The organism is Myxococcota bacterium (genome assembly GCA_040387835.1).
In the GTDB taxonomy this organism is placed as follows: domain Bacteria; phylum Myxococcota; class UBA727; order UBA727; family JABDBI01; genus JAZKCZ01.
This window is the reverse complement of record JAZKCZ010000002.1, coordinates 613111-670781: the sequence shown is the minus strand read 5'-3', so window position 1 is coordinate 670781 and position 57671 is coordinate 613111. Positions and strand designations below refer to the sequence as shown.

Annotated in this window: 53 protein-coding genes (2 of these 53 only partly in view); 33 read left to right on the top strand and 20 right to left on the bottom strand. The window is 49.6% G+C overall.

Annotated features, from left to right (window positions below; genetic code table 11):
• Both V4534_05945 and V4534_05940 read right to left on the bottom strand, forming a co-directional pair.
• Window positions 1-892: the 5' portion of a TolC family protein gene (locus V4534_05945; protein ID MES2504405.1), read on the bottom strand. Its footprint begins 344 nt before the window's first position; 892 of the gene's 1236 nt are visible here — the first part of the coding sequence; it begins with the start codon at window positions 890-892; its stop codon lies off the left edge, out of view.
• 20 nt (window positions 893-912) lie between these two features.
• On the bottom strand, window positions 913-1518 hold the full coding sequence (locus V4534_05940; GenBank protein MES2504404.1) for a 4'-phosphopantetheinyl transferase superfamily protein: 606 nt from the start codon (window positions 1516-1518) through the stop codon (window positions 913-915).
• A 119-nt stretch (window positions 1519-1637) separates the two neighbouring features.
• Between V4534_05940 and V4534_05935 the strand changes: the two genes are divergently transcribed.
• Window positions 1638-3617 carry an O-antigen ligase family protein gene (locus V4534_05935; protein ID MES2504403.1) on the top strand — a complete coding sequence of 660 codons (1980 nt, stop codon included), beginning with the start codon at window positions 1638-1640 and terminating at the stop codon, window positions 3615-3617.
• A gap of 29 nt (window positions 3618-3646) precedes the next feature.
• Here the strand turns inward: V4534_05935 and V4534_05930 are convergent, their stop codons facing one another.
• From V4534_05930 to V4534_05920, 3 genes are all read right to left on the bottom strand, one after another.
• Window positions 3647-4078, bottom strand: a complete 432-nt coding sequence (locus V4534_05930) for a hypothetical protein (protein ID MES2504402.1) — start codon at window positions 4076-4078, stop codon at window positions 3647-3649.
• 61 nt (window positions 4079-4139) lie between these two features.
• Window positions 4140-6296, bottom strand: a complete 2157-nt coding sequence (locus V4534_05925) for a bifunctional (p)ppGpp synthetase/guanosine-3',5'-bis(diphosphate) 3'-pyrophosphohydrolase (GenBank protein ID MES2504401.1) — start codon at window positions 6294-6296, stop codon at window positions 4140-4142.
• 6 nt (window positions 6297-6302) lie between these two features.
• A complete protein-coding gene (locus V4534_05920) occupies window positions 6303-7481 on the bottom strand; it encodes a thiolase family protein (GenBank protein MES2504400.1) in 1179 nt (392 codons plus the stop codon).
• A gap of 52 nt (window positions 7482-7533) precedes the next feature.
• Here V4534_05920 and rpsP point away from each other — a divergent pair, with 52 nt between their 5' ends.
• The 5 genes from rpsP (at window position 7534) to tnpA (ending at window position 9931) form a co-directional block, all read left to right on the top strand.
• Window positions 7534-7791 (top strand): 30S ribosomal protein S16, encoded by a 258-nt coding sequence (gene rpsP / locus V4534_05915; GenBank protein ID MES2504399.1) that lies wholly within the window; start codon window positions 7534-7536, stop codon window positions 7789-7791.
• A 5-nt stretch (window positions 7792-7796) separates the two neighbouring features.
• Window positions 7797-8057, top strand: coding sequence for a KH domain-containing protein (locus V4534_05910; protein ID MES2504398.1), 261 nt, complete (start codon window positions 7797-7799; stop codon window positions 8055-8057).
• Window positions 8038-8544: a ribosome maturation factor RimM gene (gene rimM / locus V4534_05905; GenBank protein ID MES2504397.1), complete on the top strand. Its 507-nt coding sequence runs from the start codon at window positions 8038-8040 to the stop codon at window positions 8542-8544. The genes V4534_05910 and rimM overlap by 20 nt, the downstream gene beginning before the upstream one ends.
• Window positions 8541-9197 (top strand): tRNA (guanosine(37)-N1)-methyltransferase TrmD, encoded by a 657-nt coding sequence (gene trmD / locus V4534_05900; GenBank protein ID MES2504396.1) that lies wholly within the window; start codon window positions 8541-8543, stop codon window positions 9195-9197. The genes rimM and trmD overlap by 4 nt, the downstream gene beginning before the upstream one ends.
• A gap of 281 nt (window positions 9198-9478) precedes the next feature.
• Window positions 9479-9931: an IS200/IS605 family transposase gene (gene tnpA / locus V4534_05895; protein MES2504395.1), complete on the top strand. Its 453-nt coding sequence runs from the start codon at window positions 9479-9481 to the stop codon at window positions 9929-9931.
• A 247-nt stretch (window positions 9932-10178) separates the two neighbouring features.
• Here the strand turns inward: tnpA and V4534_05890 are convergent, their stop codons facing one another.
• On the bottom strand, window positions 10179-11342 hold the full coding sequence (locus V4534_05890) for a hypothetical protein (protein MES2504394.1): 1164 nt from the start codon (window positions 11340-11342) through the stop codon (window positions 10179-10181).
• Window positions 11343-11349: 7 nt separating this feature from the next.
• Window positions 11350-11565, bottom strand: coding sequence for a hypothetical protein (locus V4534_05885; protein MES2504393.1), 216 nt, complete (start codon window positions 11563-11565; stop codon window positions 11350-11352).
• 15 nt (window positions 11566-11580) lie between these two features.
• Here V4534_05885 and V4534_05880 point away from each other — a divergent pair, with 15 nt between their 5' ends.
• Window positions 11581-12360 carry a thymidylate synthase gene (locus tag V4534_05880; protein ID MES2504392.1) on the top strand — a complete coding sequence of 260 codons (780 nt, stop codon included), beginning with the start codon at window positions 11581-11583 and terminating at the stop codon, window positions 12358-12360.
• The gene (locus V4534_05875) at window positions 12357-12824 is read left to right on the top strand and encodes a dihydrofolate reductase (GenBank protein MES2504391.1); all 468 of its coding nucleotides are present in this window, start codon (window positions 12357-12359) and stop codon (window positions 12822-12824) included. Before V4534_05880 ends, V4534_05875 begins: the two co-directional genes overlap by 4 nt.
• Here V4534_05875 and V4534_05870 read toward each other — a convergent pair.
• Both V4534_05870 and acpP read right to left on the bottom strand, forming a co-directional pair.
• Entirely contained in the window at window positions 12772-13734 is a 963-nt protein-coding gene (locus V4534_05870) for a C45 family peptidase (GenBank protein ID MES2504390.1), read from the bottom strand. The two genes, V4534_05875 and V4534_05870, sit on opposite strands and share 53 nt — an antisense overlap.
• Window positions 13735-13736: 2 nt before the next feature.
• Window positions 13737-13967 carry an acyl carrier protein gene (gene acpP, locus V4534_05865; protein MES2504389.1) on the bottom strand — a complete coding sequence of 77 codons (231 nt, stop codon included), beginning with the start codon at window positions 13965-13967 and terminating at the stop codon, window positions 13737-13739.
• 101 nt (window positions 13968-14068) lie between these two features.
• Between acpP and V4534_05860 the strand changes: the two genes are divergently transcribed.
• The 4 genes from V4534_05860 (at window position 14069) to V4534_05845 (ending at window position 21449) form a co-directional block, all read left to right on the top strand.
• Window positions 14069-14779 (top strand): response regulator, encoded by a 711-nt coding sequence (locus tag V4534_05860; GenBank protein MES2504388.1) that lies wholly within the window; start codon window positions 14069-14071, stop codon window positions 14777-14779.
• A gap of 145 nt (window positions 14780-14924) precedes the next feature.
• On the top strand, window positions 14925-16925 hold the full coding sequence (locus V4534_05855) for a hypothetical protein (protein ID MES2504387.1): 2001 nt from the start codon (window positions 14925-14927) through the stop codon (window positions 16923-16925).
• Window positions 16926-17055: 130 nt separating this feature from the next.
• Window positions 17056-19140 (top strand): bluetail domain-containing putative surface protein, encoded by a 2085-nt coding sequence (locus V4534_05850; protein ID MES2504386.1) that lies wholly within the window; start codon window positions 17056-17058, stop codon window positions 19138-19140.
• 224 nt (window positions 19141-19364) lie between these two features.
• On the top strand, window positions 19365-21449 hold the full coding sequence (locus V4534_05845; GenBank protein ID MES2504385.1) for a hypothetical protein: 2085 nt from the start codon (window positions 19365-19367) through the stop codon (window positions 21447-21449).
• On the opposite strand, the gene V4534_05840 is transcribed toward V4534_05845, so the two are convergent.
• The 7 genes from V4534_05840 to V4534_05810 all read right to left on the bottom strand — a co-directional run bounded on the left by V4534_05840 (window position 21446) and on the right by V4534_05810 (window position 31368).
• Window positions 21446-22186: a TlyA family RNA methyltransferase gene (locus V4534_05840; GenBank protein MES2504384.1), complete on the bottom strand. Its 741-nt coding sequence runs from the start codon at window positions 22184-22186 to the stop codon at window positions 21446-21448. The two genes, V4534_05845 and V4534_05840, sit on opposite strands and share 4 nt — an antisense overlap.
• 173 nt (window positions 22187-22359) lie before the next feature.
• Window positions 22360-24546, bottom strand: a complete 2187-nt coding sequence (locus V4534_05835; protein ID MES2504383.1) for an AAA family ATPase — start codon at window positions 24544-24546, stop codon at window positions 22360-22362.
• Window positions 24539-28903 (bottom strand): aldehyde dehydrogenase family protein, encoded by a 4365-nt coding sequence (locus V4534_05830; protein ID MES2504382.1) that lies wholly within the window; start codon window positions 28901-28903, stop codon window positions 24539-24541. Before V4534_05830 ends, V4534_05835 begins: the two co-directional genes overlap by 8 nt.
• Window positions 28903-29259 (bottom strand): phage holin family protein, encoded by a 357-nt coding sequence (locus V4534_05825; protein MES2504381.1) that lies wholly within the window; start codon window positions 29257-29259, stop codon window positions 28903-28905. The genes V4534_05830 and V4534_05825 overlap by 1 nt, the downstream gene beginning before the upstream one ends.
• A 24-nt stretch (window positions 29260-29283) precedes the next feature.
• A complete protein-coding gene (gene gcvH, locus V4534_05820) occupies window positions 29284-29658 on the bottom strand; it encodes a glycine cleavage system protein GcvH (GenBank protein ID MES2504380.1) in 375 nt (124 codons plus the stop codon).
• Window positions 29655-30665, bottom strand: a complete 1011-nt coding sequence (gene gcvT, locus V4534_05815) for a glycine cleavage system aminomethyltransferase GcvT (GenBank protein ID MES2504379.1) — start codon at window positions 30663-30665, stop codon at window positions 29655-29657. The genes gcvH and gcvT overlap by 4 nt, the downstream gene beginning before the upstream one ends.
• A 16-nt stretch (window positions 30666-30681) precedes the next feature.
• Complete coding sequence (locus V4534_05810) at window positions 30682-31368, bottom strand: ROK family protein (GenBank protein MES2504378.1); 687 nt, start codon at window positions 31366-31368, stop codon at window positions 30682-30684.
• A 24-nt stretch (window positions 31369-31392) separates the two neighbouring features.
• Between V4534_05810 and tkt the strand changes: the two genes are divergently transcribed.
• The 6 genes from tkt to ychF all read left to right on the top strand — a co-directional run bounded on the left by tkt (window position 31393) and on the right by ychF (window position 40380).
• On the top strand, window positions 31393-33402 hold the full coding sequence (tkt, locus tag V4534_05805) for a transketolase (GenBank protein MES2504377.1): 2010 nt from the start codon (window positions 31393-31395) through the stop codon (window positions 33400-33402).
• Complete coding sequence (gene rpiB / locus V4534_05800) at window positions 33368-33820, top strand: ribose 5-phosphate isomerase B (GenBank protein MES2504376.1); 453 nt, start codon at window positions 33368-33370, stop codon at window positions 33818-33820. Before tkt ends, rpiB begins: the two co-directional genes overlap by 35 nt.
• A 39-nt stretch (window positions 33821-33859) precedes the next feature.
• Window positions 33860-34243, top strand: coding sequence for a hypothetical protein (locus V4534_05795; protein MES2504375.1), 384 nt, complete (start codon window positions 33860-33862; stop codon window positions 34241-34243).
• A gap of 1610 nt (window positions 34244-35853) precedes the next feature.
• A complete protein-coding gene (locus V4534_05790) occupies window positions 35854-38055 on the top strand; it encodes a hypothetical protein (GenBank protein MES2504374.1) in 2202 nt (733 codons plus the stop codon).
• Window positions 38046-39221 carry a hypothetical protein gene (locus V4534_05785; protein MES2504373.1) on the top strand — a complete coding sequence of 392 codons (1176 nt, stop codon included), beginning with the start codon at window positions 38046-38048 and terminating at the stop codon, window positions 39219-39221. Before V4534_05790 ends, V4534_05785 begins: the two co-directional genes overlap by 10 nt.
• 52 nt (window positions 39222-39273) lie before the next feature.
• Complete coding sequence (gene ychF / locus V4534_05780; GenBank protein MES2504372.1) at window positions 39274-40380, top strand: redox-regulated ATPase YchF; 1107 nt, start codon at window positions 39274-39276, stop codon at window positions 40378-40380.
• A 328-nt stretch (window positions 40381-40708) separates the two neighbouring features.
• On the opposite strand, the gene V4534_05775 is transcribed toward ychF, so the two are convergent.
• Window positions 40709-41764, bottom strand: a complete 1056-nt coding sequence (locus V4534_05775; protein ID MES2504371.1) for an FUSC family protein — start codon at window positions 41762-41764, stop codon at window positions 40709-40711.
• Window positions 41765-41832: 68 nt separating this feature from the next.
• Here V4534_05775 and tal point away from each other — a divergent pair, with 68 nt between their 5' ends.
• From tal to V4534_05715, 12 genes are all read left to right on the top strand, one after another.
• On the top strand, window positions 41833-44349 hold the full coding sequence (gene tal, locus V4534_05770) for a transaldolase (protein ID MES2504370.1): 2517 nt from the start codon (window positions 41833-41835) through the stop codon (window positions 44347-44349).
• The gene (gnd, locus tag V4534_05765; GenBank protein MES2504369.1) at window positions 44334-45290 is read left to right on the top strand and encodes a decarboxylating 6-phosphogluconate dehydrogenase; all 957 of its coding nucleotides are present in this window, start codon (window positions 44334-44336) and stop codon (window positions 45288-45290) included. Before tal ends, gnd begins: the two co-directional genes overlap by 16 nt.
• The gene (zwf, locus tag V4534_05760) at window positions 45277-46722 is read left to right on the top strand and encodes a glucose-6-phosphate dehydrogenase (GenBank protein MES2504368.1); all 1446 of its coding nucleotides are present in this window, start codon (window positions 45277-45279) and stop codon (window positions 46720-46722) included. Before gnd ends, zwf begins: the two co-directional genes overlap by 14 nt.
• Window positions 46701-47369: a 6-phosphogluconolactonase gene (gene pgl, locus V4534_05755; protein MES2504367.1), complete on the top strand. Its 669-nt coding sequence runs from the start codon at window positions 46701-46703 to the stop codon at window positions 47367-47369. The genes zwf and pgl overlap by 22 nt, the downstream gene beginning before the upstream one ends.
• Window positions 47370-47377: 8 nt before the next feature.
• A complete protein-coding gene (gene secG, locus V4534_05750; GenBank protein MES2504366.1) occupies window positions 47378-47638 on the top strand; it encodes a preprotein translocase subunit SecG in 261 nt (86 codons plus the stop codon).
• A gap of 3 nt (window positions 47639-47641) precedes the next feature.
• The gene (locus V4534_05745; protein ID MES2504365.1) at window positions 47642-48475 is read left to right on the top strand and encodes a hypothetical protein; all 834 of its coding nucleotides are present in this window, start codon (window positions 47642-47644) and stop codon (window positions 48473-48475) included.
• Complete coding sequence (locus tag V4534_05740; protein MES2504364.1) at window positions 48472-48705, top strand: FliM/FliN family flagellar motor switch protein; 234 nt, start codon at window positions 48472-48474, stop codon at window positions 48703-48705. The genes V4534_05745 and V4534_05740 overlap by 4 nt, the downstream gene beginning before the upstream one ends.
• A gap of 5 nt (window positions 48706-48710) precedes the next feature.
• Window positions 48711-48974, top strand: a complete 264-nt coding sequence (locus V4534_05735; GenBank protein ID MES2504363.1) for a flagellar biosynthetic protein FliO — start codon at window positions 48711-48713, stop codon at window positions 48972-48974.
• Window positions 48955-49728 carry a type III secretion system export apparatus subunit SctR gene (sctR, locus tag V4534_05730; GenBank protein ID MES2504362.1) on the top strand — a complete coding sequence of 258 codons (774 nt, stop codon included), beginning with the start codon at window positions 48955-48957 and terminating at the stop codon, window positions 49726-49728. Before V4534_05735 ends, sctR begins: the two co-directional genes overlap by 20 nt.
• Window positions 49725-50000, top strand: coding sequence for a flagellar biosynthetic protein FliQ (locus V4534_05725; GenBank protein MES2504361.1), 276 nt, complete (start codon window positions 49725-49727; stop codon window positions 49998-50000). The genes sctR and V4534_05725 overlap by 4 nt, the downstream gene beginning before the upstream one ends.
• Window positions 50001-50002: 2 nt before the next feature.
• Window positions 50003-50830 carry a flagellar biosynthetic protein FliR gene (locus V4534_05720; protein ID MES2504360.1) on the top strand — a complete coding sequence of 276 codons (828 nt, stop codon included), beginning with the start codon at window positions 50003-50005 and terminating at the stop codon, window positions 50828-50830.
• A 188-nt stretch (window positions 50831-51018) separates the two neighbouring features.
• A complete protein-coding gene (locus V4534_05715) occupies window positions 51019-51933 on the top strand; it encodes a hypothetical protein (GenBank protein ID MES2504359.1) in 915 nt (304 codons plus the stop codon).
• Between the two features lie 10 nt (window positions 51934-51943).
• Here the strand turns inward: V4534_05715 and kdpB are convergent, their stop codons facing one another.
• A complete protein-coding gene (gene kdpB / locus V4534_05710) occupies window positions 51944-53923 on the bottom strand; it encodes a potassium-transporting ATPase subunit KdpB (GenBank protein ID MES2504358.1) in 1980 nt (659 codons plus the stop codon).
• On the bottom strand, window positions 53920-55512 hold the full coding sequence (gene kdpA, locus V4534_05705; protein MES2504357.1) for a potassium-transporting ATPase subunit KdpA: 1593 nt from the start codon (window positions 55510-55512) through the stop codon (window positions 53920-53922). Before kdpA ends, kdpB begins: the two co-directional genes overlap by 4 nt.
• Window positions 55513-55555: 43 nt before the next feature.
• Between kdpA and V4534_05700 the strand changes: the two genes are divergently transcribed.
• Genes V4534_05700 through V4534_05690 form a run of 3 tightly spaced genes read left to right on the top strand, consistent with a single transcriptional unit; the run spans window position 55556 to window position 57391 of the window.
• On the top strand, window positions 55556-56176 hold the full coding sequence (locus V4534_05700; GenBank protein ID MES2504356.1) for a GNAT family N-acetyltransferase: 621 nt from the start codon (window positions 55556-55558) through the stop codon (window positions 56174-56176).
• Window positions 56177-56216: 40 nt separating this feature from the next.
• Entirely contained in the window at window positions 56217-56885 is a 669-nt protein-coding gene (locus tag V4534_05695; protein MES2504355.1) for a uracil-DNA glycosylase, read from the top strand.
• Between the two features lie 50 nt (window positions 56886-56935).
• Window positions 56936-57391, top strand: coding sequence for a hypothetical protein (locus V4534_05690; GenBank protein ID MES2504354.1), 456 nt, complete (start codon window positions 56936-56938; stop codon window positions 57389-57391).
• Here V4534_05690 and recG read toward each other — a convergent pair.
• On the bottom strand, window positions 57388-57671 hold the 3' end of the coding sequence (gene recG / locus V4534_05685) for an ATP-dependent DNA helicase RecG (protein MES2504353.1). Its footprint extends 1723 nt past the window's final position; the window shows 284 of its 2007 coding nt (coding positions 1724-2007); the start codon falls outside the window, past its right edge; its stop codon occupies window positions 57388-57390. The two genes, V4534_05690 and recG, sit on opposite strands and share 4 nt — an antisense overlap.

The following is a 57671-nucleotide window of genomic DNA, read 5'->3' as shown; positions in this document are numbered from 1 at the left end:
GGCCGTATCTGAATCCGCCGTCATAAAATGGAATGGTTAAATCGATTCGGCTTTGCCATTGATGATCCTTTTCTAAGGCTTTGCTTAGACTCGCTTTCGCATCCAAAGTCGGCATAAACATCCACAGAGCGCTGCGCTGCGCGAATAGAGCGCTTTGGACTGCTAATGACTGCGCTTTTAGGTCTTCTCGGCTGGTTTTGGCTATATCGTTTAAGATGACTCGGTCTTGCTGATCGAATTCACTAAGTTTAGGTAAATCGTCCAAAGTGATTTGCAGATTTTCGCCTAGCAAGTAGGCAAGTTGACCGGCGGATGTTTTGACGCCTGCTTTAGATTTGACGATTTGGGCTGTGGTTCTAGCGCAGACCAGCTCCGCGCGTTTTAAATCCAGTTTGGAGATTTCGCCTAAAGCTGCCTTTCTTTTGGCGGAAGCGAATCTAATTTCGGAGCTGGCATGCTGTTCTTGGGCCAATTTTAACAATCGTTGCTGAAGCAGAGCGTCGATATAAGCCAAGGCCACATCGAATACCAGCGCATCTCGGCGGCGCTCGTAAGTCGCTTTGATGGCATTAACGCTGATAGATGCACTTTTGATGTTGAACATGGCGGAAACGTCAATCAGCGGCACGCGAAGTCCGAGCTGAGAGCCCATGCTTTCGGTTGGGTCCCGGCTCACATAGGCAGAGCCTTCGATGGTGGGCAAAAGCTTGCTGCGAGCTTGTTTGGCTAAGCCTATTTGAGCTGAAATATCCTGCGCCGATTGTAAAAGATGTTCGTTTTTTGACAGCGCGATATCGATGGCAGCCAGCAGGTTGATTTTAGGCGCGCCGAGATCCGTTTCGAGTGCTAAAAATGCACTTTGCGCCCAAAGTGTGGGGCAAATCAGAAGCATTGAGATCAATATTCGATACATTATGTTGGATTTAGACCACCTAAGTCGTTTTGAACAGCCACATGCGCGATGTACCCGACCAATAAGGGGTGCGTGTATGGCATAATCCAGTACCCCCCGTTCGTCACCCCGGGATGACAGACAACTTCCTTCTGCAAGTTTTCTACTAGCTTGATACCTTTGGCTTTGATTAGCGCCTCTTTTGCGGTCCAAATTTTGAAAAACTCTGTCAACAGCTCCGCTTTTGAACAGGCATTTAAATAGTCATATTCACAAGTCGCAAAAAAGCGTTTGGCGATTTGCAGCGCGTTTTCAACAGGCCTGACGATTTCTAAATCGATGCCGATAAGCCTGGATTTGTTAGTCCCAATCAGGGCGAAGTCTGCGCTATGGCTTAAGCTGAAATTGATCTTCGGATGAATCGGTTTGCCTGTCTTTGAGTAGCCGAAGCGGATCTCCCGGGGGTCTTCGTTTAAGTGCTCAGCCAAAGTTTGTCTTAAAGCTACGTGCGAGCCGACAAAGCGTTGTCTTAAGATGGCGGTACTAAAAGAGAGCGCGCGTTTTGCTTCTTGTGGCGATAAGCATGCGTCATCTGCTGGTTTGGTTAGGTCAACTATAGTCACCATGGGCAGATTCGAGGGCATGTTTGGTCATACCTGAAGTTAAATGTTCTACAATCCCTGCTTATATGGCTTATCTGGGTCTTTACCTCAGTTTGGCGTGCGTTTTTCTGGCTGGACCTTTGATGGGTGCGGTGCATGCGCCCGTTATTTTGAGCTTGTTTGTGCTGGCTTGTATCAGCCTTGGTTGCCATGTGTTTCAAAGGCAGAGTGTCAGGATTCACGCAGGCGGTTTATTGCTGTTGGCATCTGTTTTGCTGACTTTTTTATTTTTGATGCCGGCGCCTTTGGCGGGCTTAGTGCCACAAAAGAGTGCGCTTCGATTTATGCAGCTGGCTACGGCATTGATCTTGTTTGTTGTTTTGTCTGATAACGCCCGGGATCCTAAGGCGCGGCAGATTATATGGAACGGCGTTTTATTGAGCGGGATTGCTTTGTTTTTTATTGCGGCAGCGCATCGCTTGTTCGGGGCAGAAAGAATTTGGGGAAGTTTTGGCAGCGCGCAATCGTATTTTTTTGCGCCGTTGGTCAACCCCAATAGTTTGGGCAGGTTGTTTGGCATTTTTGCTTTGTTGTGTTTGGCGCGGGTACGAAAATGGCCTTTTGCGGTGGTTGCTGTTTTATGCGGCGCTTCGGTGTTTATGACGCAAACGCGCTTTGGGGCGATTGCTTTTGTATGTTGTGCTTTATGGATGGCGATTTTGAAGCGCCGGGGCGCAGCTGTAGTTTTGGGGATGGGCGTTTTTGCGTTGTTGGTTGCGGGAGCTGCGGCGTTTTCTGATTTGGCTACGTTGGTTAGTCCAGGCGCTTATGAGTTTAAGCTGGATATTTTGAAGCACGGCTTGGGTATGATTGGGGAGCACTGGTTGATGGGTATTGGGCCAGGCGCTACCGCTTTTGAGTTTCATCATGATGTTCAGCCAGATTTTTTGGCGGACAGCTTGTTCTCATTTTATTACCAAATCACTTATTTGGAAAATACGACCTTGCAGCTGTTATTGGATCATGGGCTGGTGAAAGGGGCTTTGCTTGGTCTTATCGCTTTGTGGACTGTGGTTCAAATCTATCGGCGGCAGCCTGAGTATGCTGTGGTTTTGACGTTTATTTGGATTGCTGATTGGGCAGATTTTTCTTTGGAAACGGGTGCGGTGCTGTATCTGAGCGCGTTGGTTTTGGCGCTGAGTGAGCTGCCTTGGCGGGTGACGTTTTCACCGAAAGCGATGGCCATGTGTCTGGTCTGTATAAGCGGGGCCGGAATCTGGGCGCAGGTGGTGGCGCGCCAGCCTGATTGGACGGATCCTTCGAAGGCCTATGTACAGGGGATGCGAGCGTTAGAGCTGGGCGATCGGCGGTTAGCGCAAGCTTGGTTTGAATATAGTCTTAGGCAGCGGCCTACTTTTTATGCGGCGCATTTGCAGTTGGCGCGCCTATTGAATTCGAAGGAGCATTATCGATTGGCGATCGCATCTAATCCAGGCGCTTTACCTGGTATTTTGCTGGAGACCAAAGGGTTAAGAGATGTGCTTCCCGTGATTAACGCTCAGACTTTGATGGCTTTGTGCAAGCAGCTGATCGTTCAAGGTCAAAATATTGATGCGCTTGAGTGCATAAATGAGGCATTGGCTTTTGAGGATAAGACGCCTGATGATGTACGTTTCGGTGTGGAATACGCTTTGGCACATGACAGTCCAAAACAAGCGAGATTTTGGTTAGATGGGCTTTTACCTGAAACGCGCCAAGATGGAGAAGCTGCGGTGCTTGCGGCTCGCATCGTTGGTCTTGAAAAGGGCACCTTGGAGGCCCTTGAGGAGAGTGCCGGCTGGCTTAAGGGTCTAAAAACGCCGTGCCCTTTAGCGATTTGGCGGATCAATGCTTTTGCTGGGCTTAAGCTGGTGGATGAAGCTGAGGCAGCGTTGAGAAAATATCAAGGTTGCAGTGATGACCCAGAGAGGTTCGAGGCGAGCCTGTATGAACAAACTGGCTTTCCTGCGAGAGCTTTGAGAATCATTCGCAAGATCAGCGCTGCTCGGCCTGAGGATGCCGAGCTCAAGAATAAGAGAGTTCAGCTTGAAAAAGAGGTTGCGGGCGGCTGGTGGGGGTTTTGAAAGAGGAAGTTTCGCGGCATGTCGGTAGTTTACTCGGACGGTGTTGCAGGATTTAGTCCGATTGCGGCGATTGCTGGTGTCATGGGTGGTGCCACCGCCGATGGGGCGGTGGAGGTGTTATCTCTTAAGGCAGCCTCGGCAGCTGTTTCCATGAGAGGATCTGCTGGGCCGTCCCCGAAGCAGGCGGCGCTGTCTTGAAGAAGTTGGCCCGCCTTTTGGAAGATGAATTCGATTTTGGCTGCATATCGGGTTTGCTTGGCTAAGTCGGCTTTTGCTTGTGCGTCTCTGAGATCTGCAGCTGCTTGGCGCAGTTTTTTCTTAAGATCCTGCAAAGCGTCTACTTTCTTTTTCGAACAATCTCGCCTGGCATCGCTCACGGCGGGTTGCTTTTCGATTGAATCAATCATTTTATCTAGATCTTGTGGCGTTGCCGCGACTAAAAACAGTGCGAGTAGAAGCATGTTTGATTGTAGAGAGGCGCGATTTAATAGCGCATCGGACGTTTGACCGATGACATGTTTGCTAGCTCATGATGGAGCGGGAACGTTCTACTGAGTAGACGCCTTTGATGGCTTCTAAGGTCTTAAAGATGTTCTTTAGCTGACTTAAGTCCGAAATGCCGCATTTGAAGGTGTTGACCGCTTGGCCGTTGCCGTAGGTTCTGCAGTTGGCTTCTGAAATGTTGACGCTCATCTTTGAAAAAACAGTGGAAAGATCGGCTAACATGCCTTCTCGATCTTCGGTGGTGACTTTGATGAAAATCGGTCTGGTTAAGGTCGATTCTTGGTTCCAGCTCACATCGATGCGTCGCTCGGAGTCCAGTTCCAAAATCTTAGGACAGTTGCGCCGATGGATGGTGAGGCCGCGGCCTCTGGTGATGAAACCGATGACTGGGTCGCCTTTCACCGGCATGCAGCATCTGGCGTAGTGAACTAGGACGTGTTCGATGCCTTCCACTTGGATGCCGGTGCTTGTTTTGCCGGCAAACCTATCAATGATTTGGCTGATGCGACTTCTCGGCGCTTCAGGGGTCGCGTTTTCCAGTTGTTCCGGCGGTAGAACTTTCTGGATAATGGTTTTAGGCTCGATCTTTCCGTAACCGAGCGCGCTGAGGCCATCATGCTTGATGAAATCGACCAAAATCTCGTTTTTAAGCCATTTCTGCAGCGAAGTATTGTAGCGCCTGAATTCCTTTTCTAACAGCTCGCGGCCCAATTCTTCGCTCTTTTCGCGTTCTTGGTTTTTTAAGAAGTTGCGAATTCGGGTGCGCGCTCTGGAAGTTTTGACAAATTCTAGCCAGGAGCGATTGGGCTGCTGGTTTTTCTGCGTAATGATTTCGCATGTGTCGCCACTGTTCAAAATGTGCCTTAAGGGCGCAATTTGATTGTTCACTCGGGCGGAAATGCAGTGCATGCCGATGTTGGAATGGATGGCAAAGGCGAAGTCGACCACGGTGGCGCCGATGGGCAGCTCGATGACGTCACCTTTTGGGGTAAACACGTAAACTTCTTCGGAGAAGAGGTCGACTTTAACCGAGTCTAGAAATTCATTGGGATCTCGCAGCTCGCGCTGCCAGTTCATGAGCTGGCGAAGCCATAAAAAGCCGCGATCGGCCACTTCGTTGACAGCAATGGGTTGGCCGCCATGTTCTTTATATTTCCAGTGAGCGGCAATGCCAGATTCCGCCACTTGATGCATGTCAAAGGTTCTGATCTGAACTTCAATGCGCTCGCCTTTAGGGCCAATTAAGGTCGTATGCAAGCTGCGATAGCCATTGGGTTTGGGCATCGCGATATAATCTTTAAATTTGCCGGGGACTGGCCGCCAGATGGTGTGAATGGCACCTAGGGCTTCGTAACACTGGCTGATGGTGCCGACCAATACTCTAAAGGCGATTAGGTCATGGATATCTTCGAAGCCCAGATTTTTGTCGACCATCTTCCGGTAGATGGACCAAAGATGCTTTGGGCGCCCAGATACGTCGAATTCTTTGAGACCGCCCTCGGTGAGAGATCGGCGAATTTCGCTGGAGACTTCTTCGATAAAGCGGCTGCGTTCGTTTTTGCTTTTGCCGACTTTTTCTTTGAGGTCTTGGTAATCGCCGGGGCGTAGGTACTTAAAGCTTAAGTCTTCGAGCTCGATTTTTATCCAACCGATACCCAGGCGATTGGCTAAAGGGGCGTAGATTTCTAGGGTTTCTTCGGCGATCGCTTCCTGCTTTTCAGGGGACATAAACTGCAGCGTTCGCATATTGTGCAGACGGTCAGCTAGTTTTACCAGGAGGACGCGGATGTCCTTGGACATGGCCACGAGCATCTTTCGAAAGTTTTCGGCCATTTTTTCTTCGGTGCTTTTAAACTTCACCTGAGAAAGTTTGGTGACGCCGTCTACCAAGGAGGCAATGTCTTTGCCGAAAAGTTGCTCTACTTCTTCCTGAGTTGCCGGCGTATCTTCAACGGTATCGTGCAAAAGGCCGGTACATATGCTGGCTTCGTCCAGTTTGAGCTCGGCCAAAATTTTGGCCACTTCCATCGGATGGCACAAATAGGGCTCGCCACTTTTGCGGACTTGGCCCGTGTGTACTTTGGCGCAGTAGACGTAAGCCTTTTGAATGAGATCAAAATCCGCCTGAGGGTGATAACCTTTGATAATGTCGAAAATATCACTCAGTCGGATCATGGGTTGCTATGGTAGCATATCGCTTCGGACAATCATACTCAAACCCTGTCCTACGCCCACACAGAGTGTGGCTAAGCCTAATTTTTTTCCTGTTCGATGCAAATTATGAACCAATGTGGTTAAAATGCGCGCCCCGGAACACCCAAGTGGATGCCCGAGTGCGAGTGCTCCGCCGGATATATTTAACTTTGCGGGCAGGATTTTTAATTCTTGCATGACCGCCAGGGCCTGAACTGCAAAGGCTTCGTTAAGCTCTACCAGATCAATGTCATCAATCGAGAGTCCTAATTTGGTGAGCAGTTTTTGCGTGGCAGGCACCGGGCCAAGGCCCATGAAACGGGGGTCGATGCCGTAGGCGGCACTGCCTAAAATCGTGGCCATGGGCTTTAGGCCGTTTTGCTGGGCGTAGGCAGACGAAGCGACAATTAGGGCCGCCGCACCATCGTTGAGGCCTGAGCTATTACCGGCAGTGACGGATCCATCTTTTTTAAATGCTGGTTTTAGCTTGGCCAGTTGTTCCAGGGTTGTATCTGGGCGGGGGCATTCATCTTGGGTAAGCTCATCGAGCTTCAGGAGTTCGGCATCAAAATGGCCATTTTGACTCGCAAGCACGGCCTTTTGGTGGCTTTCTAAGGCAAATTGATCTTGAGCCTGACGCGAGATGCCATATTTTTGGGCAATATTTTCGGCCGTTTCACCCATGGTTTCTAAAGGGAAGCGTTCGGCTAGTTTGGGATTAGGGAATCGCCAGCCGAGTGAAGAATCAAATATTTGCGGCGTTCCACCAGGGAAGGATTTATCGGGTTTCGCCATCACATAAGGGGCGCGCGTCATGCTTTCCACGCCGCCTGCAAGGCAGACTTGCGCGTCCCCCGTGCGGATAGCGCGGCCAGCTTGGACAACGGCTTCTAGGCCAGAGGCGCAAAGTCTATTAACCGTAGTGGCTGGAATTTGTTCGGAGAATCCAGCAAGCAGCACGCTCATGCGCGCAACATTGCGATTGTCTTCGCCAGCTTGGTTGGCGCAGCCCGCAAAGCATTCATCAATGGCCGTGTCTGGGATAGCGGCCCTTTGGGTTGCTTCTTTAAAAGCCATTGCCAAAAGATCGTCCGGTCTGATAGTGCTGAGCGACCCTCTTACCTTGCCGATCGGGGTTCTGATGGCGCTTAAAATCACAGGCTCCATTGACAAAGCTCCTTTTTTGGGATTGTATGGCACATTCAGGAGCTTTTTAAACATGGTTGTTATTCGACTATCTCGTCGTGGTTCTACAAATCGCCCTTTTTACGGCGTGATGGTAGCAGATTCCCGCAAGCCCCGCGATGGGCGTTTTATTGAACAAGTGGGAACTTACGACCCTAGAGCCGAGACAGCACCTATCAATTTGAAACTTGATCGGATCCAACACTGGCAAAAAACTGGCGCTCAGTTGTCTGACACCGTTGCTGATTTGGTTAAACGTTTTAGCAAGCTTCAGCCTACTGCTGCTGTCTAAGCACTGTGAAAGACCTCGTTCACTATTTGGTAACTTCGTTGGTGGAAAAACCCGACGAAGTGAAGATCGAAGAAAAAACCACCGATAAGATCTTAAGCTATCAAATTCACGTCTCGCATGCTGATTTAGGAAAAGTCATCGGCAAAAGAGGCCGTACAGCGAAAGCGATGCGTCTGGTGGTATCCACTTTTGCGGCCAATCAGTCCAAAGAAGTTTCTCTAGAAATCCTAGAACCCGTTTCTGAAAATGAACCAACCCCATCCTGATTTGATCCCTTTAGGTTTTATTACCAAAGCCCATGGCATCAAAGGTGTTCTATGCGTGCACCTAATTCACCCAGATGGTGAATCCCTCAGGCCTGGCATTAAATTAACCATCGTCCGTTCGAAATCTGAGCCTCTGAAAACGCTGGAAATCGATCAGGTCCTGTCCGGCGATCGAGTGCAATTCAAAGGCATTCACGATCGCACCGAAGCGGAAAAATGGATCAAATCCGAAATCTTCATTCAGCGCTCTGATTTTATCGATATCCCAGATGACGAAGTTTATCTGTCTGATTTAATTGGCTTTTCTGCCGTTGATCTTGAAGGTAAACCCTTAGGCGAAGTCTCAGGCTTTACCGACAACCGCGCCCAAATTTTGGTCGAGCTGTCTTCCAATGTCCTGGTCCCCTTCATCAAGCCCTTTCTGGTAAAAATCGACGAAGAAGCTGAGCAGATCGTCCTAGATCTCCCTGAAGGGTATGATCTGTGATCGAAGCCAGTTTCGTTTCGCTGTTTCCTGAAAGCACGCGTTCTATCGTTAGCGCATCGATCTTGGGCCGTGCGGTTACAGCCGGCCAACTCAAAATCAACGAAATCCAAATCCGAGATTTCGCGACCAACAAACACAAAACTGTCGACGACACCCCTTACGGCGGCGGCCCCGGCCAAGTTATGAAGGTTGACGTGGTCGTAGCGGCCTTACGCGGCGCTCAAAAGCCAGACCTCAAAACATGTGTTATATTATCTGACGCAGCCGCAAAGCCTTTCACGCAAGCAGATGCCAAACGTCTGGCAGCTTACGAGCATCTCATCTTCGTCTGCGGCAGATATGAAGGCATTGATGCAAGAATCGAACACTATGTCGATGAATCGTTCTCCATCGGCGAATATATCCTAACCGGCGGCGAGTTGCCTGCGTTGGTGATGCTGGATGCGATAACTAGATATGTCCCTGGCGTTCTTGGAAACCCTGAGTCGCTAGATATGGAAAGCCATGCGGACGGGTTGGTTGAGCACCGCCAGTACACCAGACCGGTAGATTTTGAAGGCCATACGGTTCCCGAGGTTTTACTAAGTGGCAATCATCAGAAGATTGAAGCAGCGAGATTGTTGGAAAGGCAGCAAAGGACCGTTAAAAAGTAGTACCCTTCGTACCTTTTTGTACCTTGGACCGAACGATCTCCTGCGGACGTTGTCTTGGACCTACGCCGCCCGTTGGGCTGGCTATGGTCCAAGCTGCTGGCACTTGTCGATGTCGTTGGCATCTTCTAGATCTTGTTTGACATCTGTAAGATGTCTCAGTGCCAGTAGCCTGGGTTGAACGAGCGGAGCGAGTGAGGCCTAGGTAGATAGATGGCCCCCCCCTCCCATAGAGCTCTGTAAGAGCGATAGCCAAATGACCATCTACAATAATATGTATCGGAATGTCCCAATCTCTCGCATCTGTAAAATTGCACGTCGTATTTAGCACGAAATGCCGGAACCCCTGGTTGGTGCCGGAATTGAGATCAGATTGCTATCAATATTTAACGGCCGTCGCTAAAAATAACGGCTCGCATGTATATGAAGTTGGCGGTGTGAGTGACCATATCCATATTCTTTTAACATTGCCGCGCACGGTCGCACTATCCGAATTCATCTCTATGTTGAAAACCTCAACATCACGGTGGTTAAAGACTAAAGATATAGGCCTGAGACATTTTGCCTGGCAAACCGGTTACGGTGTTTTTTCTGTTAGCGAATCCCAAATCGAACACGTGCGCCAATATATTCGAAATCAGGAAATCCATCATCGGAAACAAACCTTTAAGAACGAACTTATCAAATTTTTAACAATGTCTAATGTGCCATATCAGGAGCAATATTTACTCGACTGAACGGTCGCTCCTACAGAGCTCTATGGGAGGCGGGTGTCCACCTATCGACCTGGGCCTCACTCGCTGCGCTCGTTCAACCCAGGCTACTGGCACTTAGACATCTTGCAGATGTCAAAACGAGATCGAGGAGATGCCAACGGCATCGATAAGTGCCAGCAGCTTGGACCATAGCCAGCCCAACGGGCGGCGTAGGTCCAAGGCAACGTCCGCAGGAAATCGCAACGCCAGATATCGTTCTGACAGAGCATCACCTAAATATCGCCATCCGCCTTCGATTAATCCTTTGCTGCGCCAGCGCCTTGAATTCCTGTTCGATATGACGCCAGTTAACTCTTTCCGTGGATTTTTGCCAAGTCTCACCATCGCCGATGCAATTACGGATATGGTGGCGGTATACTTCCTCCATGTTGGACGCCACGGGCATATTATAGCGGTCGCGATGCCTGGTCATAATATCGAACCATTCGGCCTGGGTTAGTTTCATCTGGCCTGCTACTTTGGCCAATTTAAGCCGCAAGATTTGCGTTAAGTATTTATCGTCAGACACTTTTAAGGTCGGGCACTGTTCTTCATTTGCCCGGGCGGCTTTTGCAAAGACATTCATCGCTTCTGCCACGTTTAGTCCGCTTAAAAATTCATATTCATCTTGCGTCATTAGTTGATTCGATTTTGGCATCATGGCCCAAGGGCTATAGTATTGGCACTGGCCCTTCTCCCCTACAAAGTCATCGCCGCTATCGATTAAGTAGAGCTTTTTATCATCGGTTGAATACAGAATATTTCCGAAATGTGCGTCAGTACTCCCGGAGATGAGGCGAAAGTTCAGTTTTTGCCATTCCTTCATGGGGATATCTTCACGCTCTGCCTGGGTTAAGTCAGATAAGGGCTTAGCATTAGACAAAAAGACTTGAGCGGATCCGAGCTCCTCGCCCTCAAAGGCTGGGTGGGACAGTTTGATCAAAATTGTTTTAGGTAGGCCGTAGCGGCCTTCGAAAGCATGCCTGTCTAGTCTATAAGCCAATACTTCGTTGCCAGCCCCTTGGCCTGGCAAAATGCTCTCTCTGAACTGAACATTTTCACCGGGTCCTAAACGATGGTTTTTCGGCATGCCCGCTTCCATGTTCATGGGCTTGAAGATGGCGCATCTATGCCCGTGTTTATCCCGAATAAAAAAAGAACCGTTGACGCCATGTTTCGTTGGCGCAGGTGCATGAATGGCGAGACCAGCTGTTATGCGGGAGGCAAGGTCGTGTACCTGAGGCGGGGCTGGTGGGTGAACGACCACGGCTCGGGCGGCAGCTGTGGGCTGCATATCTACCGGCTCGGTCGCTGCATCAACCATGGCAGGCTTAGGCAAAGGTGGTGGAAAGGCGTGAGCGGGTATCCATCTGACGTTACATAATCCTGGCATGCTGCTTTTAGCGCCATTCGTAGAGATTTGGATTCATTTCGTGTTCAAAATAGAACTGTTTGAAAGCTTTTAGGAATTCCGGGTCATCTAGATAGACACGCGTTTTGCCGTTAAAATTCTTTTGGAGGGCCGTGGGAATGATAATCCCCAGTTCAGACATCGTTTTTTGAAAAGTCGGATCACTAAATAGATCCTGCTGGGTTTGAATGTGAATCAGTTTCATGCCTATACAAAACCCATGCAAGTTTATTTGGATTTCCTAAAACACATATTAAATCATGGTGTGCAAAAAGCAGATCGCACCAATACAGGTACAATGAGTGTTTTTGGCTACCAAATGCGCTTTGACTTAAATAAGGGATTTCCTCTGGTAACGACCAAACAGTGCCATACACGCTCGATTATCCATGAGCTGCTGTGGTTTTTAAAAGGCGACACCAATATTGGCTACCTGAAAGAAAATGGCGTCAAAATTTGGGACGAATGGGCGGATGCAAACGGTGATCTGGGCCCCGTCTACGGCAAGCAATGGCGAGATTTTGGCGGTGTCGATCAAATCAGCTGGATAGTCGATGAAATTCGAAGAAACCCAGACTCGAGAAGACTGGTCGTCTCCGCTTGGAACCCTGCGGATGTTCCTCGGATGGCGTTAGCGCCGTGTCATGCGCTATTTCAGTTTTATGTGGCCGAGGGCAAGCTGTCTTGCGAGCTCTATCAGCGCAGCGCGGACGCCTTTTTGGGTGTGCCGTTTAATATTGCGTCGTATGCGCTCTTAACCCACATGGTGGCACAAGTGTGCGATTTGAAAGTGGGAGATTTTATCCACACCTTTGGCGATGCACATATTTACTCCAATCACATGGAGCAGGTAGCAATCCAGCTGGGCCGTGAGCCTTATCCGCTCCCTACACTGAAACTCAATCCGCAGATAAAAAGCCTATTCGATTTTAAATTCGAAGATATTCAAATCGAAGACTACCAGCATCACCCGAGACTTAGCGCACCGGTGGCTATATGAAATTAGTGCTCGTAGCAGCCATGACACAAACGGGTGTGATTGGTCGCGCTGGTCAAATGCCGTGGCACATTTCGGCTGAGTTTGCGCATTTTAAGCGCGTTACCATGGGCAAGCCTATGATCATGGGGCGCAAAACTTTCGAATCCCTTGGTGGCAAAACGCTGCCTGGCCGGGAAATGATTGTCGTTTCTAGGCATGGCTTAAGTTTGCAAGAAGCACTCGAACAAAAATCCGATGCACCTGAAGTTATCATTGCAGGCGGTTCTGAAATCTATGCGCAGTGCCTGCCATTGGCCTCCCATATGATTTTGTCGATCATTAAGAAGGACTATCCAGGGGATGTCTACTTCCCCGCTTATGAACCATCCGAGTGGGAGCTAACCCAGGAAGATGATTTCGAAGAGTTTCGCGTTAGATGTCTTCAGCGCGTGCAGGCCCCTGGCATGCATGCCACTCGCCCGTAGTGAGATTCATGGCCATTGCGCCGCAAGTGGCCACCGCATTGTCTCCAGGCTCCATGGAGACGGCTGCAAGTGCTTTCCAAAGCCCTTTAAGATCTTGAGGCACTTGCTGGCTCAAGCCTGTTTCGGTGGTGTTGTAACGATGGTAGGTGGTTGAGCCTGTTCTAACCGTCGAAACTTCAGCGATTTCCTGGTCTAAACAGTGGTTCGTATGAAAATGGGGCTTATCTGTGCCGTGTTGCACCAGTTTTTTGCGAGTTCCACTGGTTTCGATGCCAAAGAAATCGCTCTTATCGCCCACGGCATAGTGATGCCCAGAGCCCAGCGGTGCATTCATCACCAAATCGCTGCCTTCTTTGGCGGATCGCGCGCGCAGCACCCGTCTCACCAATGCTGGCCATACCAAGCCCACGCGAGCATCCAAGCTGCTCAGATTATTGATGCAAATGCCCACGCCTTGTGAGTTAAAGCCAGTTAAGCCGAGACACCCGGCCACGGATAATACCAAGGCATCTTTGAACTGAAGCAGCAGCGTATGCGGCAGCGCAGAAGCGTCTATGTCCCAGGTCTGGCCTAATAAATTACCAGTTGGAGATGGCACAAAAACCATCGTGCATCCGCCGATGTCTCTAAGGTCTGTATAATGGTTTAAAACGACGATTTCTTCAGGCGTAACCCCGGCGCCGTCTGCGATGCCTAGGAGCTCATGATAGAGGTCTAAATCATAGGCTTCTAAAATAGGAAGATGCTGCGTCGCTAGGTCTAGAACTTGTTCTTTGGAGCCAAATGCAGGCTCCCCTAAAACCAAATCCATGCGGATACTGGCCATGGCGCGGACGGAATCCCTGAACACTTCTCCATGTTCAAGCCCTATCTCTCTGGCAGAAGTATTTTGAAATGCGTACGCTTTCATGCCTATTGATGCGCTTTGACGTACTCGATGGTATCTCCGACCGTCAAGATTTTTTCAGCCTCTTCATCTGGGATCTCAATTTCAAACTCTTCTTCCATGGCCATGATGAGTTCAACAATATCCAGCGAATCGGCGCCTAAATCTTCGATAAAGCGAGCCTCAGAACGTACTTCTTCTTCCGATACGCCGAGTTGGTCTGCAATAATCGCTTTAATGCGGGGTTCGATATCCATGTGGTTTCTCCTCAAAAACCCGTCAATAGCATAAGAAAGATCAAAATGCCTGGCAATTTTGGCTTTTGATCATTTATATTGTTAATTAAGAGGGCAAAAAGATGGGAAAAAAGGTACTAATTTGTGATGGGCAGGAATTAATTCGCCAAGTGTTGTCTCAGTTTTTATCAAAAAAAGGCCTCGATGTGACTGTGGCATCAACTGGTAGCGAGTGTTTGCAACTTGCAGCTACTAACAAATTTGACGCTTTTATTTTAGATCTCACCACGCCTGATATTGACGGAATTTCACTGATCAACCAACTCAAAGCGAAGTCGCCCAATTCCCGCTTCATCTTAATGAGTGCTCAGCCTTCTGACGCGATTGAACAAGAGAACGCGAACACCGGCTTTCAGTTTTTCAAAAAGCCTTTTTCGCTGCATTCCATCTTTGAGGGTTTAAAAAGTCTTGGCGGTAAAAAAGCGACCCGTATTTTAGTCGTCGATGATCAAGATTTCCTAAGAGAATTGTTGGCTGATTACCTACATCAAAAAGGTTTCGATGTGAAAGAAGCCAGAAACGGTCAGGAAGCGGTCGAGATGGCCCGCAAAAACGAGTTTGATGGTATTCTAATGGACATCCGCATGCCCGATCTCGACGGCATCTTAGCCCTCAAAAAACTCCAAGCCGAGGGCATTCATACGCCAGTTATCTTGATGAGCGGCTTTAGCGATATCACCTCTCGAGAAGATGCCAAGGCTTTAGGTGCGGTAGATTTCCTTCCCAAGCCATTTAAACTGGAAGCGGCGTCGGGCTTATTGGCAGATATCTAATTTATTTTTCAGACCTAAACCCGCTATTTTGCTAGCTTCTTCGATATTTTTTTTCAATCTTAATAAAAAAAAGAAGCCGCCTGCTTGAATGTGGATTTGACCCTAAGTTACTTTCAATGAGAATAAGAGGGGATTTCCCCCTCATATGGAGGCTATAATGACGATTTTAAGGAAAAGGCCGCTGACCGTAGTGGCTTTGACAGCCCTCTTTGTGGGGGCAATCTCCTGTGGAGATTCAACAACGACAGGCGGCGGCGCATCGGTTGACCCGAACGCACCGACGACTCCGACGACACCAACGACGCCAACTGTAACGGGAAAGATCGAATCGTTGACCACAAGTATCGATTCGTTACAGGGGAGTGATGGCAACGATGTATTTACTGGTGACAATGGAAATGCTGCGTTTCAAACCATGCAGTCGGGCGATAGTATTTATGGCAATGCCGGATACGATGTGTTTAATGTTCACGGCGTAGTAGCTACTGCTGGCTTGGCAAACATGCCATCTGCGACTGCAACTGTCAAAAGCGTTGAACAGGTTCGGTTCGTAACTGCTTTGACGGGTTCAATCGATTTATCGAGTCTTTACAGCAAGGCAAACAACGGCGTTGAACTTTACTCATTTGATAATGTAGGAACCGCCGGTATAACCATTACCACAGGCGCAGACCAGGGTCTAAGCGTTGCAAGCTCGACTTCTGCAACAGCTGCAGGCGCTGTTGTGTGGGCTGCTTCTCCGGTTGCTACCGCGCTGAATCTTACCTTTAACGGCTATCAAACTAATGTCGCTGCACCGGCCAACTTTGACGTTACAGGTGCCGCTGCCACTACTTTGAATATCAATTCAAATACTGCAGCCAATAAAGTAGGAACATTTACAGGTCCGGCAAGCGTTTTGTCTCATAAGGTCTCCGGTGCTCAATCGTTGGCTTACACTTTATCGGCTACCGATGCAGGTGCTCTAAATAGCATTGACGCAAGCGCAAGCACTGGCGGTGTGAAGGCTACTTTAGCAGCTGCTCCTAAAGCTGCGTTTACTTTCACAGGTGGTTCAGGAAACGATACCCTTGCCTTGGTGAACGATGGTCTAGCTAATATTATTGCTGGTTCGCAACTTAATGGTGGTGCAGGCGCTCTTGATAAGTTGAGCCTCGCAGATACCACTGTTTCGGCAGCTGAATTTGCTAAAATCAATGCTGCACTTGGTTTTGAAGTCCTTAGCTTGAACGCAGCAGTTACGTTGACTGCCGGTTCGGTAACCTCTGGTATCAAACACTTCGCAGTTGATACTACAGCTTTGACTCAGTCTATAACAGGTCTACCAACAGGAAGCGTGGTTGACGTTGGCGTAGGCGCTACTGCTGCATTCTCAGCTACCTCTCTAACTTTGGCTGGCGCTTTAGGCGTTACTGATGTTGCTGTTAACTTGGGTGCTACTACAGATGCCTCCACTCACGCAATCCCAACGTTGGTTGTTACAGGTTTGACAAACGTTAATATTGCTTCAAACGGCGTTGCTGCAAACACCATCGGTGCGACCGCTTTGACAAGCAGTGCTAACACGACCTTTACTTTGTCAGGCAATGCTCCATCGACAACGTTGGGTTCTCCAGCAGCTGGTGCAATCATCAATGGTTCCGCTTTGACAGGGAACTTCACTACCTCAGGCTCGACTTCCGCTGATATCATCACCACAGGTGTCGGTAACGATACTGTGACAGGATTGGCAGGCGGCGATACCGTGACTGTTGGTACTGGCGCTGACACTATTGCTTATACAGCTGCATCTCAGTCGTTTTCAGGTGCAGTTACATCCGGTGTGACCGTTTTGACTGCTACAGATGTGTACACAGGCATGATTGCTGGTGATAAGATTGCTATTTACGCTGCCGGTACGATTACGGGAGCAACAGCGATCAGTACTGCACTTCTTTCCGCAGCAGGTACAACCGACTCTATCGCTCTTGTTCGAGGAACTTATAATACCTCTACAGGTGTCTTTACTGTTAGCTTGACTGGTCCAGATACCCTGGTTGAGTTTGATAGTAACGGAACGACTGCAGCAGGCGCTATCGAAAACTTCGTATTGCTTGGCTTCACAGGCAGCGCAGTATTGTCAGCTGACTTGATTACCTTGATCTAGTAATACTGAGTAGTCTTCCCTCTTCGGAGTCCGCCGAATGCCACAAGCGTTCTTGGACTTACCGAAGGGGGTTTTTTATAATTTGCTGGTCAAGTTGATTGCCAAATTTACCCTGTGTTACACTGATGATATGTTCAATTATCAATTATGTGTATTATTAAGTAAAGTTGCTTTCGGCGTTCTTTTTGTCGTTGTAATTTCTTGCGCGGGGACTTCCCCGCAGTCTGGTAATCCCTCTGCAAGTGGCGGGGGCGATTCGGTCCAAGATCCTGGTAACCCCACCAATCCCTCCGGCGGCGGTGGTGGCGGAGGCGGGGGGCTGGTATCGACTTTGGATTTCTCGCTAGCTACTAGCGATTATATTGTGGGTACAACTGGAGATGACGTGTTCTCTGGAAACGTTTCTACCACAATGCAGTCAACTGACCGGGTGAATGGTGCTGACGGGAATGATGTCATTGTGGTCTCGGGAGCGACGCTGTCTTCGGATTTAGCTTCGCTTCCGACAACCGTTTCGAATGTTGAGATTATCAATTTTTCCAGCTCACTTACCGCCGGCGCTTGGGACTTGTCGTCTATATACAGCACTTCGAATGGGATCAATGTATATGACTTTTCTGACATTGCGGCACTTAGCTCAAATACGATTACGACGGGTAATGTTGGCACTCTGAAAATCGCTACTGGAGCGGGTGGTTTAGCGACTGCGGGGGGTGTTACTTGGGCGATGGATAATACGGTCACTGCTCCTGCGCTGCAATTGGTTGGATACCAGGGCAACGCGTCTGTGCCTTCAAACTTGACGATTGCGGGGACGGGAGCGACTAGCTTAGCGGTTAGCTCATCGGTTACCCCTAGCAAAATAGCAACATTGGATGTTCCCGCAGGTGTACTGGTTTACACGTTGTCTGGGGACGCGGCGATGACTTTTGCGTTGGCGGCTTTAGATGTTCCGAATCCTAATAGTATGAACGCATCCACCATGACAACGGGAGGTGCTGTTGTTGATCTGTCTGGTGGCGCGACTAAAGCAGGGTTCACTTTCACCGGGTCTCCTCAGAATGACAATTTAATCTTAAGTGCGGGCAATTTAGCTGCTTTAACTGCTGGCAGCCAAATTAACTTGGGTACTGGTGCATTGGATAAACTCAGCACTTTCGATACAAGCATTGGAAGTTTTCCCAAATTAAATGCTGTGGTTGGTACTGAAGTTTTAGGTCTAAAAGCCGCCATTTCGATTGATACAAGCTTAGTCACCGTTTTATCGCGATATGCTATCGATACAGCTGGTATCGCAGTGACGCTGACTAACTTGACTAACGGAAACAGCGTCGATGTTGGCTTTGGGGCTGCTTCGACATTTACGACCGGCACTTTGACTTTAAGTGGTACGGCAACCACACCGACGCTTCGCCTGGGTTCTACGGATGATACGGTATCTTACACCACCACTTTGGCTGGGACCGGATTGACTGGTGTGAATATCGAATCCAACGGAGCAGGAACCAATACGATAACCAGCGCGCCAGGTTATACTTATACCGTTACTGGCTTGACGCCGATTACCTTCGGCGGGCTGGCGGCAGCGGGCTCAATCACATCGAGCGGTCCTGTGTTAAATGCAACGGGCTCGAGTGCAGCCGATTCATTAACTGGTTTCACAGGCGCGGATACTTTATTGGGTGCCGGGGGCGTGGATACGATTAATGGTGGTCTAGGCGTGGACACCATTCAAGGTGGCCTCGCAAGCGTCTTAAATCAGGCGGATGTTTTGACTGGAGGGGGCGGCGCGGACACCTTTAAGTTCGTTGCAACGAATACATCAGTCATCGCAACTGATGTTGGTACAATTTTAGGCGAATCATCTGGTACGACAGCAATCGTTCGGATTACTGATTTCGTCGCTGGAACAGATAAACTTGGGCTAGAAGTTACAGGTGCACCGGTTTCAGGTACCAGCATGGTTCTTGATACTCCGCAAACAATTGCCACTTGTGCTGATTTGACCGATATTTATGCGCAAGTAGTGGCGATTGTTCCCTCAGTTCCTGGGGGCGCTTTGAGTGGCGTGGTGATTACCTGCAGTGCAGGTGCAGCAGCGGGAACGTATGTTTATATCAACAATGCGACGGCCGGGGTAGCTACGGCCGACATGCTTATTAATATGACTGGTTTATCTGGTACTTTGACTGCTGCCGACTTCACTTTGAATTAGCGATTGAACCGCATGGTGTTGGCCTCAATCGGAAAATAGCGTATTATCTCTGCTAACTTGATTACCCTGATCTAATCGAAAGGTTAATGGTCTCGAGGCGCCTGCTTAGCTCATTGAGCTTCGCAGGTACGCCTCAGGATTTCTTAATTGGTGAGCAATTTGAAATGCTTGACTTGAGCCTATGTTACAATTTTATTGATAACAATGTTTAGTCGGGAGGTTAAATGGTAAATAATAACCAGATAATTTGGCATAAAATCGCTTTTGGCGTTCTTTTTACTGTATTGATTTCATGCGCTGCAGGCTCAAGTCTGACCCCATCTGGAAATGGGCCAGGGACTGGGGGCGCGGGTTCGGGCGGCACTGGCAATCCAACGCCAACGGCCGGTGGTGGTGGTGGTGGTTATGTTGCATCGACTGCTGATTTTACAGTTTCTGCCTACGACTATGTTTTGGGAACGGCTGGAGATGATGTGTTTTCAGGCATCGTTCCTACAACCATCCAGTCGACGGACCGCGTGGAGGGCGCAGATGGGACTGACGTTATCGTGGTTACTGGAGCGCTGGTACCTGCGGACTTGGCTTCGCTTCCAACAACTGTTTCTAATGTGGAGATTGTAAATTTTTCCAGCCCTCTTGGGAGTGGTACTTGGGACTTGTCAACGAAGTACAGTAGTTCAAATGGAATCACTTTATATGATTTTTCGGATATCACAGCGCTGAGCGGTGGTACAATTACCACTGGTAATGTGGGCACGCTAAAACTAGCTACCGGAGCGGGTGGCACGGCCACAGCGGGTGGGGTCACTTGGGCGATGGACAATACTGTTGCTAGTCCGACTCTCCAGTTAATTGGCTACCAGGGCAACGCGACTGCGCCGGCGAATCTGACGATCGCGGCAACGGGAGCAACCAGTTTAACGATTAACTCCGGAAACACGCCTAGTAAAATAGGAACATTAGATGCTCCTGCGGGGGTGTTGGCTTATACGTTGTCGGGGGATGCGCCGTTAACTTTTGCCTTAGCGGCTGGTGATGTTGCCGCACCCAATAGCATTAATGCCTCAACTTCCGCCGGTGTTAGAGTAGATTTATCAGCAGGAACACCTAAGGCTGCATTCACTTTTACCGGAGGTACCGCGGCTGATGTTCTGACCTTGGGCAATAGTGCGTTGACCGCTTTAACATCAGGGAGCCAATTGAACGCTGGCGCAAGCTCTGCTGACAAGTTGGTTCTAAATACGTCTTCTGGAGAAGAAGCGAAAATTAACGCGGTGCAAGGTTTTGAAATCTTGGGGCTTAACGCAAATATTACGCTGGATGCAAGCGCGATCACCGGCTCAAATATTAATCATTTTACAGTCGAATCCGCTGGCAGAACACAGACCATCACTGGCCTGCAGAATGGCAGTATTGTTGATGTCGGCGCCGGTGCGACTGCACCATTTACTGCAAATTCTTTGTCCTTAGCCGGAGCAAACGTGACGCTGAACCTAGGGGGTTCAGGGGATACAGTCGCGCACAATATTACAGGCCTTACGATTGGCGGGACCACGGGTGTGACAATTGTTTCAAATGGTAGTGCAATTAATTCGATTTCGAGTGTTACTAATACGCCCTCCAACTTTACGGTAAACGGCGCGGCAACTTTGGCGTTGACTACATTTTCGTCGGCGGTAGTTTTAAACGCGGCTGGTATGACTGGTGCTTTGACCACGGCTGGCTCTACAAGTGCCGATACGATCACAGGTGGGTCAGCAGCAGACACATTGCTTGGTCGAGCAGGTATCGATACCATTAATGGCGGTAATGGTGCCGACACCATCATTGGCGGAGCTACGGGTGAACTAAACCAGGCGGATGTTTTAACCGGGGGGGGCGACGCCGACACCTTTAAATTTATTGTCACGAACACAGGATCCGTCCCAACTGACGTGGGTAGAATCTTAGGCGAATCCTCGGGTACGACCGCAATCGTTCAGATTACCGATTTCGTTGCTGGTACAGATAAAATAGGGTTGGAAATTACAGGAGTGCCGGTTTCCGGAACGAGTGTGTCCCTCGATGTGCCGCAGGTCATTGGCACCTGTGCCGATCTGACAGCTGTTTACGGAGGGATTACCGTCATTCCCGTGTCGGTTCCTGGGGGTGCTCTTAGCGCGGTGGTTGTCACTTGTTCTACAGGCGGAGCGGCGGGTACCTATCTCTATATTAACAATGCAACTTCTGCTGTAGAGACAGTTGATATGCTTATTAACATGACTGGTTTGTCTGGTACTTTGACTTCTGCTGACTTTAGTTTGCTTTAGACAATAAATTTTAGACAGGCCAAGTACTCAACATTCCCATCTGTTCCTTGGATGGGGCTTTCTGCATGGCCGATGATTTTTAAACCCAAATTGGCTGCTAGAGCTAAAATTTCATCCCGAGATTGTTCGCGGGCGGCGATGTCTTTGACAATGCCGCCTTTTTCGATTTTGTCTGGGCCGACTTCGAATTGGGGTTTGATGAGGGCGTAGATTGTGCCTGGGCGGGTCAGATGGATCAGTGCCGCAGGAAGCACTTTCTTAAGCGAGATAAAGCTGACGTCTATGACAGCGATGGTTGGGGCGGGGGTGAAGGTGCCGGCTGGCGTTTTTAGGATGTGGGTCTTTTCGAAGACTTTAACTTTTGGGTTAATTCGCAATTCGTAGGCTAATTGGTTGGTGCCAACATCAACGGCGTAGACCAATGCTGCGCCGTTTTTGAGAAGGACGTCCGTAAAGCCTCCGGTAGAGGAGCCGATGTCGATGCAGATGGTGCCCTCTACATCGGTAGGCCAGGATTTTAGAGCGCCTTCTAATTTTAGGCCGCCTCTAGACACATAAGGCAGTGAGTTATCTTTTAGCCGAATCGCATCGGTTTCGCTGACCAAATGGCCAGCTTTGTCCACACGGTGGTCGCCCACGACCACGTCACCTGCGAGGATGCGCGCTTGCGCCCGTGAACGGGTGCTTTCTAAGCCTCGCTCTACCAAGGCTATGTCCAGGCGTTTTTTGGGGGTCATGGGTTGGGGGATTGTTGCATGGGTCTATTGGTGTGTCAATTTTATGTCCGCGATGCGGACACCCGGACTTTGGACGCCGAAGGCGGACGGTTTTGTCCGGGCGGCCGTGGTTGGCAACGTTTGGGGAGTGGATTGCCGCGTCGCTTTCGCTCCTCGCAATGACGATGTTGCGGCTATTTTACTTCTAGTTTGTTGTTTACTAGGTCGATTTTGATGATTTGTTCGGACTTGCCTTCTAGCCTTAGGATCTTTTCGGCTAGGGGGCGTTTGATTTCTTGCTGGATTAATCTGGCTAGGGGCCTGGCGCCTAGGGTTTTGTCGTAGCCTTTATTGGCCAGGTGCTCTTTGGCGGCTTTGGTGATTTCCAGTTTGATGGGGTGCTCGGATACTTGGGCTTCTAGCTCTTTTAAGAATTTCTCCACGATTCGGGCCATGGATTCAGGCTTTAACGGCTCGAAGGCGATTCTTGCATCTAGGCGATTTCTGAACTCAGGCGAGAATAGCTTTTTGAAGGCGCCTTCGTCTGCGCCCCAGTTGTCGCTGTCGCCGAAGCCGATTTTGGCTTGGGCTAGTTCTGCGGCGCCCACATTGCTGGTCATGATCAGAATTACGTGTCTAAAGTCGGTGGCTCGGCCGTTGTTGTCGGTTAGTTTGCCATAGTCCATGACTTGCAGCAGCATGTTGAACACGTCTGGGTGGGCTTTTTCGATTTCATCTAACAACAGCACTGCGTGAGGGGTTTTATGGATGGCGTCTGTCAGCAGGCCGCCTTGGTCGTAGCCTACGTAGCCTGGAGGCGCGCCGATGAGGCGGCTGACGGTGTGGCGTTCCATGTATTCGCTCATGTCGAAACGGACGAATGAGATGCCCATGGTTTTGGCGAGCTGTTTAGCGACTTCGGTTTTGCCAACACCGCTGGGGCCGCTGAATAAGAATGCTCCCAAAGGCTTTTCGGGTTCTCTTAGGCCGGCGCGGGCTAGTTTTACCGCGGAAGCGAGTTCAGCGATGGCTTTGTCTTGGCCGAAAACAACCTGGCCTAGTTTTTCGTCTAGGCTGAGCAGTAACGAACGGTCGTCTTGGCTGACTTGTTTCGGTGGGATTTGGGCCATGCGAGCGACGGTTTGTTCGATGTCGTGCTCGGTGACGGTGGCGTTCTTTTTGCCTTTAAGTTTGAGGCCAGCAGCGGCTTCGTCGATGAGATCGATCGCCTTATCAGGCAGCTTTTTCTCTTGCAGGTGTCTAACGGAGAGTGAGACGGCGGCTTGTAGAGCTTTAGGACTGATTTTGACATGGTGGAATTCTTCGTATTTGCCTTTTAGGCCTTGAAGAATTTTGAGGCAGTCTTTTTCGCTTGGCTCTTCGATGTCAACTTTCTGAAAGCGCCTGACCAAAGCTCGGTCTTTTTCAAAATGACCGCGGTATTCTTTGTAAGTGGTGGTGCCGATGCAGCGGATGGTTCCGCCGGATAGGATGGGCTTTAGCATGTTGGAGGCGTCTGGGCCGCCGCCGGAGCTTGAGCCTGCGCCTACCATGGTGTGGATTTCATCGATTAATAAAATGGAGTTCGGCTTTTTTTCTAGGGCGCGCATCACGGCTTTAAAGCGGTTTTCGAAATCGCCGCGGTAGCGTGTGCCGGCCAGTAGAAGGCCCATATCTAGGGCGAAGACAGAGCTGTTTTGTAGTACTTCGGGAACTTTGCCGTCAACGATACGTTGTGCTAGGCCTTCGGCGATGGCGGTCTTGCCCACGCCTGCTTCGCCAACGAGGAGGGCGTTGTTTTTGCGACGTCTGAGCAGGATGTGGATCACACGGGTAAGTTCTTCGTCTCGGCCAACAAGGACATCGAGTTCGCCATTTTTGGCTTTTTCGGTCAGGTCAACAGTGAAGGATTCTAATGGGTTTCCTTCGAAGGTTTCGCCGTCTTCATCTTCGCTGATGGATTCGCCGATGTTGGAGACCAGCTCTAGGCGGGTTAGTCCGGCTTTGGAGAAGTAGTAGAGCGCGGGAGATTCTTTTTCTTCGAAAATAGCCACCAATAGGTGCGATGGCCAGACTTCACCACGGGCTGCCGCGCGCGCTTGGACGGTGGCGCGTTCGATGACGCGTTGAAAGCCTAAAGAGGCTTCGATTTTGACTCGGTTGGCATCGAAAACGACTTTTTCCACTTCGGTGTCTAAGTAGTTGTTTAACTGCTGTTTGAGTTGATCAAGCTTGACACCGCAGGCGCCGAGCAGATGTCTGATGTCTTCGTCGTATAATAAAACCAATGCAAGATGCTCAATCGTGGCCATTTCATGGCCGCGTTCGTGAGCTTCTCGAAACGAGTTTTGAATAATATCTTCAACTTCCGGGCTAAGCATTTCGCAAATACCTTTCTAATATTTCCAGACCTCTCGTCAAATCTTGTTCATTCAAGGTGACAGGAGGACATAGAATCAGCTTGCTCCCAAAACCCTTTGCAAGCAATAGCCCTGCTTGCTCAAGTTCCAAACGGGCTTTTTGAGCGTGTTCGGGGCTTGGTAAATCCCAGCTATACCATAGACCTTTGCCGGTGAAGGCGCTGCCTAGTTTACTAATGGCGCTTTCGAATTTGTTTGCGAGCGAGTTTTGCAGCTTTTCATGGGCGACGATTAAGTGACGATAGGCACGCCGCATCGAGATTTCGTCGCCGTCCCAGGTGGAGATGAGTGTGAGCGGCTTTGCTACGTAAAAGGCATTATCGGTGAAGATATGTCCTAGCTGGCCGCCGGAGTACCACCAGACCATGTTGGGTTGTACGGGGAGCGAGTCGCTGAGGAATAAACTTTCGCCGCTTCGGCCTAAGCTGGAAGCTGTTTCGACGAACACGAGTGGGATGCCAGTCTTTTCACGAATATCGCTTAATCGTCTGAGCAAATCTGGGGATATGACTTTACCGGTCATTTCGCCCATGAGTTCGATGACGATGCCGAATATTTTATCGGCGCCGTGCTCCGTGATTAAGGCTTCGATGTCTTCTGCCGTTTCGGCGAGTGGCCAGTCGAACCAGCTGAATGGTTTTTGATAATCGCCCGGGTCGGTTAGGCTTCTGGCAGAGCAGGTGGTGTGGCCTAGATATTGACCTTTGAGACCGATGGCAATTTCGGCGCCGGGGCGGCTGACTTTGAGCGAGCGTAGACCCTTGTCTACCATCTCATCTCGGCCAGAGGTGAAGTAGAGATGCTTGCATGATCTAGGCATCAAATGGCGCAAAAGTTCGGTGTAGCGCACCATGTCAGGGGTGATGAAATTGGAAAGCGTTAGCTTGGTGCCGACGGCCGTGGTGAAGATGCCTTTTTGAATGTCGGCTAGGATTTCGGGGGAGTGTTTTCCTAGGGGGGCTTGGATTGAGTCGGCCCAGTTGACCTCACCCCCGGCCCCTCTCCAGGAACTGGAGAGGGGAGAGGGGAGGGCTGGTCTTAGGAGGGGGATGCGATAGTAGAGTGCTTGTGCATCGCTGCCGTATTGGTGGTCGTATACGGCCACTGTATAGGCGCCGAAGCTTTTGTTGATGCGCTGGATTTCAGACGTCGCGCCCACGCGGTTGCGGCCGCTCATGTAGGCGTAGCCTAGTTTTTTTGCGGCTTCGATTTGCGCTGCTTTTAAATGGTAACCAACGCCTTTACCGCGCAGCGATTCATGAATCACAATGTCGGTTGAGTAAAAAGTATTGCCGAGCCCACGCATGGGATCATGCACCGGGCCGTCTACTTTAGAATGCTCGAGCGGCCCGCCAATGGCAAAGCCGACGACTTCGCCGCGTTGTTTGGCGATTAGGCCGACGGATTTAGGCTGCTTCAGCCAGCTTTCTAAATATGCCATACTGTCGCGGCGCTCTGGCTCGTAGGCCGCGTGTTCTAAGGCTTCGATATTATTGGCGTAATAAGACCATTGATCGGGGGTAAATTGCTCAATGCTGATGCCGCCCATCAGCGGCAAGGCGGCCTGAGAAACAACATTGGTTTTAGCGGGTGCTGTGCCTTTTAAGGCGCCATGCAAGGCGTCGAATAGAAAGTCGATTTCCTTCAGCGTGGTGTCGATATTGGCTCTGAATCTCAGCGTTTGAACGCCGGCGATATAAACCATGAAGCCGCGACTAAAACGTTGGTTCACCACATGATTGGCTTGCGCAGGGGTCGGCATGTTGAAGGCAAAGGCGTAGCCAGTGTTACGTGGGTTTGAGACCAGCATTGGGAATGCTTCGTGAAGTTTTGCTAATCGGTCAGCGATCTGGCGTTCTAGATCTTGAAAAGGTGCTTCCAATACCGCTTTGGCTTGAATCAGACCCTTTTGGATTTGAATCTGGTGAGGGTGCTCTGGACGTGTGTCTGGCCAAGTGGATAATACGACGCCGAGTTGGGCCTTTTTAGCCAAGGTTACGCAGTCGGGGCCGTTTTCCAGGCCAAAGGCTGTGTGATAAAAGAACGGCCCGAATAGACCGAAGCCGGTTTGTACTTCGTCAACGACCATGGGCACGCCCATGTCGCGGGTGATTTGCCTAACGCCTCTGAAAAAATCGATGCTGGCAAAATTATCGCCGCCTTCACATTGGACCGGCTCGACAATCACGCAGCACATGTCGCCTTTGGCGAGCGCCTCTTTGAGGCCGTCGAGTGAGCCAAATGGTAGGAAAGTGACTTCGTAGCCGGGCAGTTCGAAACCTTTACGCTTTTCAGGGTTATAAGTCGCGTGCAGCGCCATCATGGTGCGACCGTGGAACGAGCCTTCAAAGGCGATGATTCGCTTACCGCCTGGGCCATTTAAACGACAAAGATCGAATGCTTTTTCGTTCGCTGCGGCACCGCTGGTGGTAAACGAGACGTAATTTAAGCTTTTGTCGGCTCTGGAAAGCAAAAGTTTTTCATAAGCTTCGCTATCGCCACTGATATCGGCGGCATTGGATAGCAAGCTCTCCGTCAATTGGCCTTCGTCCAGTGCCTTTTGAAAAGGACCTGCGCTAAAGCCTAAACCCAACGACGCAATTTGGCTGGCTGCATCAAAAATAACCAAGGGCTCTTCGTCAATGGATACTAAATAGGGCCCTTTTGACGCAAAAAGATCGACTATTGGTTCTTTCTTTTCCCGCGGGACCAAATCGCCTTGGTACAGCCGCTGCAGCATCACTTCTGAGGCTGGCAGGCGAATGTCTTTTGGTACGTGTGGCTGGTCAAAATAGCGATAGCGCTGCGCTGCGAATTCTTGTTCGTGGCTTTTGATCAGGTCTTCAAGCGTCTCGCTTAAACCAATCTGTTCTGATTTGAACTTAAGAGCCAAAGGTGCAAGCGGTTCCGCGTGCCCGAAGGGTAGGCTTTGCACCATCACCGGGTAGGTGGCGTTTCGAACGGCATCGATGCCCGCTGGGCGATGATTGCCGCTTTTGCCAACGCCGCCAAAGGGTGCTTTGCCCGACAAGCCGTTGGTGCTGCGGTTCCAATTTAACACGCCCGAGTAGGTCTCTTGGTAGAAGCGCTCAAAACTGGTTTCGCTTCGAGTAAAGATAGAGTTTGATAGGCCGTAATCGCTTTGATTAACAAGCTTGATCGCTTCATCGAGACCGTCAAATAATTGGATATCAAAATGCGGGCCGAAGAGTTCGATGTCTACAAATTGTTCGACTTGGTAAACGCTTGGCGTGACAAAGGCGCCACCTGGTAACACTTGTGCTTCTAGTAATACTTTGCAGCCCGCTGACTCACGTACTTTTTCAAGCAGCGATAGGTAACGCTCTAGAGCTGCGCGGCCAGCCATGGGGCCTAAGACGGTGTCTGTGTTCGTTGGATCTGCTGGCACGAACTCTTTAGCCATGCGAATTAAGGCCGGGATCAGCTTGGGCGCTACTTGACGATCGATGAGCACCCGGGAAGTGGCGGTGCAACGTTGGCCTGCGCTTTGAAAGGCGCCTTGGCTGATTTCGACCAAGCATTGGTATAAGTCGGCATCATCTAAGACCACGGCAGTATTTTTGCCACCCATTTCTAGCGCCAGGATCTTGTGTGGGTGATCGAGCAACATTTCTGTTAAGGCTCGGCCGGTTTGATAGCTGCCGGTGAAGAGGACGCCCCGAATGCGGGGGTGGGTAACCAGGGCTTTGCCGATATCGCCTCGGCCTTGGATTAAGTTGAAAACGCCAGCGGGTAGGCCAGCTTCTTCGAAGCATTCCGCGTACAGCTCGCCAACGCCTGGGCATAATTCGCTGGGCTTAGCGACAATGGTGTTGCCGGTCATCAAGGCGGGGATGATGTGCGAATTCATCAGGTGTGCTGGGAAATTATAGGGACCCAATACAGCCATGATGCCTTGAGCGTGATATCTGGTTTCACCAGCGCCGGGCGGGTGTTCGGTGGCAACCCTTTTAAGTCCTTCTTCGGCGGTCAGAGAGACGCGGCCGCTGACGTTTTTGGCTTCGAAGAGGCTCTCTGTGAAAATTTTGCCCATTTCGGCCGTGATGCGCTGGGCTAGATCTTCTTCGCGTTTTTTGAACACGGCTTCTACGGATTTAAGCGCAAGGACACGCTCATTTTGAGTAAGTCCCCGCCAAATGGGCAGTGCTTTTTCGGCAGCTTCCACCGCTTTAGCCACATGGCTGATGTCAGCGTTGGTTTCAAAGACAGTTTCGTAGGCGCGTGCCGGGTTTTGGCTCCGGATAATTTCTCCAGCGCCAGCAACAAAAACGCCACCAATAAAACTGCCTTTGCCCATTACTTACCTCGAACGCTTTTAAACAGAAAGCCGAAGACTAAATTGACAATACTCACAATGAGCGCACCTTGGAAGGTTGGCCAAAATCCGTCTACGGTAAAACCAAAGCCAAACTGCTGTCCCATGCTGCCGGCGAACCAAAACATGATCATGTTGGCAATGATGATCCACAGCCCCAAAGTCAAAAAAATGAAGGGGAAAGTGAAGAATTTGAGAATCGGCCCCAAGATGGTGTTGATAAGGCCCGCCATGAGCGCAATGCCGATCAAATGCCAATGGTCATGACTGCGAACATGAATGCCAGGAACGATTAATATGGCCGTCAAAAAGCCGGCTGCATTCAAAATTATTTTCATTAACATCAAAAACCTCCATAAATTTTATTTCACTTCTTCATCTAAATACTTTTGATAGTCCGCTTCACTGAGCAATTTGTTTATCTCTTCGGAATTTTTGAAGGATATTTTGATCATCCAGCCTTTTTTCTCAGGGTCTTCGTTGATCCATTCTGGATTTTGGATCAAATCTTCGTGCGTTTCTAAAACTTCGCCTGAAATGGGCGCGAACAAATCGCTGACGGCTTTGACGCTTTCAACCACACCGAACACTTTGGCTTGGGTGATTTGTTTGCCGGGCTGAGGGAGCTCTAAATACACCACATCGCCCAAGGCTTTTTGAGCGTGGTGGGTGATGCCTACAGTTGCAGTATTGCCGTCGATGGATACCCATTCGTGCTCTTTGGTGAAATATTTCATGAGTCCCTCCGATAAAATGGCAGTTTGCAGATGTAAGCGGGCTCCAGGCGCCCTCTGACTTTTACGTACACGGCCGATCCGGTATCGCAATGGGGCGTGTCTATGTAGGCCATGGCAATGGCGCGGTTGAGATAAGGCGTTTTGGTGCCTGAGGTAACCCAGCCTATCTGATCGCCTTGTTCCGTGCAAACTTCATAGTCGGCGCGGGCGATGGCATTGCCTGATATGTTTAGACCGACCAGGCGGCGCTTTGGTTCTTGCTTGGGCAAGTTTAGGCACCACCCAAGGCCGGCTTCCCAAGGGGTGATGTCGTCTGCTAGTTCATGGCCATAAAGGCACATGCCGGCTTCGAGACGCAGGGTGTCTCTGGCCGCGAGGCCGCAAGGGGTGGCTTTCTGACAAAGCGTGTCCCATAGTGAAGCAACTTGATAGTTCGGGCAAAAAATCTCAAAACCATCTTCGCCTGTATAGCCAGTGCGAGCGATGATGAATTCCCCTTCGATAAAGCCAAAGCGAGGGATGTCTAATATTTCAGAGCCTAAGTATTCCGCGGCAATCGCTCTGGCATTTGGGCCTTGGATGGCGATTTGCGACCAGGCTTCGCTCGCATCCCTCACGTTCGCATCGGTGTGCGCTTTAATCCATTTGAAATCTTTGAATCGGTTGGAAGCGTTCACGCAGATGAGAAACTTTTGCGGCGAGAATTTATAGGCGATAACGTCATCAACGATGCCTGAGTGGTCGTTCATGATAACCGAGTAGAATGCTTTACCTGGTGCATGTTTGCTGGCGTCATGATTTAAAAGCTTTGAAACCTCTGCCTCAGCGTGAAGGCCCTCGATCCAAACTTCGCCCATATGGCTAACATCGAAAATGCCGGCGTTTTCCCGAACCACCATATGCTCAAGCTTGTCGCCGCTGTATCGCACCGGCATTTGATAACCGGCAAAATCTGTCATCTGAGCGCCAAGCTCGACGTGGCGCTGATAAAGAGCAGTAGTTCTCATTGGCACTACTTACCCCCTAACGCCACAACTTCAAGCCACCCAACAATCCTGCAATATTTTTTGCTAAAATCACGTCTTTGCCCGGCGTAAAAGTAATATTCTTCACATGCCCGCCGCCGATATAAAGCCTGTCAAAGTTGAAAATTCGCCGCATCAAATCGATGGCTTCTTGCACATGCTCGTTCCATTTCTCATCACCGTGTTTTTCCAAAGCCTTCTTGCCCAAAAGCTGCTCGTAGGTTTTATCGTTTTTAAACGGGTGGTGACCGAGTTCCAAATTTGGCACCAATTTGCCGTCGATAAAAAGCGCCGCACCCATGCCGGTGCCTAGGGTGATGACCATTTCAGTACCTTGGCCGCTGATTAGACCAAAGCCCTGAATATCTGCATCGTTAGCGACCTTGACTGGCTTGTGGGTGAGCTTGTGAAGTTCTTGCTCAAGGGGAAAATCAACCCATTCGCCGTCTAAGTTCGGGGCTGTTTTAACGTGGCCATGCAGCACCACGCCTGGAAAACCTACGGAAAGGCGGTCAAAATTCCCTTGTTGCGCAAGCATGGAGTTGATACATTCGAGGATGGCCTGGGGCGTTGCTGGTCTTGGGGTGAGTTGTTTGATGCGGTCGCTGGCGGGTTTGTCACGGGCATCAATCTTCATCATCTTGATGCCCGTGCCTCCAATATCAATGGCTAAAGTGATAGGCATGCGTTATTGGTTAGGATGAAAACGATGATGAGTCAAACAAGCATTAATACGATTCGCACTTTATCGATGGACGCTGTGGAAGCTGCCAACTCTGGGCATCCGGGTACACCGATGGCTTTGGCGCCGCTGGCATACACGCTTTGGCAGAAAATCTTGCGTTATGACCCTAAAAATCCTGAGTGGTTTGACCGCGACCGTTTTGTTTTGTCCAACGGCCATGCTTCGATGCTGCTCTATTCAATGCTGTATTTGGCTCAGGTCAAAGACAGCGTGACTTTAGATGACATTAAGAATTTTAGACAGCTTGGCAGCAAGTGCGCGGGGCATCCAGAATTTGGACATGCGCCTGGCATCGAATGCACCACGGGTCCGTTAGGACAGGGTTTGGGCATGAGCGTGGGGATGGCCATTGCTGGTGCTTGGCAGGCCAAATATTTTAATCGCCCGGGCCACGAGCTGATTAACCATCGCGTGTTTGCTGTTTGCGGCGATGGTTGCATGATGGAGGGTATCAGCTCTGAAGCGGCGTCGCTCGCTGGCCATCTGCAACTGCCCAACCTGTGTTGGATTTACGATAACAATCACATCACCATTGAAGGCAAAACCGATTTGGCCTTTGGTGAAAACGTAGCTGCTCGCTTTGAGGCCTATGGCTGGGCGGTCGAGCACGTTACTGACGCTAACGACCTAGGGGCGATCGAAGGCGCTTTAATGGTTGCGCAGATGAAATCCAAACCTTGTTTGATTATTTTGGACAGCCAAATTGGTTATGGCTCTCCCAATAAGCAAAACACAGCTTCTGCACATGGAGAAGCGCTCGGCGCCAAAGAAGTGGCGCTTACCAAGAAGTTTTATGGCTGGGGTGAAGAAGCGAAGTTCTTAGTTCCCGAAGGCGTTTTGGAAGATTTCCAAAATGGCATTGGCAAACGCGGTGCGCAACTGTTCGCTGACTGGAACGAGCGATTCCAAAAATACCAGCGTGAGTTTCCTGAGCTTGCTGAGCAACTATTGCAGATGGAAGCTGGCACACTGCCTGATCAGTGGGACGCTGAGCTTCCTGTTTTCCAAACAGACGCTAAAGGCATGGCAGGTCGTATCGCTTCGTCAAAAGTGCTCAATGCCATTGCGAAGAAAGTGCCCTGGCTGATGGGTGGCTCCGCAGATTTGGCACCTTCGACCAAGACTTTGATTGATGGTGAGCCTTCGTTTGAAGCGCAAAGTTTGGGCGCGCGCAATATGCATTTTGGGATCAGAGAACATGGCATGGCGTCAATGATTAACGGCATGTCGCTGTCGAAAATGCGTGCCTATGGAGCGACTTTTTTCAATTTCTGCGATTATTTGAAGCCAAGTTTGAGGCTATCGGCGCTCATGCACACGGGTGCGATTTATATTTTCACTCATGACTCCATTGGGCTTGGTGAAGATGGTCCAACCCATCAGCCGATTGAGCAGTTGATGAGTTTAAGGGCAACGCCGAATTTTATGACCTTTAGACCCGCGGATGCCAACGAAGTTACGGAATGCTGGCGGGTATTGATGAATCAGTCGGGCCCGGCGGCATTGGTGCTGACCCGTCAAAACCTTCCGACTTTCGATCGATCGATGCTGGCGCCCGCAAAAGGTGTTTCGCAAGGAGCTTATGTTTTAACGAAATCTTCCAAGACACCGCAGGTCATTTTGATTGCGACCGGGAGCGAAGTTTCGCTTTGCGTTGAGGCGCATAAGCTGCTTGAGCAAGACGGAATCTCAGCGTCTGTGGTTAGTATGCCGTCTTGGGAGTTATTTGCTCGCCAGCCTGCAGCTTATCAAGAGTCGGTTTTGCCAGCTGGTGTTAGGGCGCGTGTTGCGGTTGAAGCTGGCAGCACTTTAGGCTGGGAGCGATACGTCGGTATGGACGGCGCGATCATAGGCATGCGTGAGTTTGGCCAGTCGGCACCAGCGGAAAAACTGTTCGAGCACTTTGGCTTTACGGCACAAAACATTAGGAAAGCAGCCCATGAGCAAGTTGAAAAAAATAGCCATCGCGTCTGATCACGCAGGTTTTGCTTTAAAAGAGATTTTGAATGCGCATTTGGCGCAGCATTTCGATTTAATCGATCTAGGCACTGACAGCACGGCGCCTGTGGATTATCCGGATTTTGCAGAGGCATTAGCATTGTCGGTTGTCTCCGGGCAAGCAACTCGAGGAATCCTGCTCTGCGGCAGTGGCGTTGGTGCGAGCATTGCTGCTAATAAGATCAAGGGCATCCGGGCCGCTGTCTGCCATGACACTTACTCAGCCCATCAAGGTGTTGAGCATGATGACATGAACGTTTTGGTTCTTGGTGCACGCATTGTAGGGGATGCCTTGGCCAAAGATCTGGTGGATCAATTTTTGAGCGCCACCTTCTCCAACGAAGCGCGGCATGTGAAGCGCTTGAAAAAGATAGAGGCTTTGGAAGCCAAATAAGGCGACACGTGGATATCAACCTCCTCAGGAGATATTCATATGCCATCACCCGTTAATAATAGCTTTCATGCTCTAAACGTCAACGCGGCCATCAATGTTGAAGCCGGCGGTTCCGCTGAAGTTGTCAATGATAACGCAGCTGTGAGAGCAGACATCGTTTCGACCCCCATCGTGCTGGATGCAGGCGTTGGCGCCACCATCGGTAACCCAGGCCCATCACGTCATGGCGGCGGCGGCAGCGTCGTTGTAGGCGGTGGGTACTCCAATGACACCTACGATGCAGGCCCAGACTGGAACGGATACACTCGCGAGAGGAATCGCTACTACGGTGAAGATAGGGGACCTCGTGATGGTTACAGATACCACTCACGTCCAAGCGGTGGATACTACCAAGTAAGCACATCGGGCTTTTGCTGCTGCTAACCCTGTCATCCCAGGCATCGACCCGGGATGACAATAAAATTCTTCGGCCTGAAGGGGCGATCGAGTTGAATTGCGGCACGCACCTCTATTACCCTAGTATTATGCGTTTTAAGGGATTCCGATTTTCGATCTTCTTGGTTTTATTGGCCCTTGCGTGCAGCAAAACTGCGTCTCCTCCGCCTGCTGCAGGTGGGCCAGGAGCGTCTAATGCCCCGTGTAATCCTGGGGATGCGTGCCCCTCTGGCGAGACATGCGATTTGAACTTTCCTGCAGGCTCTAAAGCTGGTCAGTGTTTTCATTCTTGTCCTTCAAGCGGAAGCTGTGCCAATAATTTCGTTTGCAATCCTATCTCAGGTGCTTGCGAGAATAATTGCAATCTTTCCGAAGGAGAAATTTGCCGTTCTGTTGCTGGCGCTGTGTGCTCAACACAAGGCTATTGCATCGTTCCCTTCCAATCAACTTGCCCTAATAATTTCAGTGAATCCAGCGGCTTATGCAAGTTTTCCAGCACTGACGGTTGTTCCGGCCAATTTCAAGGTCAGCAGTTGACAAGCGATTTGGTCAGCGGGACTTGTGATATTCCGTGTACCTCGGATGATAACTGCTCAACGCCTATTTCTTACCTGCAGGCAGGTCAAACTGTTACGATTAATTTTGCTTGTAGTCAGGTGAGTGGTACTTGTAAGCCATCATGCGGCAATGGTGTGGTATGCTCCAATCAATCAGCAACCTGCTATGTGCCCAAAAACAGTGTTAACTCGATCGGAACGTGCGAGAAAACTTGTTCAATCGGACAAGTGTCCTGCGATTTTGCAGGTTCGGTTACTGGCACCTGTTCGAGCGTTGAAGCCCAATCCAGTCTGGTAAATATTTGTGAGATCAGTTGTAGTACAACGTCATCCACTTGCCCCGCGGGCCTAACTTGCTTGGCGGGTAACAACCCTCCACAAGGGACATGCAGATTTGCAGGGTGTAGTCAGCAGAGCGATTGTCCTACCGAGGGAAACTATACTTGTTTCGAGGGTAGATGCGAGCTCGCCTGTGTTGACGCAAACTGCCCTTCCGGGGAGACGTGCGAGAAGAACCAATGCCAAAAGCCCCAGGCTTGCGGTGCTTCTGTCCTTTGCCCAACGGGGAGTAGTTGTGTCTCTGGTGCGTGTACACATTCCGCTTGTAGTAGCACAGTACCTTGCCCAGATAGCTTTTCATGTATAGGCGGGTTTTGCCAAAGTTCGCATTGTGGTGATGGTTATGTTGGTTCGGGTGAGACTTGCGATGAGGGTACCATAGGGAAAACCTGCCCTAACTGCCCTAATGGTTGGGGGTGTCCAACGGGTGCTACACTTTGTGTTCCGCTTAAAGCAAATGGCACGCCGGATACAAATTGCGCTCAAACAAACTCGTGTAAAGGAAATGGCCAGCCAGGCCATTGTAGTAATCATTGTACCGAAGTTTGTGCCGCCTTTGTCGATTACGGTAGCAGTGGCACGGGTGAAAATTTTAACAATACTGTTGGCTCAATCGCCTCTGCCTTAACCGTTCTTTCTGCTCCTCATCCTACGTCGACGCAGACATGCCCGACCAGCGCGCTGGCCAGCCCAAATTATTGGATGCCTGCGCCGGCAACAGGGAAGGATAATCGGGGCAGTATTTGTCCATGCGGCTACGGCATCTGGGTGGAAAATGGTGTTTCTACCACCGCTGAAACCCTACCGATTCCGCTAACTACGCCCATTGCGATTTATGGGGGATTCTCGGGAACTGAGCAAACTATCTACGACCGCACGGATAATTTAATTGCTTCTCCAGCACCGGGACAGACGAATCCGGCGCCGTTAGGGAGAGCTGGATTCAGTGGCACCATTCTAGGAAACTCTACCGGTTCAACCTTTCTTTTGGGAACCGCCGGCGCTGCCTCGCCGCCGACGGTTTCGATAATTATTGATGGATTTCAACTGCAAAATGGTGCGGACAGTGCTGTCGTGGTCAACTCGAATGCCAATGCCATTTTACGCAATTTGCGCATTGTTGGTAACCAGACGGCTGCAGATGGCGGCGCCATTCGAAATGCGGGCGTCATGACGCTTCAAGATTCGTATATCTCTCGCAATTCAGCGAGTACTCAAGGTGGTGCGATTAGTCATACGTCCTCTTCGGGCACGACCAGCACAATCGAGCGGGTCGTGTTTTATGGTAATGGATTTTCGAAGGTCCCTTATGTCTGGCCATTGTGTGGTATCGGAAACCAATCACGTTGCCCTCAAGGCATGATTTGTCCGACGGGAGGAGGGGCATGTTTTGGTATTCCTGCTTGTAACACAGGAGGAAGTTGCCCCATTGGGATGACTTGCCCTGCAGCAGGTGGGGCTTGTACGCCTGTGTGCAGCGCAGGCGGCTCTTGCCCTACGGGCATGCTCTGTCCTCAAGGTGGAGGGGATTGTACCGCACCGTGTGTCAATGGGTCATGCCCGGTTGGCATGACCTGCCCTACTAGCGGCGGCAATTGCACAATCAATCCAGTTTGTACGCCGGGGGGGAACAATTGTCCTTTTGGTACTTATTGCCCGAGCGAAGGAGGTGTCTGCGTTGCTACCCCCTCATGCCTTAAGGATGGCAGTTGTCCAGACGGCATGACCTGCCCTGCTAATGGGGGCACCTGCTATTATACTTGCAATAATAACGGAAGTTGCCCGGGCGGCATGACCTGTCCTGCGGGTGGCGGAACGTGCGCCTATACTTGCACAAGCGAGGGTAGCTGCCCTCTCGGTTTGACTTGTCCAGCTGCCGGTGGTGTTTGTACCTACACCTGCAACATCAACACGGATTGCCCAAGCGGGATGAATTGTGTGTCGACTAGCTCCGGCAAGACTTGCCAAGTTCCAAGCACCGCGCTTTGTGCTGCCGGTGGCACCTGCTCAGATGAGTTAACTTGTCCGATACAGGGCGGTAATTGTATTCGGCCGTATCCAATAGGTCAGTTGCAAAATGGCGGTGCGGTTGCATCCACCGGCAGTGCGCCCTTGCAGATATTTGCGTCCAAATTCAACGCCAACCAAGCCTTCATGAACGGTGGGGGTATTTATACCAATAGTCAGACTTTGACAGTGGTGAGCTCCGTGCTTGCTGCCAATCGGGCCAGTTATGGCGGGGGCGGAATCTATCTTGCCAAGCCATCTGGTTCGACAAACAATGTCTTAATGAATAATACTTATATCGGTAACGCCGGGCTCAATCGAGGCGGAGGGGGCGTGTTTGATGAAGGTACGAACTCGAGTCTGAGCAATAGTCTTTTTAGAGATAATATAGGCCTGTTCGCTTTGGTAAATTCCGGCGTTAATGAATGGCTTGGGGACAGGGGAACCAATTGGCAGAGCCAGATTAATTCGATTTCGCCTGCTATTCAGTACACGAGCCCAAGTCAGTCGCCTGCTGTGGGGAATCCTGGTTTAGCTGTTAGTTATGTGGATATGTGTCCGACGATTGCCTATACGTCAGACGGGACTGGTCTTTGTTCGGGGACCGGAATTTGTGGAACGGCAACAGTGAATAATTCAGGCACAATCACCTTTAATACAAATGCCTCTGCCAATCAGTGTACGACCGCTGAATTCATCGATTGTGCATCGCCGACGTACAGCAACTGTGCTCCAGTAACAGCTTCTAAGATTACCGGCGGGCCGTTGCCCACTACTTATCCGCTCGATTTTGCGGGCAATGTTTGGACTACCGCGGTGGAAGGCGCCTTTCAGCCTCAACCCCAAAGCTATCGGGCCCCTTTAGGTCATTTATGGAGCGATAAAATATGCGAATAAGTTTCTTCGCGTTGATGTTTTTGATTGCCTGCGGTGACAGCTCGAAAGCGCCCAGTCAAGCTGATGCGATACCAGCTTGTACGGCGACCATAGCGGGTCAAACCGATGGCAATGGGCATCTTTGTACTGCTAGCGGGAGTTGGCAGGCGATTTTGGATGGACAATGCGGTGCGACGACCCCTTCCGGCAATAGTGATTGCCCAGCTGGTTATACTTGTACGGATGGCAATTGCGTCGCGTCGCTGGGCACTTCTCGCATTTGGTTTGGAACAGATCCTCTCCAGCCTGGTGCAACGTTGAACTGCAACGGGAGTGGTTGTAATCCTGCCTATGACTATATCTATAATATTATGGCCAAAGGTTATAAATCCTTGGATGAGTGGTGTTTATATCAGGCGCAGCAATCGTTAAAACCCACTGTTAGAGGTGTTGCTAAGTGGAAAGCACTTGTTGTTGCCCAACCGGATAGTGGCGTTAATTCGCCTTCCAATACCGGCAATCCGTCGACCAATACGTCGCTCTCTCCTGAAGGGCTAACACGCGTCAATGCCTTTATGGCCTCCGCTGTCGCCAACTATTTGGGACCTAATCAACCTTTTAGTGCGACAAACACGCTGGAAGATCGGCATGGATATATTAGACCGAATAAAAATATTTTTTGGAGTGGCATCGGAGGCAGTACAGAGGCAGCTAGTTGCAACTCTGGTGGGTGTGTCTGTCAGGATCCATACAAGTTGCCTTCTACGTGTCAATCACAGTCTTACAACATTTATAGCGGTGAAGTCCCAGGATCTCAACCGCCTGAGCCTTACACTGAAGCGTTCTGTGAGGATCCAACCACGCCGGTGTTTGGCAATGTTAACTATATTTCTAATAGCATTAGCTTCAACGCTTGGTCAAATCCTGGGGTTGATGGGGCTGGTATTAGTGGGTCGATCGCATATTTTGGTTGCAATAATTTGCCGGGCACTTGTTTGGCTAGCAGCGCCATATGCTTTTTCAATGAGAATGACGTTTTATTTAGTTCGGACGCAACCCATCCTTATACCTCAACTTCCGTCGGATATGAGATTGGCCCATTTGGCGGCGGCATCGCTGGAAGCCCGCAGGTCACGATTCCTACAGATCCGTCACAGTCGTATGGGATTGTTTGCCTGTCAGACTAGGTTACTGGCCCCGTTTGCATTTGGCGGTTGTTGATATTAGATTGGCCGTCTTATGGCACTTTCTTGTGGTATTGTTGGCCTGCCCAACGTTGGTAAAAGTACGCTTTTTAATTGTTTGACTTCAGCTCAGGCCGAATCTGCAAATTATCCTTTTTGCACCATTGAGCCCAATGTTGGCGTGGTGGATGTGCCTGATCATCGGCTTGATGCGCTGGCAGGGGTTGTACATCCGGAAAAAATATTGCCGGCTAGCATGAAGTTTGTGGACATTGCTGGTTTGGTGAAGGGCGCCAGTCAGGGCGAAGGGCTTGGCAACAAATTCCTGAGCCACATTCGTGAAACGGACGCCATCTGCCATGTGGTGCGATGCTTCGAAGATGAAAATATCATCCATGTGGACAACATCATTGACCCAGTTCGCGATTTGCAGACCATTGAAACGGAGTTGGTGCTCGCCGATATGGATTCTTGCACCAAGGGTCTAGATCGGGCGGCCAAAGCCGCGAGGGGCCAAAATCCTGTAGCTAAAAAAGTTGCCGCTATGTGCGAAAACTTGCTGGCACACTTGAACAATAATTTACCTGCCAGAACTTTTGATTTTAATCGCGAAGATGAAGATTTGTTAAACGCATTTCGCGACTTGCATCTGTTAACTGCGAAGCCGACGCTATTTGTTGCCAATGTGGATGAGGATGGCTTTTCGCCTGAGAAAAATCCGCATTTGAAGAATCTGATGGATTTTGCCGCTGGTAGAAAGGACCAAGTTGTCACTGTCTGCGCCAAGATCGAAGAAGAGCTTGCACATCTCAAGCCCGATGAACGTAGCGATTTTCTTAAAGAACTTGGGCTCGAAACTTCCGGGCTGGATCGCATTATTAAAGCAGCGTTTAAACTTTTAAATCTACAAACTTATTTAACTGCAGGGGTAAAAGAGGTTCGCGCATGGACGATTCCTGTAGGTTGTAAGGCCCCAGGGGCAGCAGGCGTGATCCATTCCGACTTCGAACGAGGCTTTATTAAAGCAGATGTCATTTGGTGGGAAGATTTCGTTAAGCATCAAGGCGAATCGGGTTGTCGCTCAGCCGGCGCTATTAAACTCGAAGGTAAAGAGTATGTCGTTAGAGACGGCGATGTGATGCATTTTAAATTTAATGTCTAATATGTGAGGTGCGCGGAAAGGCATGTGCACTTTCGAGTGTTACGTGCTCAATGCACGCCTTTTTTCTTGTTTTTTTGCTTTGTATTGCCGTTTTGGCTGATAATACTACCCTGGTTGTGCGGTGCCTCCGGGAACCTCAGCCCAAACGTTGGGTGCCTGCTTGGATCTCTTGCGGGCAGACCTTGGCTTATTTTTCGCCAGTGATTCCTGCTTTTATGGTTTTGACTCGCAAAATTTATATGCGAGACGCAGGAGACCATGACACGTTGACTGTATTTAAGTACGGCGCGTTAGGTGCCGCGGCAAGCTCTTTGCTCTACACGGTTGCCTATTTGCCTGATTGTGCCTGTCGCATTTGTGAGGCTGGGAGCGAAACGGGTGAATGTGCAGGCTGCTGAAATTTAAGCACAATGGCGTAGGTCACAAATGATACGACCAAGACGATGCTGCCTGCGATAATAGTGAAAACGACCCGATCCATCATAACCACTGCGGTTGCATGTTGTAAAATATGGTAGATGCCGACCATCATCACGGTCACGCAAAACGTCCGGTGCTTGTATGAGAACATGAAAAATAGGCAAAGATAAAATAAAGCCACCAACAGCGTGATGGCTAACCAATAGGGCATTGAGATGACGTAAAATAGGATCGCCGCGATACCGGCGCCTAAGATGTTCATGCTGATGCGTTGTTTGACGTAAGTTGTGGTTGAAGACACCGTAACTTGAGTCACCAGAAGACAAACCATCGGGATCCAATAGACATGCATACTGTGAAAACGCGTGGGTAAAAGCGCGGTAACTGTGTATGCAATGCCCAGCGAAACCAGACAAACGACAGTTGATAAGAGCCTGTCTCTTTCGTTGCTCTCGAGAATTGGTAGCGAGATTTCCGTGTATCGATGGCGGCGGTAGGCTAACCAATGCCATACGGTAAATAATATGCCCGGCAAGAACCATTGCCATAAGTAAACGCCTGCCAACTCGATAGGCGTTGGAAAATAGGCGAAGATCATAAACACCAAAACAACATTAATGCAAATCACTCGAATCGAATTGATGAATATATAGTAAAATGTCGCTGCTGCAGCGATGATGGTCAGCGCGGGCGCGGCAAAAGGTATATAGTGCCCAGCAATTCCGCCAGCAATGGCGCTCAGTCCAATAAACGGGAATGCCATCGCCCGAATCGGAAAGTGATATGGCGGTACAAAGAAAACAGCGAAGGAAGTCTGGGCGACGATCATGAGCCCCATTGCAAGCTGACGGCCTTGAATGCCTAAGAGCTGCAATAGACCAAAGCTTAAGCCACAGATAATTACCGCCTTGAGCGCCTCAATGGCGTAAGGTTTGTAACCAATTTCGGGTTTCACAAGATGCATATCATTATCAAAGCACAAAATGGGTGATGGCTTGGACAAAATTCTGATTATCGCTTACAGTTGGGCTTATGAATTCCATTCAAAAGCTGGCTGAAGAGGGCCAATCTATTTGGTTAGATTTTATTCAACGCGGACTGATGACCTCGGGAAAATTGAAGCAGATGATCGCGGGTGGCTTGCGCGGTGTGACTTCCAATCCTGCGATTTTTGAAAAAGCGGTGGCTTCCGGCAATGAATACGATGCCTTTTTGAGTGAGCAAAATGCGCAGCAGGTGCAGCGGCCGGTAGATTTATACGAAGCTTTGGCGATTCGAGACGTGCAAGACGCTGCCGATGTTTTTACATCGACTTATGAAGATACGGCTGGCCGAGATGGGTATGTGAGCTTGGAAGTCTCGCCGCATCTGGCGCAAGATGCCGAGGGTACTTTGGCTGAAGCTAGACGTTTATGGGCCCGGGTGAACAGGTCCAATGTCATGATCAAGGTACCCGCAACGCCTGAATGTGTGCCGGTGATCCGGCAGTTAATCGCAGATGGCATTAACGTCAATGTGACCTTGCTATTTTCAGAGAAAATGTACGCCGATGTAGCAGAGGCTTTTGTTAGCGGTTTAGAATACCGAGCCAAGCATAAACTGACGATTTCTAACATTGCCAGTGTGGCCAGCTTTTTCATTAGCCGCATTGACTCGGCGGTAGATAAAGTGGCTCCACAAGAGCTGCAAGGGAAAGCAGCGATTGCCAATGCTAAGCTGACTTACCAATATTATAAAAAGTTTTACGCCAGTGAGCGATTTAAAACCCTTGAAGTTTTGGGTGCAAAGCCGCAACGCTTGCTTTGGGCTAGCACGGGCACCAAGAATCCGGCTTATTCGGATGTTTTATATGTCGAAGAGTTGGTTGGCCCTGAAACAGTGAATACCATTCCGCCTGCAACCTATGAAGCGTTTTTGGACCACGGCAAAGCTAAATCAACCCTTGAGCTAGATTTGGGCGCTGCTCGGCAAGTGATGAGCGATTTAAAAGCGGCGGGTGTGGATTTTGATGCGGTGACCGATAAACTTTTGAGCGATGGGATTAAGCTATTTGTTGAGCCGTTTGACAAGATGCTGGCCGCTATCGCGGCGAAATATCCGCAAGCCGAACATCCACTCCCAAATCTCTGGGAGCAAAAAAAAAATAACGAATGGCTAGGGTGGCTAGATGTTATTTTAACTGGTGGAGAAAAATCCCTCCCGACCTCCCTTTTGCAAAGGGAGGATAGTCCTTCGCTGGTGCTTTTGGGGATGGGGGGCTCTAGTTTAGCGCCGGATGTGATGAATCGTATTTGCGGGCCCTTTGGCGGTTTTCATGTACTGGATTCTACGGATCCGGAGCAGATTGCTGATATTGAGAGGCAGATTGATGTCAAAAATACGATGTTTATCGTGTCGAGTAAATCTGGCAGCACGCTCGAGCCCAATATCTTTTTTGATTACTTTGTTGCAAAGGCTAAAAATCCGAAGCAGTTTATTGCGATTACTGACCCGGGCTCTGCGCTCGAGCGTGTGGCTCAAGAGAAAGGCTTTTTATCTATCTACCCGGGCGTAAAATCCATTGGCGGCAGATATTCAGCCTTGTCGAATTTCGGGCTGGTGCCCGCGGCTTTGATGGGGGTTGATACTGCTCAGCAACTTGAACACGCGCTTTCGATGCGGCAGGTCTGCATGAAAATGGATGCGCTGGATAACCCTGGCGCAAGGCTCGGTTTATTTCTGGGTAATTGGGCTTTGAAATCTCGCGATAAAGTCACTTTAATCACATCTAAAGAGCTCGAGCCGCTGGGGGATTGGGTTGAGCAGTTGTTGGCTGAGTCTACCGGTAAGCAAGGAAAAGGATTGATTCCGGTTGTCGGTGAATCGATTGGCGCACCCCATTTGTACGCTTCAGATAGAGCTTTTGTTTACGTGCAGCTGGGCAATGATGCGTCTATGGAGCATACTGTCGAGGCCTTTGAGCGAGCTGGGCATCCCGTGTTTCGGATCAACGTGGCTAGCAAACATCACTTAGGCGCTGAGTTTTATCGCTGGGAAGTTGCCACGGCCGTTGCGGGCGAAGTTTTGGGCATTAACGCGTTTGATCAGCCCGATGTTGAGGCTGCTAAAGTTGAAGCTAGACGACTCATGGAGCAACCGTCGGTGCCGGCGATCCCAAAGGGGAGTGAACGCGATGTTCGAGATTTGTTATCCAGCGTTAAGCCGGGCGATTATTTTGCGATTCAGGCTTTTGTGCCGATGAATGCAGCCACGCGTGCAACGCTGCAAAAGTATCGCATGAAAGTGCGTGATTTAAAAAAAGTAGCGACCACTTTGGGTTTTGGACCGAGGTTTTTGCATTCGACTGGGCAGCTGCATAAAGGCGGACCGGACTCCGGCGTGTTTTTGCAGGTGGTAAGCGACGCGACGACTGATCTGGCTGTGCCGGGCAAATCTTATGGATTTGATCAAGTAAAGCACGCACAGGCTTTGGGCGATTTTAACGTTTTGAAGGCGCGCGGGCGCCGAGTGATTTCAATATCTTGGGAGACTCTATGCAAATTGGTATGATTGGTTTGGGTAAAATGGGCGCAAACATGGCTGAGCGATTGAAAGCAGGCGGCCATGAATGCGTTGGCTTTGATTTGAGCCGTGCCAATGTTGAAAAGATTGAGGCCGCAGGTGTTGGTGGTGCCTATACTTTGGCTGAGCTTGCCTCAAAGCTTCAGTCGCCTCGGGTTGTTTGGGTGATGGTGCCTGCCGGGGAAGCAACGCATCAAACCATGGATTCATTGGCGGGCGTGTTGTCTGCTGGCGATATTGTCATCGATGGCGGTAATTCTTATTATCGCGATGACATGAAGCATGCAGAAGTTTTGGGCGCTAAGGGCATTCATTTTATGGATGTTGGTACCAGCGGCGGGGTTTGGGGCAAGGATCGAGGCTATTGTCTGATGATCGGCGGTCCCAAGGATGCGTTTAAGCGCGCTGAACCTATTTTCAAAACCTTGGCACCTGGAACGGGGAGCATTGAGAGAACGCGCGGCAGAGATGGTGATTTAAGTGCCAGTGAACAAGGTTATTTGCATTGTGGGCCAGTTGGTTCTGGGCATTTTGTCAAAATGATTCATAATGGAATTGAATATGGTGTCATGCAGGCATATGCTGAGGGATTTGATATTCTAAAAGGCGCAGGCGAGTTTGAATTAGATCTAAAAGAAATCGCCGAAGTTTGGCGTCGTGGTAGTGTGATTGGTTCATGGCTGCTTGATCTGACGGCAATTGCTTTGCAGGGAGATACAGAGCTTCAGGCATATTCTGGCAATGTGGCTGATTCTGGAGAGGGTCGCTGGACCATTCAGGCTGCGGTGGAATCGGGAGTATCCGCCGAAGTTTTGGCTACGGCGCTATTTAAGAGATTTAGGTCGAGACAGGAACACAGCTTTGCTGAAAAAATCCTGTCAGCGATGCGCTTTCAGTTTGGGGGACATGTCGAGAATGCAAGCAAATGATTGTGAAATGGTGATTATGGGCGCGGCGGGAGACCTGACCAAAAGGCTCTTGCTGCCGGCCCTGTGTAATCTAGGTGCCGCTGGGCTTTTAAGAGATACTTTCAAGCTGATTGGTGTTGCGCGCGCAGATTACACCACCGAAGGATTTAGAGCTTACTTAAAAGACAACTTGGACCAATTCGTGACCGACCCAGATTCCAAGGCATACGGCATGGCGCTGCTCGAGCGCACGCATTTTGTGCAAGGCGATTTAACGGATGGAAAAACCTATGAGACGCTCAAAGCGACTTTAAGTCCTGAACGCAATCATGTGTTTTATTTGGCGGTGCCGCCCAAATTCTTTTTGCCGGTGATCCAGCAATTGGGTGACGCGCAGTTGATCCAAGAGGAGAGCCCTGGCCCTTGGCGCAAAGTGGTGATTGAAAAGCCGTTTGGTAACGATTTGGAAAGCGCTAAAAAGCTGAACCATGACATTCGCGCCATTTTGAAAGAAAGTCAGATTTTCCGCATTGATCATTACTTGGGCAAAGAGACCGTGCAAAATTTGCTGGCCTTTCGCTTTGCGAATGGCATCTTCGAGCCGATTTGGAACCGAACTTACGTTGATCATGTCCAAATCACGGTGGCTGAAAAGTTGGGCGTAGAGACCCGCGGCAATTATTATGAAACGGCTGGCGCTTTAAAAGATATGATACCCAATCATATTTTTCAGCTGCTGAGTTATGTCGCCATGGAACCACCGATTTCACTGGATGCAGACGCCGTGCGCGATGAGAAGTCCAAGGTGCTAAGGGCGGTGCAAGAGCTCAAACCTGAAGATGTTTTGCGTTATACCGTTCGTGGACAGTATAAAGATTATCGCTCTTCCCCTGATGTGAATCCAGGATCAAATGTAGAGACTTTTGTCGCCATGAGATTAATGGTGGAAAATTGGCGCTGGGCAGGCGTGCCTTTTTATATTAGAACAGGAAAGAAGTTGCCGCTGAGAGCTACCGAAATTGCGATTCAGTTTAAAACACCACCTGCTATTATGTTTAAAGAAACTCAAGTTGCTAATTTATCCCCTAATTTGTTGGTCATTCATGTCCAACCGGAAGAGGGCATTTCCTTGAGATTCGGTGCTAAGGTTCCAGGCCCTATTGTCCGACTCGGCGATGTGAACATGAAGTTTCAGTATAAAGACTACTTTGGTTCTAGGCCGGGTACGGGTTATGAGACTTTGTTATATGATTGCATGATGGGCGATCGAACCTTGTTCCAAAGAGCTGACATGGTGGAATCCGGCTGGCGGGTGGTGCAACCAATTTTAGATGTTTGGAGTGCGCTGCAACCTAGGAATTTTCCTAATTATACTTCAGGCTCATGGGGGCCGGCGGAAGCCACTGATTTAATGGAGCGAGACGGTCGTAAATGGCGAAATATACCCTCATAGAGTTTCCTTCGGAACAAGAGTTTATCGATCACGCGGTTGCTGATTTCATGCGGCTAGCGACAGACGCTATTGCTGCGAGAGGTAAATTCTCTGTAGCACTATCTGGAGGCGGTACGCCTAAGGCAATTTATGAAGCTTTGGTCAAACTTGATATTGATTGGACTAAAGTGCATTTCTACTTTGGTGATGAAAGATATGTCTCTCACGTGGATCCCATGAGCAACTTTGCCATGGTTCAAAAGAGTTTGTTTTGTCATATTAATCTTCCGAATCCGAATATCCACTCGATTAATACAGACCAACCTGATCCACATGAGGCGGCTAAGGCTTATGAAAATCATATCGGTGATATGCGTTTTGATTTGGTCTATTTGGGTATCGGTGCAGATGGTCATACGGCATCGATTTTTCCGGGGATTTTGGTTCCTGAAAATCAGAAAGTGTCGGCTTTTTATGTGCATAAGCTGGGCGGCTATCGGATTTCGTTGCTTCCGAATTTTATTAATACGGCGCATCAGATCAGATTTTTGGTTTCGGGTGCTTCGAAAAAGCCTGTGCTTGAATACATCATGCAGGAGCCTGAATTACCGCTGAAATACCCATGCCAATTGATTCGGGCTTGTGAAATATTGGCCCATGCGATATAAACTTCCGCATGCTGGCATTTTTGATTATTCTTCAGGTCGTGGTCGCAGTTTTCATGATCTTGGTTGTTCTATTACAACCAGGTAACAAGGGTGGTTCTAGTGCAGCTTTTGGCGGCTCCGGTTCAGACACTACTTTCGGTGGTCGCGGCGCTAACACTTTCTTAAGCAAGTTGACCTTCGGTGCTGCCGCAGCGTTTATGATTACAAATCTGGCTTTGTCCTTGATGTCGTCACACGTTGCTTCCGTGCTCGACAAGGTTTCTAACTAACTTATGCTACAAAACTTGCCTAGGCTCAGCAAAGGTGACGTACAACTCTGTAATTTAATCAGCGCGGCCTCGGGAATGGCTGCTCAATTGCTTGGATTAATCGCTCCCGTCGAAAAATCCCTTGCTGAAACGTCAAGTTTGCCTGCGCATCTTGATTACAAACGACTTTCTTTTGAAAAAAGCCCTGAAATAACAGGCAGTTTGTTCGCAGCGACATGGGCTCCGGCCGCGGGTCTATTTTGGATTGAGTTGGACACCAAAGTGCTGCAGACGCTGGTTTACAAAACCATCACTCAGGCAGCTCCAGAAAGCCTCGATCCTAAACTTTCGGATTTGGAAAAAGGCGTAGCGCTCTATTTGCTCGCCAAATTGTTTGATTCGACCAAAGAGTCGTTTCAGCTGAGCGATCAAAATGAGGTGCCGCCCGCAGGGTCACTCTGCTTGTCTCTGACACTGGGTTTGGGCGATCAAAACTCTTTTGTTAGGATTTGGGTATCGGAAACGCTGCTTAAATCTTTGGCTGACATCAATCCGCCAGCCGCGAGCGTGATTGCGGAACGTGCTGCCAGCAGAACAGCCTGGGCCGAGCTGCCCCTGGTTATCGAGATTGCTTCAGTGGAGATGACCTCTGGCGATCTGCAAGGTTTAGAAGCTGGTGATATCATTATGCTGGATGCCGCATCTTTGAAACTGACTGACAAAGTTATTTCAGGGCAAGCGACTGCTAAAATAGGCTCGCCAGCGTCGGCCAGTTTGCAGGGGCAACTCGGTCTGTCTGAGTCAAATCAATACACCTTTTCTGTGTCCCAAATTGAAAACGCCAAGGAACTGTCATGACCGAAGATTTAAAGCAAAGTATTGCAATGCCACTTGTCGTTGAGTTGGCACGTCTGCCGCTCAATTTGCAGCAAATTGGTGCCCTTCAAACAGGGCAGGTGGTTGAGCTTAAAAAGACCTCGGGTGAGCCTGTGGAGCTGACCATTAGTGGCAAAAGCATCGGCCAAGGTGAGCTGGTGGAAGTCGAAGGAAAGCTTGGGGTTAAAGTCCTGTCCTTGATTGGGGCTTAAATCCAGTGGAACTTGTTTGGGCGCTTCTTCAAATTGCGACCATGCTCGCAGCAGTGGTCGCGTTAGCTTATTTCTTACTCAATAAAGTCATGGGCCGTTGGTTGGCAAAACATCAGCGCTCCGCCACCATGGTTTTAAAAGAACGTTTGGCGTTAGAGCCGCGACGAAGTATCTACATCGTGGAAATTCGAGGACGTGACTTTGTGTTGGCCGGGAGTGAAAACGGGGTTTCTCTCGTTTGTGAATTGAATGAAAAATCTTCTCTTTAAGCTGTTTTGTCTGCTGCTTTCCCAAAGTGTATTTGCGCAATCGGCAGATATGAGTGGCATTCAAGCTCTCGCCGGTGGTGGGGGCATTAGTTCGAAGCCTTTGATGCTCATGATCGGCATGGTGGCCATATCGTTGCTTCCTTTTGTTGGCATGATGGTCACGAGCTTCGTCAAGATCGCTGTGGTGCTTTCGATCACGCGTCAAGCCGTGGGCATGCAACAGGCGCCGCCAACGACGGTGATTACAGGTCTTGCGATTTTATTGACCGTTTATGTGATGCAGCCGGTTGGACTCCAGATTTACAAAAACTCACAAAAATTCATGCACCATCAAAATAGCGAGTTTTTTGACAAAGCCAACGTTGATTTGCTGTTTAAAGCGATGACTGCTGCTGAAGCGCCGATGAAAGAGTTTTTAAGAAACCAGGCCTCAGAAAAGAACGTTCAGCTGTTTTATCGCATCGCACAAAAAATTCGCAAAGCGGAAGACCGCGCTGCCTTGTCGATCGATGATTATATTATCTTGGTTCCTGCGTTTGTGATTTCGGAGCTTACCAAGGCGTTTCAAATCGGTTTCATGATTTTCTTGCCGTTCATGGTTATTGACATGGCGGTGTCGAATATTTTGATGGCTTTAGGCATGCAGATGCTTGCGCCCACCATGATCAGTTTGCCGTTTAAGCTGTTGCTCTTTGTGATGGTGGACGGTTGGTACCTCATCACCAAAGGTCTCGTGCTAGGATATCAGCTATGAACATTGGAGCCTATGTTGCACAGCTGACCAACGAGGCGATTTTGTTGACCATTCTGATTTCGGCACCTTCGATTGTGGCGAGTTTGGTGGTCGGACTGGCAGTCGCTCTGTTTTCTGCAACCACTCAGATTCAAGAGCAGACCTTGAGCTTTGCGCCTAAAATGGTGTTCGTGTACTTGGCTATTGCCATTTCGGGTGGTTGGGTTGGGGGTTTGATGCTCAAATTTGCCACCAGGTGCTTGGGTGAGTTTTACACCATCCCGCTAGGTTAATCATGCAGGCATTTTTAAACGCACTGATTGCTGCATTCACCAAGGATGTGTCTCAGGGTCATGCCTTGATCCTGTTTTCATTAATAGCCGCTCGAATGATATCGATGGTAACGCTGATCCCTTTTTTGGGGTCGAAAAACGCGCCTGGTCCGGTTCGAGTTGGTATTGCCATCATGCTTTCGGCTCTTGTTTGGCCGCTGGCGACCAGTAATCTTCACGGGACCGTCCCAGGCAGTTTGATGCCTTACTTGTTGATGATGATCAAAGAAGTTTTCGTAGGCTTCACGTTGGGTTTTGTCACCGCTCAAATATTTTACGCGGTGGAAATGGCTGGGCAAATAATCGATGTGGTGCGCGGGACGAACCAAGTGCAGCTAATGGTTCCTGAAACTTCTGAGAGAAGCTCGCCCTATGGGGACATGTATTATCAGTTGGCGCTGATTCTGTTTTTATCCACGGGGCTGCATGAAGTTTTTTTTGAAGGCGTTGTTCAGAGCTTTATCTCGGTACCGATTAACCAAATGCCGCCTTTCACGGGCGGCTCGGTGGCGTTTTATCAAGAGTTTATGTTCTTGCTCGCTGAGATTTTCAAAATCGCCCTGACACTGGCTTTGCCGATTGTGGCGGTTTGTTTGATTATTAATATTGCTTTCGGTTTAATCAACCGCATTGCGCCGCAGATTAATGCGTACTTTTTGTCGATGCCAGCGATTGCGGTTGGCGGCATGGCCATCTCGTTCGCAGCGCTTTCTATGACATTGTCTCAGTTCGAGTATTTTTCCAAAGGGCTAATGGAGCACTTTTTAAAAGTCGTTATGCTCTTAGGCTAATCTATTTGATGTATAGTTATTAAATGGACAGAACAAAATTCCGTTTACCTGCTTCTGATTCCGCATCAAGAGTTGAACTAGATCAATTGCCGTCAGGTCCAGGGTCGCGGGATCGGTTTTCACCTGCTAGTTCTCCGCTACGCCCAGAGACCGGAGTATCACAAACAACCAGCTCGCAAGGCGTGCCTATGGGTACGCCACGCGACCTACGAACACCGCCGGCGGCTGGAACGCCAGACGGGGCAAGCACACCAACGGGTGCAAGAACACCGCCACAAGAGAGACAGCCGCAAGTGTTGTCATTGAAAGAAAAATTAAGACGTGGCTTTCGAAATTTGGTCAAAATTACTAAAGGTGTTCGGGAGCTGGCGGATCAAGGTATTCCCGGTAAGATGTTGGATGAAAAATACTGGCGCGAAGTAGCAGATCCCAAACATCGTCTTGGAAAAGGTGAATTTGAAAAGCAGTGGAATCAGTGGCGAGACAGTGAAACCTCGGCATCTTTCCCCGAGTGGCATAAAGCAAACCATGGCGGCATGTCCCTTTTTCAGGAAGAACAATTTAGCGCTTTAGAAAAGCGTTTCCCCATAGCTGGGGCATCTCCGACCGCGCCGGTAGTTAGGGGTCGAGGGGCATATAAGGAGACATATGCGGACAGTCGCATTAAATATTTGACACCGTCGCAGCGGGCCGCTCATGAGGTGCATCTTTCCAAAGAGGACAATGAAGTATTTCTGACGCATCCAGACGGAAGGCTGCTTCAGACTGGGCTGGACTGGGGCAAGGAACATATCTTTGTACTGGGGCCCGACAAGAAGTTATATGTAGGTCTTGCTGAGGAAGGAAAGTTCCATCATTCCAGCTTTTTTGGTGGGGGCGCTATTATTTGGGGAGGGTCTATTGAGACAGATGAGCATGGTAGGCTCGTTGAGATTAGTAATGAAAGTGGCCATTATAAGCCAGGCCCACAAGAGGCGCTGCACGGTCTGCGCCTTCTGCAACGTCAGGGTATCAACTTGAATCGGGTGACTTACAAGGATTCGTCAGGGCATCGAATATCGGCGCAAGTCTATTTGGAGAGGCTAGAGGAACGTTCGAATTAAAAGGGTTTCGCTAGACCCATCCTCGCACCACATAATCAATCAGTTTGATGCCGACAAAAGGTGCGATTAGGCCACCCACGCCATACACAATCAAGTTATGTCGCAGCAATAAGTTGCTCGCGATTGGCCGGTAGGGCACGCCTCGCAAGGCCAATGGGATAAGTAGCATGATAATAATCGCATTATAAATCACCGAGCTCAAAATCGCGCTCTCGCTCGAACCAAGGTCCATAATATTGATATCGATGACAAACAGACTGCCAAACATGGCCGGCAAAATCGCGAAATATTTTGCCAAGTCATTGGCAACGCTAAAAGTGGTCAATGCCCCGCGGGTCATCAATAGCTGCTTACCAATGGTAACGACTTCCAGAATTTTAGTAGGATCGTTATCCAAATCCACCATATTGCCGGCTTCGCGAGCAGCTTGCGTGCCCGAGCCCATCACCAGGCCTACATCTGCCTGAGCAAGCGCAGGCGCATCGTTCGTGCCATCGCCGGTCATAGTGACCAACGATCCGCGTCTCTGCTCTTCCTTGATGCGCAAAAGCTTCATCTCTGGCGTTGCCTGTGCAATGAAATCGCCGATGCCTGCTTCAGCAGCGATCGCAGCAGCGGTCAAAGCATTATCGCCGGTCATCATAATGCTTTTAATGCCCATCTTATGAAGCTCTTGAAAGCGCTCTTTGATGCCGGTTTTAATAATATCTTTCAGATGTATGACACCTACCACTTCGTTGTCTTTCAGCACGGCTAACGGCGTTCCACCACTTTGGCAAATGGCTATAATGGCCGGTTCCAGGTCTGCGGGAAACTCGCCTTTTTGCATTTGAATTTCCATTTTGATGGCATCAATGGCACCTTTGCGAATTCGGCAGTTGGCTAGATCGATGCCACTGACGCGCGTGTTCGCTGAGAAGGCAATAAACTGAGCGGCAGAGGTATCGGTAGTGGTCCGATCAAAATCGAATTTCTCTTCGGCCAGCGCTAAAATTGAGCGCCCTTCGGCGGTTTCATCGGACAGGGAAGCCAAAGCCGCAGCATGGGCGACGTCCCGCGCTGTGTGTCCTAGGCTTGGTAGGAAATCTGATGCCATTCGATTTCCCAAGGTGATGGTGCCGGTTTTATCTAATAACAAGACATTGGTGTCGCCAGCTGCCTCGATGGCGCGTCCGCTTTTGGCGATGACATTCTTTTTGACCAGCCGGTCCATGCCCGCGATGCCGACTGCGCTGAGCAAACCCCCGATCGTCGTTGGGATTAAGCAGATCCATAAAGCAACCAACGCTGTGACCGAGATGCTGAGGCCGCTATAGCTTCCGAAGCACCATAAGCTAAGCGCTGAAAAAGACAGCATCACTGTCAGTCCAATCAGCAGCGTATTTAAAGCCAGTTCGTTGGGTGTCTTTTGACGCTTCGCGCCTTCGATCATATTGATCATGCGGTCTAGAAAAGATTGCCCGGCTTCTGAGCTAACTCTAATTACGAGCCTGTCGCTGATTACCCGGGTACCACCGGTAACACCGCTTCGATCGCCACCACTTTCTCTAATCACGGGTGCCGACTCCCCGGTAATGGCGGATTCATCCACACTGGCAATGCCTTCGATAACTTCGCCATCTGCAGGGATGGCATCGCCCGCTTCGCAAACGACCAAATCGCCCCGTTGCAGAGATGTGGCCGGAACGCTTTCTTCTTTGCTGCCATTGAACCTTCGGGCCATAAGCGAGACTTTGCCTTTTCGCAGTGATTTAGCTTGCGCCTTGCCTTCGCACTCCGCCAAACTTTCAGCAAAGTTGGCGAACAAAACGGTGAACCAAAGCCACAAAGCAATCTGAATTTCAAAACTTGAAGGGTGCCAATAAATAGATACGGTTGAAATCAGGGCACCGATCCAAGTCAGCAGCATGACCGGATTTCCAAGCAGATGAACTGGATTTAATTTGACCACGGCACCCAAGGAAGCATTTTTTAGCAATCGGACTTTCATTTTTGAGCTCCCATCAAAGTAACTTGTTCAAGCAGCGGTCCCAAAAACCAGCCAGGTAAAAATGTCAGCGCCCCGATCAAAAGGATAACGCTTGCCAGCAACACACCAAAAAGCAACGTGTCTGTCTCAAAGGTGCGAAGTTCGGGTTCCAGACATCTTTTGCGCGCCATGATGCCTGCGATCATCAAGACGGGAACAATGGTCCCAAACCGCCCGAGCAACATGGTGATGGAAAGTGCCAAATTGAAATACATCGTGTTAGCATCCAGACCACCCAGCGCGCTGCCGTTGTTATTGGTGGTCGATGTAAACGCATAAAGTATTTGCGAGAGACTGTGCCCTCCGGATAGCTTTAGGCACGTGATGCCAGCAGCCGTGAGTGTAACAATTCCTGGAAGCAAAATAGCCACCAAAATCAGCTGCATTTCAGGAGCTTCGATTTTCTTGCCTAAATACTCGGGCGTCCTGCCGATCATGAGGCCAGATAGAAAAACAGTCAGCAAAACAAAAAGTAGCATGCCGTAAAGCCCTGAACCAACGCCGCCGAAAATAATCTCGCCGAGCATGATTTGAAGCATCATCAAACCGTTGGTCAACGGTGACAGGCTTTCTAGCATCGCATTAACGGACCCATTAGAAGTTGCGGTACTCAAGGTGTTCATGAGTAGCGTGCCAATGGTTTTAAATCGAATTTCCTGACCTTCTAAACTGCCGAGTTTCGAATGGAAAAAGAGGCAGCAGATGTAAAACAATAAAAAGAGCCCCAGCATCACGCAAATAATAACCCTGGCCTGGCGTTTAGATGTCTGCAGCCCGTAAAAGTAAACCAGCGCAGCCGGCAGAATCAGAACCGCGCTCATCAAAACAAAATTACTGAGCTCGCTAGGATTCACAAAAGGGTGGGTCAAATTCTGCCCGAAAAAGCCCCCGCCGTTCCCGCCTAAAACTGCGATGGCCGTTTGAGATGCAGCAGGCCCCATCGGCAAAATCTGCTTAAAGCCTTCTACGCTGATCGCTTCGATGTACTCTGAAAAGTTTTGGATCGCGCCTTGGCTGACTAACGTAATGGCCAGAATGAACGCGCCTGGAAGCAAAACGCAAAAAATAATCCGAGTGATATCCACCCAGAAATTGCCCAATTCGGATGTTTCGCTTCGTTGTAAACCCCGAATAAAAGCGAGCAAAACCGCGAATCCAGTCGCGGCGCTTAAAAAGTTTTGAACCGTTAGTCCTAACGTTTGGGACAAGTAGCTGAGCGTGCTTTCGCCTGCATAAGCCTGCCAGTCAGTGTTGGTGACGAAACTGGTGCTGATATTAATAGCCAAATCGATGGGAATGCGCCCCCGAGCGTTGAACTGGAGGATGATCAGGAGGGTTAGCAGTCCAAGCCCCTGAAATATGAGCAGGGCGGACAAATATTGCTTCCAGTTCATGGGCGCGACCGAGACGCGGGTGGCTCGGTAAAATAGCCCTTCTATCGGGTGGATAGGGCGATTGAAAACATAGGAAAAGTAGGATCCCACAATCGGGCAAATGGTGACCAAGAGGGCAAAGAAAACGCCCAATAAGTAGAGCTCCGAAGCATGCATAAATCAAGAACAGGCCGTGCTCACGGAAAAATCCCAGGGGTCCATGCTAGCATTAATTATGCTCGCCAAATTGACCAATAATTTAGAAATAAATTTGCGATTTTTAGAAAAAAAAGACGATCAAAAAGTACAAAAATGGCTCCAAGATCCTTACGTGTTAAATTTAACTTTTGTGATCTCAGGCCCAGAGCGCCGTGCAATTTTGCCATTCGATCAAAAGATGATGGACCAATATATCCATGCCTTGTTGGTTGATAAAACACGTAAAACTTTCGCCATCGAAGTTGATAGAGAACATGTGGGCAATGTCGGCCTAAAAGAGATAAATCTGGAGACAAAAAGAGCTGAACTATTCATAGAAATTGGTGAAGAAAAGTACCGAGGCTTAGGCGTCGGAAAAGCCGCCATGGCGATTTTATTGGACCATGCGGCCTATGCATTAGGCCTGGTGGAAATCTGCCTGGAAGTATTGGAGTTCAACCATGTCGCGCTCAAGCTCTATCAGCAATTGGGCTTCGAAATCTCCCACCGCTCTGGCTGGCACTACGATGCTGAAGGCCGCTACTGGCAAGTCTGGTGGATGAAATTGCCCGCTGAAAGGTGGTCAAAAACCAGAGAAAACCTGCTGTTCCCCGACAATCTACAATTAAACCCGCTAATTTAGGCCTATTTACACGCTCTAGGCATTGATCCAGCATATTCGCATGACCACCGATTCGATTTCAGATATTGCGAAAACGCTTAAGACGCGCCTGGAAATTTATGAAGCTTCTGGCGGAACTTTAAAGGCCTCGCTATCGAAAAATTTAAAAGGCACTCCCGCCGAACAATTGGAAGCCCTGCGTACGGTCGAGCTCGGAGATTGTCGCCGTTGCAAGCTTTGGAGCTCCCGTAAAAACATCGTTTTTGGCGCTGGCAACCCCGAGGCAGATTTACTATTCGTAGGCGAGGCACCTGGCGCAGATGAAGATGAACAAGGTCTTCCTTTTGTGGGCCGTTCAGGACAGCTATTGACCAAAATGATCGAAGCGATGGGCCTTACCCGTTCCGATGTTTACATCTGCAATGTGATTAAATCCAGGCCGCCTGCGAATCGTAATCCGGAGCCTGATGAAATCGAAGCTTGCGAGCCTTTTTTGAAAATGCAGCTTTCAATCATTAAGCCCAAGGTAATCGTCGCTTTAGGACGTTATGCTTGCCAAAGTTTGCTTAAGTTTGAGGGCGCATTAAGCGATGTTCGGGGTAAGTGGACGAGCTATGAAGGCATCGACTTAATGCCCACTTTCCACCCGGCTTATTTGCTTCGCAATCAGACCAAGAAAAAAGAAGCTTGGGAAGATTTGCAAGCGGTTATGAAGAAGTTGAATCTTTAAGCCTGAAATAATTTTCTCGTTGGGAGCTTTGTGCTGCTTGAGGAGTTACAATGAAAAAATCAATTCTTGCTTTGGTGGTGGTCGGATTAATATCATCTGTCGCGTCTGCTCAGCCGACTTCGGGAGCGGATGGCACGCAGCGTTTGGTTCTAGCGCTTGCCGCTACGGGCATAGTTGCTACAGCGATTCAAAGATTATTGCCAGTCGGCCAGCTGAATAAACATGCAATATCTGCAAGCGTGGGCTTGGCAGGCATGGGGGCCGCGCTTCGCAATCCAACACTTGTTGTGGTTGGCATCAAGACTGCAGTCGCAACCAGCGCAACAGCAATTGCAAATCTGCCAGCTGTGGCCAATATTTTGCCTAACGTCCCTTTGGTTGGTGACGCCCTTGCGAAGGCTGGGAATGTCGGTGTCGCTTTGGTTACTTGCGCAATTTATGGATCATGTACTCACGCCTTTGCAGTTCAAATGGGCGAAATGGGTGCACGCGTCGCTGGGATTTAAGGTAGTTCAGCAATTGCTAATTCACGCGCAGGCTCAATGAGGTCTGCGTGTTTTACCAAATCGCAATGATGGAAAATCGGCAAACCCGACTGCCTGGTCCCCAAGAAATCACCCGGGCCTCTGATGGCCAGATCTTCGGCAGCGATTTCAAACCCGTTTTGGGTTTTTTCCATGATGGTTAGGCGTCGGTACGCTTCGCCACTTAAAAATAGTTTATCGCTGATAAGATAACAGGCGCTCTTTCGACTGCCACGGCCGACTCGACCGCGCAGCTGATGCA

What these genes read in the sequence shown, in the direction of transcription:
- V4534_05940 (MES2504404.1), bottom strand. Translation starts at nt 1,518, where the DNA reads ATGGTGACTATAGTTGACCTAACCAAACCAGCAGATGACGCATGCTTA.
- V4534_05935 (MES2504403.1), top strand. Translation starts at nt 1,638, where the DNA reads ATGGGTGCGGTGCATGCGCCCGTTATTTTGAGCTTGTTTGTGCTGGCT.
- V4534_05930 (MES2504402.1), bottom strand. Translation starts at nt 4,078, where the DNA reads ATGCTTCTACTCGCACTGTTTTTAGTCGCGGCAACGCCACAAGATCTA.
- V4534_05925 (MES2504401.1), bottom strand. Translation starts at nt 6,296, where the DNA reads ATGATCCGACTGAGTGATATTTTCGACATTATCAAAGGTTATCACCCT.
- V4534_05920 (MES2504400.1), bottom strand. Translation starts at nt 7,481, where the DNA reads ATGGAGCCTGTGATTTTAAGCGCCATCAGAACCCCGATCGGCAAGGTA.
- rpsP (MES2504399.1), top strand. Translation starts at nt 7,534, where the DNA reads ATGGTTGTTATTCGACTATCTCGTCGTGGTTCTACAAATCGCCCTTTT.
- rimM (MES2504397.1), top strand. Translation starts at nt 8,038, where the DNA reads ATGAACCAACCCCATCCTGATTTGATCCCTTTAGGTTTTATTACCAAA.
- tnpA (MES2504395.1), top strand. Translation starts at nt 9,479, where the DNA reads ATGTCCCAATCTCTCGCATCTGTAAAATTGCACGTCGTATTTAGCACG.
- V4534_05890 (MES2504394.1), bottom strand. Translation starts at nt 11,342, where the DNA reads ATGCCAGGATTATGTAACGTCAGATGGATACCCGCTCACGCCTTTCCA.
- V4534_05885 (MES2504393.1), bottom strand. Translation starts at nt 11,565, where the DNA reads ATGAAACTGATTCACATTCAAACCCAGCAGGATCTATTTAGTGATCCG.
- V4534_05880 (MES2504392.1), top strand. Translation starts at nt 11,581, where the DNA reads ATGCAAGTTTATTTGGATTTCCTAAAACACATATTAAATCATGGTGTG.
- V4534_05875 (MES2504391.1), top strand. Translation starts at nt 12,357, where the DNA reads ATGAAATTAGTGCTCGTAGCAGCCATGACACAAACGGGTGTGATTGGT.
- V4534_05870 (MES2504390.1), bottom strand. Translation starts at nt 13,734, where the DNA reads ATGAAAGCGTACGCATTTCAAAATACTTCTGCCAGAGAGATAGGGCTT.
- acpP (MES2504389.1), bottom strand. Translation starts at nt 13,967, where the DNA reads ATGGATATCGAACCCCGCATTAAAGCGATTATTGCAGACCAACTCGGC.
- V4534_05860 (MES2504388.1), top strand. Translation starts at nt 14,069, where the DNA reads ATGGGAAAAAAGGTACTAATTTGTGATGGGCAGGAATTAATTCGCCAA.
- V4534_05855 (MES2504387.1), top strand. Translation starts at nt 14,925, where the DNA reads ATGGAGGCTATAATGACGATTTTAAGGAAAAGGCCGCTGACCGTAGTG.
- V4534_05850 (MES2504386.1), top strand. Translation starts at nt 17,056, where the DNA reads ATGTTCAATTATCAATTATGTGTATTATTAAGTAAAGTTGCTTTCGGC.
- V4534_05845 (MES2504385.1), top strand. Translation starts at nt 19,365, where the DNA reads ATGGTAAATAATAACCAGATAATTTGGCATAAAATCGCTTTTGGCGTT.
- V4534_05840 (MES2504384.1), bottom strand. Translation starts at nt 22,186, where the DNA reads ATGACCCCCAAAAAACGCCTGGACATAGCCTTGGTAGAGCGAGGCTTA.
- V4534_05835 (MES2504383.1), bottom strand. Translation starts at nt 24,546, where the DNA reads ATGCTTAGCCCGGAAGTTGAAGATATTATTCAAAACTCGTTTCGAGAA.
- V4534_05830 (MES2504382.1), bottom strand. Translation starts at nt 28,903, where the DNA reads ATGGGCAAAGGCAGTTTTATTGGTGGCGTTTTTGTTGCTGGCGCTGGA.
- V4534_05825 (MES2504381.1), bottom strand. Translation starts at nt 29,259, where the DNA reads ATGAAAATAATTTTGAATGCAGCCGGCTTTTTGACGGCCATATTAATC.
- gcvH (MES2504380.1), bottom strand. Translation starts at nt 29,658, where the DNA reads ATGAAATATTTCACCAAAGAGCACGAATGGGTATCCATCGACGGCAAT.
- gcvT (MES2504379.1), bottom strand. Translation starts at nt 30,665, where the DNA reads ATGAGAACTACTGCTCTTTATCAGCGCCACGTCGAGCTTGGCGCTCAG.
- V4534_05810 (MES2504378.1), bottom strand. Translation starts at nt 31,368, where the DNA reads ATGCCTATCACTTTAGCCATTGATATTGGAGGCACGGGCATCAAGATG.
- tkt (MES2504377.1), top strand. Translation starts at nt 31,393, where the DNA reads ATGATGAGTCAAACAAGCATTAATACGATTCGCACTTTATCGATGGAC.
- rpiB (MES2504376.1), top strand. Translation starts at nt 33,368, where the DNA reads ATGAGCAAGTTGAAAAAAATAGCCATCGCGTCTGATCACGCAGGTTTT.
- V4534_05795 (MES2504375.1), top strand. Translation starts at nt 33,860, where the DNA reads ATGCCATCACCCGTTAATAATAGCTTTCATGCTCTAAACGTCAACGCG.
- V4534_05790 (MES2504374.1), top strand. Translation starts at nt 35,854, where the DNA reads ATGCCTGCGCCGGCAACAGGGAAGGATAATCGGGGCAGTATTTGTCCA.
- V4534_05785 (MES2504373.1), top strand. Translation starts at nt 38,046, where the DNA reads ATGCGAATAAGTTTCTTCGCGTTGATGTTTTTGATTGCCTGCGGTGAC.
- ychF (MES2504372.1), top strand. Translation starts at nt 39,274, where the DNA reads ATGGCACTTTCTTGTGGTATTGTTGGCCTGCCCAACGTTGGTAAAAGT.
- V4534_05775 (MES2504371.1), bottom strand. Translation starts at nt 41,764, where the DNA reads ATGCATCTTGTGAAACCCGAAATTGGTTACAAACCTTACGCCATTGAG.
- tal (MES2504370.1), top strand. Translation starts at nt 41,833, where the DNA reads ATGAATTCCATTCAAAAGCTGGCTGAAGAGGGCCAATCTATTTGGTTA.
- gnd (MES2504369.1), top strand. Translation starts at nt 44,334, where the DNA reads ATGCAAATTGGTATGATTGGTTTGGGTAAAATGGGCGCAAACATGGCT.
- zwf (MES2504368.1), top strand. Translation starts at nt 45,277, where the DNA reads ATGCAAGCAAATGATTGTGAAATGGTGATTATGGGCGCGGCGGGAGAC.
- pgl (MES2504367.1), top strand. Translation starts at nt 46,701, where the DNA reads ATGGCGAAATATACCCTCATAGAGTTTCCTTCGGAACAAGAGTTTATC.
- secG (MES2504366.1), top strand. Translation starts at nt 47,378, where the DNA reads ATGCTGGCATTTTTGATTATTCTTCAGGTCGTGGTCGCAGTTTTCATG.
- V4534_05745 (MES2504365.1), top strand. Translation starts at nt 47,642, where the DNA reads ATGCTACAAAACTTGCCTAGGCTCAGCAAAGGTGACGTACAACTCTGT.
- V4534_05740 (MES2504364.1), top strand. Translation starts at nt 48,472, where the DNA reads ATGACCGAAGATTTAAAGCAAAGTATTGCAATGCCACTTGTCGTTGAG.
- sctR (MES2504362.1), top strand. Translation starts at nt 48,955, where the DNA reads ATGAAAAATCTTCTCTTTAAGCTGTTTTGTCTGCTGCTTTCCCAAAGT.
- V4534_05725 (MES2504361.1), top strand. Translation starts at nt 49,725, where the DNA reads ATGAACATTGGAGCCTATGTTGCACAGCTGACCAACGAGGCGATTTTG.
- V4534_05720 (MES2504360.1), top strand. Translation starts at nt 50,003, where the DNA reads ATGCAGGCATTTTTAAACGCACTGATTGCTGCATTCACCAAGGATGTG.
- V4534_05715 (MES2504359.1), top strand. Translation starts at nt 51,019, where the DNA reads ATGGGTACGCCACGCGACCTACGAACACCGCCGGCGGCTGGAACGCCA.
- kdpB (MES2504358.1), bottom strand. Translation starts at nt 53,923, where the DNA reads ATGAAAGTCCGATTGCTAAAAAATGCTTCCTTGGGTGCCGTGGTCAAA.
- kdpA (MES2504357.1), bottom strand. Translation starts at nt 55,512, where the DNA reads ATGCATGCTTCGGAGCTCTACTTATTGGGCGTTTTCTTTGCCCTCTTG.
- V4534_05700 (MES2504356.1), top strand. Translation starts at nt 55,556, where the DNA reads ATGCTAGCATTAATTATGCTCGCCAAATTGACCAATAATTTAGAAATA.
- V4534_05695 (MES2504355.1), top strand. Translation starts at nt 56,217, where the DNA reads ATGACCACCGATTCGATTTCAGATATTGCGAAAACGCTTAAGACGCGC.
- V4534_05690 (MES2504354.1), top strand. Translation starts at nt 56,936, where the DNA reads ATGAAAAAATCAATTCTTGCTTTGGTGGTGGTCGGATTAATATCATCT.